Raw genomic sequence first — 57,671 nt, 5'->3', positions numbered from 1 at the left:
CGATTTTCTGGAAAAAATCACCGGGCTCGTCAATGCATTCAATCAACTTTCCCCTGAGCAACAGGAACAGATTGTAAAGTGGGCGGGGATCGCTGCAGCGGTAGGTCCGGCTGTATTTATTACCGGAAAATTCATTCAAACTACGGGCGGTCTCATTGGGAAACTCATTGGAGCGAAGAAATCCTTTAGTACATTTATCTCAAGTTTAGGGGAAATGTCCGGCGCTTCCGGCCTAGCCTCAGGGGGAATTAGCGGATTACTCACGAGTATCTCCGGTTTTGTCGTACCAGTTGGCATTGCCATTGCAGTAATCGGGGGACTTATTGCTGTATTCAAGACGGCTTGGAACAATTCTGAGACCTTCCGAGACACGGTAACAAACGCCATGAACCAAGTTGGGGAAGCCTTTAATCGGGCAAAAGAAGTCATTGGTCAAGCTCTCGATCGACTTGGAAAAGCAGTTGGTCCTTTTTTATCCGCTCTAAAAAACTTATGGGACACCGTTGTTGGGGCGATTACACCGGCCCTTACTGTTTTAGCGAATATCGCAGGTAATGTTTTATCTATGGCCTTTGATGTTGTGGGCGGCATTATATCCACGGTTATTGATGTTTTCAGCGGTCTAATCGATCTCTTAACGCCCGTAGTCAATCTCATTTCCCCGATAGTGGAAATTGTCGGCGGGGCACTAACCCCGGCGTTTCAATTTTTAGGGGATGCCATCAATCTTCTTCTCGAGCCTATTAAGTGGTTGTTGGATGCCCTTGGAAACCTTGGCAAAGGAATTGGTGATGTTGTTGGAGGAATTACTAACGTTGTCGGTGGTGCGATCGATAAGGTTGGTGGCTTCTTCGGAGGCGTTACCGATGGGATATCGGGCTTTATCGGAGATTTAACCGGTGCCAAAGACCAAACCCAACAGACAACAAACGAGATGACAACGTCAATAGACGTGATGTCTCAAGGCACAACTTCTTCAATGTCGGAAATGGCCACCAGTGTCATTGGTCAGTCTCAGACAATGAATACCAGTGTTCAAGAACAGATGCAGACCATGGCCACCTCCGCCAGTGGAGCGGTTGGCCAGATGGCGCAAGGAATGACACTGAACTTCCAAATGCTCGCATTAACTGTTCCGGAGCAAACCAAGATCATGGCGAACTCGGTATTTGCAACCATGCAGTCCATGGGAATTACGACAGAAGCACAGGCAAGCGAGCTGGCGTCTAGCGTGAACTTGAACTGGGACAACTTAAGTAACTGGACACAGGCAGACTGGGAGAAGATGCGGGGGACGGTCATTTCCAGCATGGGGACTGCTTCTAGTACCGCTCAAGGCCAGGCAGGGGAGATGGCCCAAAGTATTTCTCAATCCTTTGGACAAGTCGACAGCTCTGCAGATAACGCTTGGCAATCTGTGCAGTCGAGTGTTTCAAAGTCAATGGATGCTTCCAAATCAAGTGCTCTGGGGAACTCTGATCAAATAAATGCCGGGGTATCCGGGTCTTTTGAATCCATGAACAAGGACGTTTCAAGTGTGATGTCCAGCATGCAGAAAAATGTTGACAGTAACATGGGAACCATTCTTTCTAGTGCAAAAAAGAACTTGGATCAGCTCGCATCTTCTTTCAATAGTGGATTTACTTCAATTGCTGATAAAGTGACTAGCCAGATGTCAACAGTGGCAAATCAAATTAAGTCGGCAATGAGCAAGGTGTCGAGTATAACAAGATCTGCACTTTCAGGCTTGTCTCAAGCTTTCCAACAGGGCTTTAATGCGATAGGGGTAAGCACGACAAAAAGCTTTACCATGATGAGGACGACAGTCACTCAGACGATGACGGCCATAAAGTCGCAGGCTACCCAAGGAATAGCAGGGCTGAATCAAGCGGTGACTCAAGGGTTTTCGGGGATGGTTCAAAAAACATCTCAGGGATCCCAGCAGATCATCCAGAAGATTCGGTCCGGACTTTCTTCTGCAGTATCTTCAGCGAATAGCTATCGTGGTGCCTTCTCATCAGCGGGCTATAATCTCTCATCCGGATTAGCATCGGGAATATACTCAGGCCGTTCAGCGGTCATTCGTGCCGCCGTTAGCGTAGCGGCATCGGCTATTACCGCCGCTCGAAGGAGACTTCAGATCCATAGTCCTTCAGCAGTAATGGAAAAGCAGGTTGGCCGATATGTGCCGGAAGGTATGGCTATGGGCATACTCAATAATGCGAAATCGGTGGAAAAAGCCATGTCTACTGTGGCCGATACGGTTTCCGGTGCGGATGTCCCGACAGTAAATGTTGCTCAAATGTTTAATTCCGGTTTATCGGAATACCAACAGTTCAATTCCAGATCAATGGAGCATCGAGATGCGCCTCGTCCCTTTCAGCTCATTGCACAGATGGGCACTCATGCTTGGGAAATTTTGGTTGACGATATTACGGAAGCTCAGGATGGACGGACAGAAGCCCATGTTCGCTACCTTGGTCAGGGAATTTAAGGAGTTGCCATGCTTTTTACAAAAGATATTCAAAAAGGAAAGGCTGAAGAACTCATCTTTGACGGTAGAAAGCTTTCTCAGTTCACTTCTGCAGCAGAGGTTATTACCACCGGAGTGGAAGGGAGAGATGGTTACTCAGCGAATTTATTCATAAACGATGATATCGATGGAAGGGATGGTGGTTTATTTTTGGACTACCGCCTCCCATCCAGGAGGATCACTGTTCATTATCTTTTGCGTGCTAAGACAGCGGAGTTATACCGTCAAGCGTTTAATGAATTAGCACAAGTTTTTTCTCAGTACCGAACGCCTGCAAGTATCGAATTTTCTGATGAGCCGGGCTGGGCTTTTCAAGGAATATTGAAGGAATTTAGCCTGCCCGCCCCAGGTCGGCTTTCTGTTGAGGGAAGTCTTTCCTTTTTATGCCCGTCACCCTATAAATACGGGCCGAGCATTACACTTGGTCCTGCTGGAAAGATTCGAATCCCCACGCTTAGAACGCCCATTAAGCCGGATAAATTGGTGGTATTCCCTGAAGACGGTTCAGAATTTACCATAAATAACTTAAATACCGGAAAAAGAATTGCACTCCTTGGCCCCATGAAAGCAGGCGATCATATCGAAATCGAAGGAACAAAAATCACGAAAAACAATGTAAACGCAGCGGACATGGTTGACTTCGCTGTCACAACCCTAAGTGGGTTCGATCTCCATACGAACGATATTGTCACGATCTCCAGCGGTACATTAGAAATCATTTATCGGGAAAGGATGCTTTAATGGAAGTTTATCTTTTCGATAATAAAGAGCATGTGCTAGCAAATGGCATTCTTTCCGAAAACGAAACAACAGAATCTTGGCAAACGATGGGAAGCCTCATCACCCATTCTATCGAAGTAAAATACCAACCGGAGCTTGATGAGTGCGCATACTTTGGTATGGCAGACATTGATGAGCCGGACTTATTCTGGATGTATAAAGTTCAAGGGCGAAAAAAATCGGGCCGATTGATACGGCTCAACGGGATTCATAAGTTTTATGACGACTTATCGAAGCGTGGATATATCGAAGACATACGTCCGAAAGATAAGCCGATTGTTGTTCCACTTGGAAAAATCCTCGAGGGGACCGGGTGGGAAATTGGAAAAAATTCTGTCTTAAATACCGGGACGACAAATATTTACTACCTCAATAAACTTGAAGCCTTTAATAAGGTCATTAAAGCCTGGAACTGTGAATACCGGTTGCGGATGAGTTTCGCTGGTAAAAAGATTGTTCATCAGGAGATCGATCTTGCTCCACAATTCGCTGAGGACAATGGTGCCTGCTACGAGTATGGCGACAAGCTTGTTTCGGTTATCGCTGAAAGTGGTGAGGATCAGCTTTACACTGCCCTTTGTGGACGAGGGAGAGGGGAGGAGATACTCGATGAATCAGGAAAAGATGTACAAGGCTTCGGCCGGAAAATCAATTTCAAAGACGTCGTGTGGTCTAAGCAACAGGGAGACCCTGTTGATAAGCCAAAAGGGAAGGGTTATGTCGAACTTCCTGAAGCCACAAAAGTATTCGGCTTTTCAGATGGCACACCGAGACTGGGATTAATTAATTTTCCCGATATCGAAGACCCCAGAGAACTTCTTTCAGCGACCTATGAGGCACTCTTAAGAGTTTCAAGACCGAAACTCGAACTAAAAGCCCAGGTTTGTGAAAACGAAAAACGCAATCTTGGGGAGAAAGTTTGGGTAATTCGTGATGATATTGGAATCCGGTATCAAACCCGAATCTTTGAGTTACGCAGAAGCTTCTTGTACGGGAAAAGAAGTGAGATTTACTTTGGTGATAAGCTGCTATTGTCCCGGGCAGAGAAAATGGTCATCGATCAAGAGGCTGAAGCTGCTAGCCATGAGGAGACTGTCTCTCACATCAATACCATAATGAGTCAGCTTCAAACAAACTTATATAATTCAGACGGCTATAACTACGAATTAAAAGCCGGGAACCCCTTTGGGCTACCCGCCGGATATTACTCCTTTGATAAGCCGATCGATGAGAATCCGGGAAGAGTGATCTATATGGGGGCAGGCCGTCTCGCTATTTCTGATCAAAAAACTTCGGACGGTCAGTGGATATTCCGGACCTTTGGTACAGGGGAGGGGTTTACTGCCGACTTGATACGGTCCGGAACCTTGCTCGCCGATTTCATCAAAGCCGGGATATTATCGGATGTCAATGGCGATAATTACTGGGATATGAAAACGGGGTCGATCTCCATTGGCGGTGGGGCTCTTAGCTATGATAGAAATGACGGTTTTCGGGTCAAGGTTGTTGATGAATTAAAAAATGAAGTCAGCAAGAAAGCCGATAGCAGAAATATCATCTCCACAATCAATGCAAGCAGAGAGGGGATCTCCATCTCCGGAGATAGAATCACGCTAACCGGATCAACGGAAGTGCGAGGAGATTTCAAAGTTTCTGGGGCTGCTCTCTTTGGCAGAATAAATGCCCAATATATCGATGTTGATAATCTTAATGCGAATAACATTAATCGAGGTGTATTAGGCCGTGGGGTTGATAATGGATCCTGCAGTCTGCCGGAAAGTGGATCGGCCTACTTGAGCGGGTCCGGGACAAACTTCGATACGGGTTCAAATCGCTTTCGATTTATCTATGACAGTGGGTCATACAAGAATACTTTTTTAGTTGATGGAAGAATCACAGCAGAACCAATAAGTGGTCAACATATGGCTTTTCAGGCCGGAGGGCTATATGTCGAAGCGAATGGAGGATACTTTAAGGTAGGCCCTGGATCCTATGGCGTAAACGTTCAAACAAATGGTCCATGTATGTTTAATAACCGTATTCAGTGCGATGGGATTATGATCGGGAGTGCCACATTAAGCGAGGCAGATATCAATAAGCTACATAAGCTTTAGAGGGAGAAACAGATGAAACTTGGAGAAGTGTATATCAATTATTCCACGGATCAAACGGCACTAGAGCCTACTATTATTGGGGCCACGATAAGTTTTCGGGTGATCTCTGCGACCTACGGAGATGTAAATGGAGTTTTAAGGGTCACTCCATCTGATCTTAGAGCATTGCTTGATAGAAAAACGACCAAAGAAGAGCTGACAGAAAAATATATTGAGAAAGTATTAGCTCTTGATAAGGTGGAGTTAAATGCTCAAGACTTTGAGAAAACGAAACAGGAAGATGCTAATAGAGATGCCCGGATTCAAGCCGTAGAAACACAAAATCTTGAATTTGCATTGATGTTATCTCAATCCCAAGGAGGCACGATATGAATGCAGTAGTTGAAATGCTAGCAAAGGCAGTTCTAGATGGGCGGATTAAGCTGGAAGATATCGGGTCAAACTTCGGCCTACAGGAAAAAACAAAAAAACGGCTGAAAGAAATGAAGGCAGAGAGCATAAAAAGCTAGCTGCCTTTTCTTATGCCTAGAAAGGATTCCATATGACTAGTGTTAGTGGGGCGGGACTAGTTCCCGTCACAGTCCATTTTAGAGACTCGCAGATTCCAGACCTGATTCTACATGAAGGGGAAGTAGGAACCCGGGGGTATCAAGCCCGGTTTATCTCATCAAAAGGCGATGTGATCAGCCCCTCTGAGAGACAAAAAGTGACCTGCTACGCAAGAAATGTTGATACAAAAGAGAGCTACTACCTAGAGGGATCAGCAATAGATGATTATTGGGAGGTTGAAGTCCCTTCTAAAGCTTTAGCCGGAGGCGGTGAGGTAGATATTCAGCTCGCCCTAAAAGAAGATGATAAAAACCTGATTATGACCAACTGGTCAAGAGTTAGAGTTCAGAACTTTATTGGCGGAGAAGACTCAAAAGATGGGACCGGGATCCATATGGATTTCCAAAAACTGCATGAGCAAGCGGAGAGTGCTAAGGCCGCACTGGATGCAGTCACTCAAAAGGCCCAAGAGGCCAAGGACTACGCTGACCGGGGAAATAAAGACTTGGCCACACTTGAAGCCGGAGAGGCCGGACGGGTCGAGGCAGAGCGGAAGCGGGCCAGCGACTACGAGGCCTTTAGCAGTGAGGGGAAAAAGACGGTCGAAAGCCTCAAGGCCCAAGATGACCACTACCGCCAAGAGATCGGGACTATCGAAAGCCAAGAGGCGATAAGGGTACAGGCAGAAGAGGCGAGAAAACGCCAAGAGGCCAACCGAGTCGGTGCCGAAAAGACAAGGGCTACTCAGGAAGAGGCCCGATCAAGTGAAGAGGCCAAAAGAGCCCAGGCGGAAAGTGCAAGAGCCAAAGCCGAAAGCCTCCGGGTAAGCAAGGAGGCGGAGAGAGAGCGGGCAGAAAGGGCCCGGGCCTCTGCGGAAGGATCCCGGTCCCGCCAGGAAGCCGACCGACAGGAAAGCGAGAGGATCCGGGAGAGCCAAGAAGCGGGCCGGGTAGAAGCCGAAAAGGATCGAAAGACCACCTTTGAGGGCTGGAGTGAGGCTATGCAAGGGGTCTTCCCTGACGCTACGAGTGAGCAGGCAGGGGCGGTCAAAGTCCAAGGGCAGGCGGGGGGAGTAGCCCCCTATATGGTCCCTAGCATGGGGACCTTTACAGATGGCCTGGCCAAGGCGGGGAAGGTCAAGAGCGTCAATGGCAAGACCGGGGACGTGGTCATCCCAGAGTATGACGATAGCACGCTAAAAAGCCGGGTCACCGCCTTGGAGCAAAGAGAGGATAAAGATACCACCTATCCCCTAGCTACGGCGACGGAGGACGGGCTACTGTCCGCTTCCGATAAGTGGAAGCTTGATGGCCTGAGTGAGGCTTTGGAGGAAAAGGCCGACAAAGGGCATAGCCACTCCGAGTACCAGACCCAGGCCCAGGTCAAAGACTTGATCAGTCAGAAATTCGTCCTTTGTACAAGCTTAGATGATGCCAAGAGCCAGCAGTCCAGTGGGTCTTACCCAGTGGGGACGATTTTCCTGATCAAAAAGGAGGGGTGATGTGGACGAGTATCTAAGGGTTGATTTAATAACTTTTGAAAAAGCTACTGTAGAGGTCAACGAAAAATATAGTGTCACAATCGTTTCTTATTCTTATCTTAACAACAAGTCAGGTCAGCTTTTAAGAAAAGATGGTTCTTTTTCGCCGTTGACTATTGAATCGGGCATGGATCTCCCTAAAGAAGGATTTGCTGGGTGCGTATTCGAAATAAATCGTTTTTTTTATCTGCTCACCGAAACCGATTTGTATTACGTTTCTTCTTATGCCCCGTGGGGAGACTTCTACACAATGAAACAACTAACAGAAAGCGAGAAAAACAAATTTATTAAGCTTCTTCTTCCACAGGCAATCGCCCTAAACAGCCAAGGGGTCGAGTACACCCAAGCCTTTATCAGTACCACGCAAGGGCTCCAAGAGCTAGACGGCTTTTGCTAGAAAGGACATGAAATGCTAACCATCACAAAAAACGACAGTATGTATACCCTTAGGACCTACGTCGGCGGGATCGAGCAGACCGACCAGGTAAGCCTGGACGATTCCCGCTACTCCACCGTGGATAGTGCTTATAAGCTCAGGGAGACGATCCAGGCAAGCGAGGAGGGCCGGATCCGCCAGGAAGTCCTGGATACAAAAAAAGCCCTCCAGGAAGTCCAGGAAAAGCTAGCCCAGGCTAATAACCACTTGGCCGTCCTCCTCACGGGAGATCCCGGAGCCCAGGCGACCAAAGAGATGATCGAGCAGTATCCTAAGTGGGATGAGGGCCTACCCGTGGATGCGGGGGATGCCTACCGGATCGGTGACGTGCTTTATATGGCAAAAATAGACCATGTGACGAGCAAGGAAAACGGCCCGGAAAGCGAAAAGGCCAAGGACTATTGGAAGGGCGGGCCGATCCAGCAAGACCAGCCCGACCCCAAGCCCGGGGTAAAGTACCCCAAAGGGACCGTTGTGACCTATCAAGGGGTCGATTACTACGCTTGTGAGGACACAAACCAGGGCCCCGAGGTGGGATTCCCCACTTGGGACCTGGCTTCCAACAAGTCTACAGCCTAGATTTCCTCTGACAGCTTCCTAGCCTCGTCAGATTTAATTTTAGGGATGTAAAGGCACAATGACACCTTTGACAATGAAAAAGTGCTTAAATGAAGGGCCTATATGGCCTTTTTTTGGTGGAAAAAAGAAAGGAGAAGAAAATGGCAAAAAAAGTGATCGACATTTCCAAGCATAACGGGAAAATAGACTTTTCCCAGGTAAGAAAAGCCGTGGATTTCATTTTTATCCGTGCGGGCTTTGGCTGGAGCTTCCATCTTGACCCAAGACTGGATGAGTACATCCGAGGATGCCGAGAGTATAAAATTCCTTTCGGCCTCTACTGCTATTCTTATGCAACAGGTCTTTCCCAGGCCAAGGTCGAGGTCCAGGGCTTTTTACAAAAGATTCAGGGCCTTCATCCCGAGCTTCCTGTGGTGATTGACACCGAGGATGCCGATGGGTGGAGGCGGAAAAATGGCAACCCATCATGGGGAGAAAAGGCCTCTATGCTCTTATACCAGCTCCGGGAGATCGAGCGGGCGGGATACTATGCCATGTACTACTGCTCAACCTCCTGGTACGACCAGATGGTCCGGAGAGAGCCCGAGCTTAAGAAGTACGACCTCTGGCTGGCCCACTGGGGGATCAAAGAGCCTTCCCGGCCTTGCGGGGTATGGCAGTACACCTCAGACGGGTCGGTCCCGGGGATCCGTGGCAGGGTCGACATGAACTACGCCTACCGTGACTATCCGACCATCATCCGAGAAAAGGGCCTCAACGGCTTCAAGAAGCCCATCCAAACTCCCAAGCTGGACAAAAAGGAGGAGGACAAAGCCAAGACCGCCCCACAGCCGAGAGCATACCTGATCTGCTACGAGGGTGATGGAGACAAGCCGGCGGTGGATATCCTGGCTCAGGCTTTAGGTACATGTGCCATGGTTAAAAAGGGAGCACCTCCAGAGGAGATGATGGACTCCAATATCATCCAGGTAGGCGGTGAGAAAAAGACATGGGCGGACATCGTCCTATCCGGGGCTGACCGCTTTAAGACCCGGGACAAGGTGATGGACTTTATTAAAAAAATGGAAGGCGGACGGTAGATGGCACCAGAACAAATTTTCTTACTCCTCCTAGGCTTTGCCTCCGTAATCGGGACGGTCCTGGGGGCTTTTAACAAAATACGGAAGGAACTTACAGAAGCTCAGAATGCGGTAGGGGAGCGGTATATCAAGACCAAGGACCTGGAAGAGATCGTGGGGCATAAGGGGGAGATCCTCTCGATCAAGGAGATCCTGGAAAAGCTAGACCGCCAGGACCAAAAATTCGCTCACGACCTTGATCTCCTCACTTGTCACGACAAAACCCTCCAAGATCACGCCAAGATGATCAAGGAGGAGCAAGCCCACGATGACCGGCAGGACACGGAAATGCGGATGATCTTAAAGGCTCTACTGGCCGTTTTACGGTCACTGGAGCAAAAAGGGATCAACCACACGACCACGGCAAATATTCACGAAATTGAAGCGTATATCTGGAAGACAGAAAAACAGTAAAGGAGAAAACACTATGAAGCTATCTAATGAATCTTACGACATCTTGAAGTGGATCATCACTCTGGTCCTACCCGCCACGGCCACCCTGGTCCAGACGGTAGGGGAGAGCCTATCCTGGGGACCGACTGCCCTAGTGGTCACGATTCTTACGGCAGTCACGACCTTCCTCGGGGCCATCTTTATGAGCTCCAGTGTCCAGCACCAAAAAAGACACATCACCATCCCTTCAAAGCCCGGACGTTAATCGTGCGTTAATCGTGCGTTAATCGTGCGATAATTGGATGAAAGTCTGTATTTACCTAGCTTTAATCGTGAGTGAATCGTGCGAAGCCGTGCCTCTTTAATTAGAGACACGGCTATTTTTTTTGTGAAAAAACTGAAAAAAGTGTTGACATTATATAAACTATGGTTTATAATATATTCAGAGGTTGAGAGAAACCTCAATATGAAAGAAAGGAGGAAAAGGGAATGGAGATAGATACAATAATAGCCCTTGCGGGGCTGATAGTGAACATCATTGGCCTGATAGAAACTATCAAAAACAACCGTAAGGGCTAGAACCAAGAGGGGCGAAAGCCCCTCCCCCCGTCAGGGGGTGTACCTATCTTATACCCAGAAAAGAGTTATGACAACACTAAGAGTATTATTGATCTTGAACCTGGTAGTCAGCTTAGCGAACTTGTACGTTCAGATTAAAGGAAGGAGGAAGTAATGGAGAAGAAGACGAGTGAAGCCCAAATCCGTGCAAGCAAAAAGTGGAACGCCCAGAATCCTGAAAGAAGGCGGTACAATTCTGCTAAATCGGCGGCACGTTCGTTTATCCGGAATCGGGCAACGCTTGAAGATCTTGAGGAGCTGGAGTCACTGATTGCAGAGAAGAGGGAGAAGCTAAAAGAGGGGGAATAACACCCCCTCTTTTTTTATGAGACAAAAAAAGAGAGACCAGATGGCCTCTCCCTAAAACTCAATTTCCGATAACATTTTGATAACATTTATATGGATTTATTGGGTTTAATTGAGTTTTCAAATGAAATCACGAACTCCTGAAACCCTGTAATATGCCCATTTACGTTTTATTGAGTTTTAATCAGTTTTAGCAAATGGATCCGATGGGAGTCGAACCCACGACCTCTGCGTTGCGAACGCAGCGCTCTCCCAACTGAGCTACGAACCCGAATTTGATCCCTTTTATCATATGCTTATGTGGCTCAGAAATCAAGAGGGGAAAGGATCGGTTTTCTCCGGGAATGTAGGTTTGTAAATGATGTGAGACCAAAAAAGTAAGTTGAGATCTCCTGTGTGCTATCCTCATTACTGGCGGGCTAGCCCGCCAGTAATTGGGCTTTTTTTTTCCATAGGCGTTAGCCATTGTAGCGTCTGCATAGGTAGTCGGTTGGATTTGTAGAGATAGCGCTTCATTTGTTGAATCAAGTCTTCATCACTGTAGAAGGAGAGATGAGCATAAAAACGCTCATTGTCATTGCGGTGACTTCGCTCGACCTTTCCGTTATGTCTTGGAGTCCTTGGCCGAATCAGCTTGTGCTCGATTCCCTTCTCCTGACAGTAAAGATCGAAAGGATGGACCTGATCGGTCTCACGGAAATGCGTGAATTCAACGCCGTTGTCGGTTTGAATGGTCTGGGGTTGGTAGCCGAAATGACGGATGGCCATTTTTACAAATTGGACGGTGGAATAGGAAGATTGTTCACGGAAGGGGTAAATGAAGCGTTCTCGGCTGGCTTCATCGATGACGGTGTATTGAAAGAATCGATCCGGCATTTTCCCCACGTAACAAGCGTTTGGAACATATTTGACATCGAGTTGCCACTTCACGCCGAGTGCTTTCGGGGTATCGTAAGGCTTCGGAATATAGGGTTTCTTCTTTGAGGCTTTTTGTTGGTAAAAGCCCTGTTTCCGAAGAAAACGAAAAAGTGAGCAGGGATGGCGGCAGTAGCCCTTTTGAAATTTCAGCTTGGCGTAGAGTTCAATGAGAGAGATGGTTGGATTTCGCCGAATGAAATTTTGAATCCAGGTTATTTCTTCTTCCGTATGGGCAGTAGGATGCGGACTTTTCGGTCGGTGGGAACGGTCCATTAGTGACTCTCGGCTGCCGTCAAAGCGGCGATTCCAACGCATGAGTGAGGCTTTTGAGATCTTGTAGCGGCGAATAACGAAGCTGACAGAATATCCTAAACGATACGTTTTAACCGCATGAAATNTTTCCGAAGGAAACGGAAAAATGAACAGGGATGGCGGCGGTAGCCCTTTTGAAATTTCAGCTTGGCGTAGAGTTCAATGAGGGAGATGGTTGGATTTCGCCGAATGAAATTTTTAATCCAAGTTATTTCTTCTTCCGTATGGGCAGTAGGATGCGGACTTTTCGGTCGGTGGGAACGGTCCATTAGTGACTCCCGGCTGCCGTCAAAGCGGCGATTCCAACGCATGAGTGAGGCTTTTGAGATCTTGTAGCGGCGAATAACGAAGCTGACAGAATATCCTAAACGATACGTTTTAACCGCATGAAATCTCGTTTCTAAAGTATGTGGGAGATAACGCTGAGTTTTTGTTATACTAGTAGACATAGAGAGAATCCTTTCTTTGTTTGCTTTGCACTTTCATTGTACAGGATTTCTCTCTATATTTTTTTCTTCTTGGTCTCACATCAATTGTATCTCTACAGGAAAGGATCGGTTTTCTCCGGGAAGGCCTTGCCGGGCCATTTATTCTCTGTTATAATACATAACTGGCTACCGAAGACCACGGGTGCGAAAGCTTAATTTCCCGTCGAGGTGGATGATACGAATTTCCGTCTCTCCATGCGTCTTCGCTTGGGGAGATTTTTAATTTAAGTAGCCGAGGGAGGTGAAAGAATTTGAAGGAAGCAACATTAAATAAGAAAAAAGCAGTGGTAGACGAGATCCGTCAGCAAATTGAAGCGGCTCAGTCCATCGTCATTGCGGAGTATTCCGGCATTGATGTTCAGGAGATCACTGACCTGCGTGCCAAGTTCCGTGAAGCCGGCGTCAACTACCGGGTTTACAAGAACACCATGGTCCGTCGGGCATTCAATGAGCTGGGACACGATGAGTTTGATGAACTCCTCCAGGGCCCCAATGCCTTTATCTTCTCCGATGAAGACATGGTATCCGGACCTAAAATTGCAGAGGAGTTTGCTAAGGACAACGAGGAAAAGCTCATCATTAAAGCCGGCTTTATCGAAGGCAAGGCCATCGATAAAGAAAAGGTCATCGCTCTTTCCAAGCTCCCAAACAAGGACGTCCTGCTGTCCATGATGCTGCGTGGACTCCAAGGCCCCATTTCCGGCCTTGCTCAGGTTTCCAACGCCATCCTTTCCAGCTTGGTTTATGGCTTGAATGCAGTGAAAGAAAAGAAAGAACAAGAAGAAGCTGCCTAAGTTTTTGTGGAATAAGTATCGCATAAAAATAGGCAATACCGGATGATTTAACCATCCCAGTACATGATATCCTTAAGGAGGATTTACCAATGGCATCTGAAAAAGTCACTCAGTTAATTGATCAAATTAAAGAACTCACCGTTCTTGAACTCTCCGACCTCGTTTCCGCTCTGGAAGAGGAATTCGGCGTATCCGCTGCTGCTCCCGTTGCTGCTGCCGCTCCTGTTGCCGCTGCCGCTGCCGGTGGTGCTGCTGAAGCTGAACAGACCGAATTCGATGTTATCCTGGCTTCTGCCGGTTCTTCCAAGATCAATGTCATCAAAGTCGTTAAGACCATTACCGGCCTGGGCCTCAAAGAAGCCAAGGCTCTCGTTGACGAAGCTCCGAAAGCCGTCAAAGAGAAGGTCTCCAAGGACGAAGCTGATGACATCAAGAACCAGCTTGAAGAAGCCGGTGCCACTGTCGAGGTTAAGTAGTTTTAAGACCAAGCCAAATAAAACAAGGACCCTTTCGGGTCCTTGTTTTTTTTATAGACTTTTTTACGCAGTAGATGATTTTTTTTGAGCTTGTGACCAGGAGGTGTAGTAAATTTCCTGTGCAACCCGGTCGGCGGTTTCCTTTCCCTTGAGGGTGGATATGAGGACCAGGGCAAAGGGGATGGCAAGGCCCAGGGCTTTTCCGGTAATGACACCCGGAGCAAGAACCACATCTTCATTGATGTAGTGGACATTTTGTCCCAGATCCTCCTTTCGGCTGGGATAGACTGTCACGGCCTTTCCTTCCAGAAGTCCCAGATCAGCCAGAACAGTGGGTCCTGCACAAATCGCAGCCAGGAAACCTTCTTCCTTTTCCACCTTGTTCTTCTGGAAATCCCGGAGGATATGCCCAAGTTTTTCGTTGGCCTTCAAATATTCCACTCCGGGGAGGCCACCGGGGATGACAAGAGCCTTCTCTTCGCCCGGTTCATAATCTTCAATACTAGTGTCGCAAGTAATTTGGATGTGATGAGAAGAAAAAATTTGTTTTCTGTCATCGTTCTCTCCCTTCCAACCCGGGCCATGAACAGCCACCGTTTGAACAGAGATTTCAGACCGTCGCAAGAGATCAACGACCAGGAGGGCTTCACATTCCTCCAGTCCGTCGGCCATAAAAACAGAAACGTCCATAAGAACTCCCTTCTTTGATTGTGAAGAATATTTTTATATTTCTACCCATTTCCTCTTCCTGCACAAGGGAAAAGGAATCATAGAAAGCCAAGCGATTCCTTTTGAAATTTTTTCTGATAAAAATGTGAATTAGGAGTATGATGAATATAACGATACTTTTCATAAGCCGTTATGGAGCATGACAAATAACAGCTATCACTGAAAACGAAGGAGGGAATCATGGAAAGAAAAAATGAATATAGGGGGGGGAAACCGATTGCTTATCGCGATAGACATACCAGCGATAAGAAATTCGCTAAACGAGCGACGGCAATAGTGAGCAGTAAGATCTTTTTATCGTTCATTTTGTCTTTCGCCTTGCTCCTTCCCACCATCGCCATTCTTACGGCGGGCAGGGTTCAGGCACAGGGGGGAGAATACTATCTTTCTTCCGCTTGGAAAATGGGACCGGAGGTGGTCACCGATTATGCAACTGGCGATGGTCCAAGAGCCTACAACACGGCAACAACAACCCTGCAGGATGACCAGGGCACAGTCAATGTAACAGCAAGCTTTTATTCGCTTCCGGAGAGAAGCAACCCGGCACTGGAACATGGAGGAGCCAATCCTTCGTATTTGACAGATACCGGCAATAATCAAAGCAGTTACGGTGCTACCGCTGAAATGTTTTACGGCAAACCCGATCCGGCGACGGTTCCTGCTCTTGGTGTCTATGTTCAGCCCGGATTCGGCGAAGGGGGAAACTCCGGCACATGGAACAAATTCAATTTTGATGGAAAAGCTGAAGCAGGAACCCTTAAGTTCACCTTTGACCGTGCTGTTACCAATCCGATTATCGATGTTTCAGGCATTGGTGGTCTGGTCACTGCTTGGGGTTATCAACAAACGCAATTTGGACCCGCTGTCGTTGGTCTTGGTTCTTTTAACGCCACTTCTTTCCGACTTGTCACACCGGGAATTACGATGGGCCTGGATGACGGTGCCAGCAACCTGAGAGTTGAAGGAAATACGCTGGACATCATTAATCGAAATACCCACACGCGTTCTGTCCCTACCAATTCCAATAATTTCCGGAAAATGGCCGATGGAAAGTACAGATGGTTTTCGGGCAATAATCAATATCAATTCTATTCTCCTTCAGTAGAAGGTGCCGGGACGGGTTCTATTATCCTACAGGGAACCTTCACTGAAGTTGAGTTTAAGCTGGATCATGAGGCAACGCCTTTTTCACATTTCAGTGCGAATGAATACGGAACCTCACCTTATTATTTCACCAACTTCTCTCAACAGCTGGGCAATGCCTATGGTGATGGAATCAATGGGCTGAATGTGAACAAAACGGAAACGATTCAACTTTGCAACCAGTATCTCTCTGGCATGCAAAATTCCGACCTATTCCGCTTATCCATTCGGTTACCCAAGACCTACAAGGTTACCTATGAATACAAGAGCGGAACGGAAGGAATGGACCTTCCTGCAGAACTGAAAGCCAAGGCTCCGGAAGAAGTCACGGGCAAGGTGAAGGGGGATACCGTCACCTCCCCGGTACTGACCGGAAAGGATGCGGAGTTCCGCGACGAAGCCAACCAGGGCACCTGGAAGTTCCAGGCCTTTGACCCGGCGGAAGTGACCATTACCAATAAAAATGAGCATGTGGTGGGGACTTGGGTCTTTGAAAAAGACCAAGCTCCGGCGACCTACAAGGTAACCCATGAATTTAAGGTAGCTGCCGATTCCTCCATCTCCACCTTCCCGGCTGAGGTTCAAGCAGAAGTGAACAATCAGCTGCCGGAGACCCAGAGCGGAAAGCAAGACGGGGATGTGGTGAAGCCGGGTGCTTTACAGAATCCTCAGGACGTTGAAGACGCGGCCAATGACGGTCATTGGACCTTCAAGGCCTTCCTCGATCAGTGGGTGAGTGGACCTTTGTTCCCAACGAGCACGAGGTCACCTATGAATACAAGAGCGGAACGGAAGGAATGGACCTGCCTGCAGAACTAAAAGCCAAGGCTCCGGATGAAGTCAAGGGCAAGGTGAAGGGAGATACCGTCACCTCCCCGGTACCGACCGGAAAGGACGCGGAGTTCCGTGACGAAGCCAACCAGGGCACCTGGAAGTTCCAGGCCTATGACCGGGCGGAAGTGACTATTACCAACAAAAATGAACATGTGGTGGGAACCTGGGTCTTTGAAAAAGACCAAGCTCCGGCAACCTATAAGGTAACCCATGAATTTAGGATAGCTGCGGATTCTGCCATCTCCACCTTCCCGGCTGAGGTTCAGGCAGAAGTGAACAAGCAGCTGCCGGAGACTCAGAGCGGAAAGCAAGACGGGGATGTGGTGAAGCCGGGTGCTTTACAGAATCCTCAGGACGTTGAAGACACCGCCAATGACGGTCATTGGACCTTCAAGGCCTTCCTCGACCAGGATCCGGCAACCCAAGACGTGGATGCCAAGATCAATAAGGCAGACGTGAACTTTGTGGGTGAGTGGACCTTTGTTCCCAACGAGCACGAGGTCACCTATGAATACAAGAGCGGAACGGAAGGAATGGACCTGCCTGCAGAACTGAAAGCCAAGGCACCGGATGAAGTACCGGGCAAGGTGAAGGGAGATACCGTCACCTCCCCGGTACCGACCGGAAAGGACGCGGAGTTCCGTGACGAAGCCAACCAGGGCACCTGGAAGTTCCAGGCCTATGACCGGGCGGAAGTGACCATTACCAACAAAAATGAACATGTGGTCGGAACCTGGGTATTTGAAAAAGACCAAGCTCCGGCGACTTACAAGGTGACCCATAAGTTTAAGAGTGCGGATCCGAATCGGGAGTTACCGAAGGAAGTAGAAGATCTTTTGCCGGCCAACCAAACAGGGAAGGCAGATGGAAGCAAGGTAATGCCGACGGCACCGGGAGAAACCTCGGTTCAGGTTCCTGATGGTACATGGACCTTTGAAGGATACGATAAGCCTGAGAAGACGGTCGAAGGTAAGGATGTTGAATTTATTGGCATTTGGAAGTTTACGCCAAAGACACCTGATCCGGAACCGACTGTGCACACAAAATTTGTGGAAGAGGGTACAGAAAAGGAGCTGGCACCACAGGAGACAGGTGCGCAACCGAAGAAAGCAATTGAAGGCTATGTCTATGTGAAGACGGTCAAGGATGATGCCGGCAATGTTACGCACATTTATAAGAAGGTGAATGTTCCTACCCCTCAGCCCACGGTGCATACGAGCTATATTGAGGAAGGAACCGAGAAGGTTCTTTCTCCTCAAGAAGCAGGTGCACAGCCTAAAAAAGCGATTGAAGGCTATGTGTTTGTCAAGACGGTGAAGGATGATGCAGGCAACCTCACCCACATTTATAAGAAGGTGGCGGTTCCTGCACCGAAACCATCAGTGCATACGAACTATGTAGAGGAAAAGACAAATAAAGTCATTAGTCCGCAGGAAAGTGGAGACAAACCGAAGAAGGCGATTGACGGTTATGTATTTGTTAAGACCACGAAAGATAAGAAAGGCAATGTAACGCATATCTATAAGAAAGTGGCTTCAGCGAATAAGAAGGGGAAGGCTCCCAAGACAGGAGATCGCTTCATCGCCGGTTATGCAGCCATGGCCGTATTGTCCATGACCACACTTAGTGCAATGGTTATGATTGGAAAGAAGAAGGAAACATCGGAGAAATAAACCTGAAGAGGAAAATGCATAAGAATCGGGTTTTTCACCGAAAATGAATAGTTCCTGGTTGTAAAAAAGGCTGTGTCAGCGATCTTTTGATCGGACACAGCCTTTTTAGTTTCTTGGATAATGATGGAAGCTCCTGGCAATCCCGCACAGGGTAAAGAGGAAAGTGGTATAATCATACTGTTTGAGAAGTTCGGATTTTTTGGTCCGGACTCTCTGTCTATTCTGATGAGATGGAAGAAGTCGAGGTTTTTTGTGAATAAACGTGTTGTCATTCGATTTTTAGGCAAGGTCTGCCTATTAGAGGCGGTTCTTATGGTGGCACCCCTCCTGGTAGGCCTGATTTATGGGGAATCCGTCAAGACCCTTATGGCCTTTCTGGCTACAATGGGAATTTTAGCGGTCTCCGGCGTGACCATGATGAAGATCGGTCCGAGGCAGATGAAATTCACCCTGGTTGATGGCTTTGCCATTACCAGCCTTTCCTGGTTCTTACTTTCTTTTTTTGGAGCCCTGCCATTTTATTTCGCCGGTGAGATACCTTCTCTTTTAGACGCGGTTTTTGAGATGGCATCGGGTTTTACCACCACAGGCTCCTCCATCCTGACGGATGTCGAGGCCCTGTCCCAGTCCATGCTTTTCTGGCGGTCCTTCTCCCACCTGATTGGGGGGATGGGGATCCTGGTCTTCGCCTTTGCCTTTGCCCCGGAGATGGGGGAGGGGGCAGTCAACATCATGAAGGCGGAAGTGCCGGGCCCGGAATTCGGCAAGCTGGCCTCCAAAAACAAGTCCTCGGCCTTCATGCTTTACAAGCTCTATTTGACCATGACCGCCGTTTTGATCGGTCTTCTCTGCCTGGCCGGGATGAACCTCTTTGACGCCATGATCCACGCCTTCGGAACAGCAGGAACCGGCGGTTTTTCCAACAAGGCCTTGAGCATAGGCCATTTCCAAAGCCCTCTGGTGGAGTATATCCTGGCCATCGGCATGATCGCCTTCGGCACCAACTTCAACCTTTACTTCCTCCTCTTCCGGAAACGCTTCAAGCGCTTCTTTGCCAATGAGGAGCTTCGACTCTATTGGACCCTGATCATCCTTTCCACCCTGGCCATCATGATCTGCATCGGTCCTTCCTATCGGAGTATGGAAGCCCTCTTTCGGGACAGCTTCTTCACCGTATCCACCATCATCTCCACCTCGGGCTTCGGAACCGCCAACTTTGCCCTCTGGCCCCTTTTCGCCCACATCATCCTTCTTCTCCTCATGTTTACCGGGTCCATGGCCGGGTCCACAGCGGGCGGGATCAAGGTTTCCCGAGTTCTCATTTATCTGAAATCCATGAAAAGGGAAGTCCGCCATGCGGTTCATCCCCGCCTCCTTAAGCCCATCACCATTGACGGAAAGAGGCCCGGCGATGAATATGTCCGGTCAGTCTTTGTCTACCTGGCCATCTACGCCATGGTCTTTACGACCGGCCTCCTCCTGGTCTCCTTTTCCGAGCAGGATTTCATGACCGCCTTCTCCGCTGTGGCGGCCACCTTCAACAATATCGGTCCGGGAATGGCCGCTGTCGGTCCCCGGTCTTCCTTCGCTGCCTTCTCTCCCTTTTCGAAGGCCGTGCTCACTGTCCTCATGATAGCCGGGCGTCTGGAAATCTTCCCGGTGATGATCCTCTTTTTGCCCAGGGTCTGGAAGAAAAAATAGGAGGGAATTCCATTGAAAATTGTCGTTTGTGGAGCCGGCGAAGTCGGCCGTGCTATCTGTGAATCCCTTTGGGAATCCAATGACCTTGTCCTGATCGACACCGATGAGGACCGGGTCAATGACCTCTATTCAACCTATGACATCCAGGCCATCGTGGGGTCGGCCACCTCGATCAACATCCTCCGGGAGATCGACCTCAGTGAAGAAGATGTCTTCCTGGCCGTCACCTCATCGGATGAAACCAATATCATCGCCTCCATTCTGGCCTCTGAGTTGGGGGTAAGTCATGTTTATGGACGGGTCCGGTCCACGGAATATCTTGAGGACATGGATTTTATGCAGGATGCCCTGGGCGTCTCTCGGATCGTCAACCCGGAAATGGATGCCGCTGTCCTGATTTCTAAAATTCTGGCTTTTCCGGCGGCTGAGTCCATGGAGTCCTTCTCCAATAACCAGATCCGGATTATCGAGCTGACAGTCACGGAAGAATCCTCCGCCTGTAATAAGAATCTGATTGAGTTTACCAGGCTTTTTGAAGGACGGATGTTGATTTGTGCCGTTCAGCGTGGGGAATACGTCTTTATCCCCAATGGCAACTTTGAAATTCACGCCGGGGATAAAATCCATGTGACGGGGAAAAGGGAAGACCTGAAGCTGGTTTACCAGGATATGACTCGTGACCCCATGAATATTCGCTCCCTGATGATTCTCGGTGGGGGTGACCTGACCTATTATTTAGTTGAACGGCTCACCAAGCAGACTTCGATGTACATTAAGGTCATTGAAGAGGATGTCGAAGTGGGGCAAAAATTGGCTCTCGACTTTCCCGGGGTAGATGTCGTCTATGGAGATGCCAAAGATCCCCTTCTTTTGGACGCAGAGGGGTTGGAAAGCTTTGATGCGGTGGCAGCACTCCAAAACAATGATGAGGAAAATATCATTCTTTCCTCCTTTGCTCAAGACCGGGCAGTACCTAAGATCATCACCCGGGTGGACCGGCCCATCATCCTTAAGCACCTGACCCACTTGGGACTGGATACGATCATCACGCCCAAACAGCTTTTGGCGGAAAAGATGATCCGCCTCTCCCGTTCCCTCAAGGCCACAACTCATTCCTCCATGATTCGACTTTATCAGATGGTGGATGATCAAGTGGAAGCCATGGAATTCCACATCCTAAACGAGTCGTCCATCACCGGAAAGCTTCTTAAAGATATTAAGCTTATTCCCTCCAGCCTTATCATCGGCATCCACAGGGGAGATGACTATATCATCCCCAACGGTTCCGATTCTATCCAGGTGGGGGATGATGTTTCCGTCATCACCACCCACAAAAACATCAAGGACATCACCCAGTTTGTTCAGGAAGAAAAATAAAACAAAGCCCCCTTCTCGAAAGTCAAGAAGGGGGTTTTCATATCCGGTTAATGTTCAAAGGCAGGAGGCAAATGAGTTAGTGAGCGTGGGACAGGTGAGTTGTGATAACTTCAAGCACGTCCCGATACACTTCTTCCTTATCCAGATCAAAAAGAAGTTCATGACGGGAGTGTTCATAGACCTTCTCAAAAATTTGAGAGAAGCCCCAATTTCTGAGGGCATTTTTGATCTCTTCAGGGCCTCCGTCTTCGGGACGAGGACAGGGGTCACCCTTCCCGCGAAAGAGATGGATAGGGAGGTCGTGGGAGATCATCTCTTCAGAAGAAGGCTCCTGGAAACAGGCTCGAGTCAGGAGATAGAGGTCTAAAAAACCCCGATTTGTAAAAGGAAAACCGCAAAGAGGGTCGGCAATATAGGCTGCCACATTTTCCGGATCACAGGAAATCCAGTCCAAATCAGTATTTCGATTCGGAATGGACTGGGCATAGTCCGAAAAAGTAAGCTTCTGTAAAAATACGGAAGGGGCTGTGGGATGAATGGCAGAGAGGATACGGGCCAAGAAGATAGCACCTCCGACTTTGGAATTATTGGCGGGTGGACCGGACAGGAGAAGGAGGTCACAGAAATGAGGACGGGATTGGAGGAGGAAACGAGCATAAAGCGTCCCCATGGAATGAGCAAAGACCAGGAAAGGTAGATCACCCTTATCAAGGGTCTCTATGACGTGGATCAAATCACCTGTTTGTACCAGGTAACCGGACTCGGAGGCAAAGTAGCCCAGGTGTCCATCCACCAGGGTATCCCCGTGTCCCCGCCAGTCCATGGTATAGACCTCCAGCTCCTGCCGGGCAAGAAATTTGGCAAAATGGCGGTAACGTCCCCGATGTTCGCACATCCCGTGGAGGATAAGCAGGCGAGCTCTTGCCGGACCTTCCATCGGATGGAATTTGGTCAGGTGGATAGGAATCCGGTCATGGAGGGATTCAATCGTGAAATTTTCAATCATCATCTCTTCCTTTCTTATCTGTGTTATACCTTTGCTATTTAACTTGTAAAATCATCGTCATCAAGACCGTCTTGGAAAAACTAGAAAAGACTTGAATGGTCAGGATCTTTTGCATATAATAAATCTATTCCCTTTGGAAAAGTAGCTCAGTTGGTTAGAGCATCACGTTCACATCGTGGGGGTCCAGGGTTCGAGTCCCTGCTTTTCCAGGCTGATGAAATGCCCATTCCCTTGATTTCAATGGATTGGGCATTTTTTATTTTTGCAAAATCAAGATTTTCTGTCAGTTTTCATAGTCATATCATATCATGTGTCCTTTACAGGAAGGGGGAATTGTAGTAGAATATGACTAAGTTAAATATTTATCAAGTGAATCCCATTTCCGAACCCAAAGAAATATTGGGTTCGTGCGTATGTTATCGTTGGGAAGGGCATGTGTGACAGGGACCTCAAGGTCCGGAAAGGGAGTAAATAATGTCTGAAAGAATCTTTATCACTGGTGCTGTCAGAACAGCAGTCGGAACCATGGGTGGGGCACTTTCAACGGTACCCGCGAAGAAATTAGCTGAAATTGTTATTAAAGAATCCTTAAACCGTGCAGGAATTAAGCCCGAAGATGTTGATTTTGTCTATATGGGCAACGTTCTTCAGGGTGGAGCCGGGCAAAACGTTGCTCGTCAGGCTTCCGTCAATGCCGGAATTCCCGTAACCACCCCGGCCGTCACGCTGAATATTCTATGCGGGTCCGGTCTTGAAGCTGTTAATACCGGTGCTCGGATGATTAAAACCGGCGATGCAGACGTTGTCGTTTGCGGCGGAACAGAAAATATGTCCATGGCTCCTTATCTTCTGACCAACGGCCGTTATGGATACCGGATGGGCGATGCCAAGATTATCGACTCCATGACCCACGATGCTTTAACCGATGCCTTCAATAACTATCACATGGGTATCACCGCTGAAAACATTGCTGAAAAGTGGGGATATTCTCGTGAAAAATTGGATGAATATGCTGTCATGTCCCAGAACCGGGCAGAGAAGGCACAGAAGGCCGACGTCTTCCAGGAGGAGATCGTTCCTGTTGAAGTAAAGAAGAGAAAGGAAACCATCACCTTTAATAAGGATGAAGGAATCCGCTATGGTCAGACCATGGAATCGGTCGCCAGACTCAGACCTGCCTTCAAGGAAGGCGGCGTTGTTACTGCCGGTAACTCCTCAGGAATCAACGACGGAGCAGCTTGCGTCATTCTGATCTCCGAATCCAAGATGAAGGAACTGGGGGTCAAGCCTCAGGTTGAGTATATTGATGGAGCAGTTGGCGGTGTTGATCCGGCCATCATGGGAACCGGTCCTATTGAAGCCACCAAGAGATTGATGAAGAAGCTGGATTGCGACATCAATGCTTTCGATTTGGTCGAAGCAAATGAGGCTTTCGCTGCTCAGTCCCTGGTTTGCATGGAAGAATTAGGTCTCGACCCTGAAAAGACCAACGTTAACGGTGGTGCTATCGCCATCGGTCACCCCGTTGGTTGCTCCGGTGCCCGGATTCTGGTCACCTTGATTTATGAATTCCTCCGCCGCAAGGAAGCCAAGGAAGCCCTCGCTACCCTCTGCGTGGGCGGTGGAATGGGCGTAGCCACAGCCATTAAAAAGGTCGAAGAATAAAACGCGAGAGGGGAGTGAAGCCTTTCACTCCCCTTCTTACTGTAAGGAGGCACCATGGAATATATTAAATATGATGTCCAAGACCAGGTTGGGGTGATCACCATTGACCGTCCCAAGGCACTCAATGCCTTAAATGATCAAGTCCTTAAGGAATTGGAAGAGACCTTTGACCAGGTTAATCAAGAAGAAATTCGTTGCCTGATCATTACCGGGTCAGGAGATAAGTCCTTCGTAGCGGGTGCAGATATTGCCCAAATGAAGGATTTTGATGAGAAAGAGGGTAAGGATTTCGGCCTTCTTGGAAACAAGATTTTCCGAAAAATCGAAACTTTCCCCATCCCCGTCATTGCAGCCATCAACGGTTTTGCTTTGGGCGGTGGTAACGAACTGGCCATGTCCTGCGACATCCGCTACTGTTCTGAAAACGCCCTCTTCGGCCAGCCGGAAGTGGGATTGGGAATTACGGCGGGCTTCGGTGGGACCCAACGTCTGGCTCGGGTGATCGGGTCCATGTCCAAGGCCAAGGAACTTCTCTACACTGCCAAAAATATCAAGGCGGAGGAAGCCAAGGAGATCGGCCTGGTCTCTGCTGTCTTCCCTCAGGAAGACCTTATGGCCCAGGCCATGAAAACCGCCCGGCGGATTGCCGGAAATGCACCTATTGCTGTCCGCAACACGAAAGCAGCCCTCCTCCAGGGGATTGAAGAACCCATGGATAAGGCCATGGAAACCGAAGCCGGCTATTTCGGCAACTGCTTTGACTCGGAGGACCAGGTGGAAGGCATGTCCGCTTTCCTGGAAAAGCGGAAGGAGAAAAACTTCCAAAATAAATAGATTTCTTTTTTCGGCAGATGGATCACCGAAAAGAATATAACTTTTGACCAATAAAGGAGGAACCATGAAAGTTGGAGTAATCGGTGCTGGAACGATGGGCTCTGGAATTGCCCAGGCTTTTGCACAAAAAGGACATGACATCATGCTCTCGGATATTAAAATTGAGTTTTCCGAGGGTGGAAAGGCAAAAATCAAAAAAGGTTTGGACCGCAGAGTCCAAAAAGGAAAGATGGACCAGGCGGATGCCGATGCTATCGTCAACCGGATCACCCCTTGCCTGAACGACAAATTGGATGACTGCGACCTCATCGTCGAAGCTGCCATCGAAAACATGGCCATCAAAAAGGAAACCTTCAAGAAACTGGATGAGACGGTTAAGAAGGACTGCATCTTCGCATCCAACACTTCTTCCTTATCTGTTACGGAGATCGGTGCCGGTCTCTCCCGTCCCTTGATCGGGATGCATTTCTTCAATCCTGCTCCGGTCATGAAGCTGGTTGAGGTCATTCCCGGAATCAACACTCCTCAGGAAACTGTTGATAAAATTGTCTCTATCTCCGAGGATTTGGGCAAGACCCCTGTTGTGGTGAAGGAAGGCCCCGGGTTCGTGGTCAACCGGATCCTGGTTCCCTATATTAATGAAGGCATTTCCATCTTAGAAGATGGCCTGGCTAAGCCGGAAGACATTGACACCGCCATGAAGCTCGGTGCCAACCATCCCATGGGCCCCCTGGAACTCGGCGACCTCATCGGTTTGGATGTTGTCCTGGCCATCATGGAAGTCCTCTACAATGAATTTGGTGACTCCAAGTACCGCCCTGCTCCTCTCCTGAGAAAGATGGTTCGCGGCGGACGTCTGGGTCGGAAGACCGGCCAAGGTTTCTTTGACTACAGCAAATAAAGGTCTATTATGGTAAATAAGGATAAAGGGCATAATTATGCCCTTTATCCTTGATTATGTAGGTCCATGAATAATAGGAGGAATCTATGGAATTTGATCTGAATGTGATGAAAGAGATGGAGGAGATGCGTCAGATGTTCCGCAAGTTCGCGGAAACTGAAGTGGAACCTCTTGCCGTGGAAATTGATGAGACCCATGAATTTCCCATGGAGAACGTCAAGAAGATGCAGAAGCTCGGCTATTTCGGCATTCCTTTCCCCGAAGAATTAGGCGGTGAAGGCGGATCTGAACTGCTCTATGCCATCCTGGTGGAAGAGTTAGCTCGGGTTTGTGCGTCGACCTCGGTCATCGTATCGGCACATACCTCTCTTTGCGGCGGTGCTTTAATGCGTTTTGCCAATGAGGAACAAAAAGAAAAATACTTACGTCCTCTTGCTTCCGGTGAAAAGCTGGGTGCTTTCGGTTTGACCGAGCCCAATGCCGGAACCGACGCTTCCGGTCAGCAGACCGTAGCCGTCAAGGACGGAGATGAATATATTCTGAATGGAACCAAAATCTTTATCACCAATGCTGGAGCAGCGGATACTTTCATCGTTTTCGCTATGACCGACCGGTCCAAGGGAACCCACGGTATTTCCGCTTTCATCGTGGAGAAGGGTACCCCCGGGTTTGACATTGGTACTGTCGAAAAGAAGATGGGTATCCACGCTTCTTCCACCTGCGAACTGATCTTCCGTGACTGCCGCATTCCTGCAGAAAACCTCCTGGGCAAGGAAGGAAGAGGCTTCCCCATCGCCATGCAGACTCTGGACGGCGGACGTATCGGAATTGCCGCTCAGGCCCTGGGAATTGCTCAAGGTGCCTTTGACCGGACCGTACAGTACGTCAAAGAACGTGAGCAGTTTGGTCGTCCCCTGGCCAAATTCCAGAACACCCAGTTCATGTTAGCCAAGATGGCCACGGAAATTGAAGCCGCCCGCCTCCTGGTTTATAAGGCTGCCATTGCCCATGATACCAAGGATCGCTTCTCTGAAGAGGCTGCCATGGCGAAACTTAAGGCTTCCCGGACCGCCATGTGGGTGACCACCGAATGCGTTCAGCTCCACGGTGGCTACGGCTACATCCAGGAATACCAGGTTGAACGCATGATGCGTGATGCCAAGATCACCGAAATTTATGAAGGAACTTCCGAGGTCATGGAAATGGTCATCGGCGGTGCCGTTTTAGCGAGAGCAAAATAGAGGAAGGAGCCAACATGAAAATTCTTGTTTGTGCAAAACAGGTTCCGGATACAACCGAGATGAAGATTGATCCGGAGACCAATACTCTGATTCGTCGTGGTGTTCCCAGCATTCTGAATACCTATGATTCCTATGCTTTAGAGCAGGCCCTTCAACTGAAGGACAAGGATCCTGAAAACACCAAAGTTGTTGTGGTTTCCATGGGTCCCCCTCAAGCCGAAGGTATGCTCAGAGATTGCTTAGCTGTTGGTGCCGATGAAGCCTATCTGGTCACCGACCGGAAATTCGGTGGGTCCGACACCCTGGCTACTTCCTATATCCTGTCCCAGGCGGTTGAAAAGCTTCAGGAAAAGGACGGCCCCTTCGATGCCATCTTCTGCGGCAAGCAGGCGATCGATGGCGATACCGCTCAAGTTGGTCCCGAGCTGGCCGAGCACATGGACATCCCTCAGATCACCTATGGTCTCAGTGTTGATGTGAAGGACGGCAAGGCAGTCATCGAAAGAGAGTTGGATTCCTGCCACCAGATCGTGGAAACCCAGATGCCCTTCCTGGCTACCTTCAATAAAACGGACGAACTCCGTTATGCCCGCGTCCGCAATGCCCTTCACTCGAAGAAAGCGGAAATCAAGTATCTGACCTTCGATGAATTCCCCAACATCGATACCACGGCTATCGGACTCAAGGGGTCCCCGACCAGAGTGGTGAAGTCATATACACCGGAAAGCCACAAAGAAGGCATTCGAATCCAAGAAGCAGATCCCAACCTGGCTGCCAAGCGTCTGGTTTCTGCAATGGAACATGCCAAGGTACTGTAGGAGGTAGTCCATGACAGAATATAACAATATGTGGGTCATTACCGAATTAAAAGAAGATGGAACACCGGCAAACGTCAGCCTTGAGCTTTTGACCACGGCTCTTTCTCTGGCTGAAAAGGTGGGGGAGAAAGTCTACTCCGTTCTCATCGGTTCCGACTTGGACCAGGCCCAGGAAGTTTGCAAGAACTATGGTGCTGATGGTGTTGTTCTCGTCAAAGGTGATGTCTATAAAGAATACAATACGGAAGTTTACACCCATGCCATTGAGGAACTGGTGAAAAAACACCACCCCAGAACCATGTTCATCGGGGCGACCAACCAAGGCCGTGACCTGGGTCCCCGGGTTTCTTCCCGTCTCAAAACCGGTCTGACGGCAGACTGCACAGAGCTGGACATCGATACGGAAAACCACAATATCCTTTGGACCCGTCCTGCTTTCGGCGGTAACCTCATGGCCCAGATTATCTGTGCCGACCATCGTCCCCAGATCGGTACCGTCCGTCCCGGTGTCTTCCAGTCCATCCGCGTGGAGCCCAAAGCGGAATTCGATGTGATTCAAGAGACCATCGACTTCCCCGAAGATAAGATCCGGACTCGTGTCCTGGATACCATCCATGAAGAAGCCGGAGATGAAGTGAACCTCCTTGAGGCGGACATCATCGTATCCGGTGGACGTGGACTTGGGGACCCCAAGAACTTCGACCTCATCGAAAAATTGGCTAAGGCTCTCGATGGTACTGTTGGTGCTTCTCGTGCTGCTGTCGATGCCGGTTGGATTACCCACTCCCACCAGGTCGGTCAGTCCGGTAAGACCGTCAAGCCTCAAGTTTACATCGCTGTCGGTATCTCCGGTGCCATCCAGCACTTAGCCGGTATGCAGAACTCCGACTATATCATCGCCATCAACAAGGATCCTGAAGCACCTATTTTCAAGGTTGCTGATATTGCCCTGGTTGGTGACCTCTTCGAAATTGTTCCTGAGCTCACCAAGGAAATCGAAGATTACAATGCCAGAAAGAATTAAGTTGCTTTTCATTAAAAGAAGAGAGAAGTGCAAAATCTGCACTTCTCTCTTTTTTTGACCAGGCACATTAAGGGTGACCCTAGCTGGGGCTCAAATCTGTTGCCAGCCTGGGAACAGCTTTTTATTTCTTGGTAGAAAAGACCAGGAAGCGTTGACCCAGGTAATTCAGGCCCACGAAGAGGACCATGCCGACCACCATGGCAGTATTTTCAACGAACTTAAGGTCCTGACCCTGCATAATTCTCATGACCAGGGGTTTGGCCAGACCATAGGCAAGGAAGTAACAGATGGTAATGTTGATGATAAATTTTACCACCTCTTGCCAGGATTTCTCCTTGGATTGAAAAGTGAAGTATTTATTCAAAAAGAAAGAAAGGATGGATCCCAGAATGTAGTTGAGTGCCGAGGAGAGCCAGTAGGATGCGGAAAAAACATTATAGGCCAGGAACATGACCCCGGTTCCACAAAGAGTATTAATGATTCCGACCAGGATGAATTTTACAGTAGTTTGGTCAAAAAGTCTTGCCTTGCATTTAGACTTTTCGACATTGTTCTTTATTGGCATAGTTAACTCCTTAAGAGAGCCTGGGAAAGTCTCTCTATACCGATCTTATCCTCCATTATTGTAAAGGAAAAGAGGATGAAGACCAAATTTTTGGCAAAGGATTTCTCTATATGGAGAGTTTTATGCTACAATTCTTATAGATAGAAATTATGAGAATTTTTTATTTTTATAAAGAAAAAGGATAAGATGATGACGATAAAGAAGCAAAACAAGCAAGGAAATCGGAAGGGGAAGAAGGCGGAGATTCCCGTCAGGGAGGAAGAAAAACAGGCCTTAGAGAATGATCTGGCTCCTGAGATCATCAGTAAACTTAAAGCAGTCAAGGATGAAGGGGACGAGAATACATATGATTTAAGTGAATATAAAGTCCTGGTAGAGTTTTTGGGAAAATTCCTGGGCCCTGATTATGAAATCCTCCTCCACGATGTTTCTAAGCTTCCTAATTCTGTGGTAGCTATTGCCAACCCTCTATCCGGCAGGGAGGTGGGGTCTCCAATTACGGAGCTGGGCCTCCGGATCATTCAAGAGAAGATGTACCAGAGCCGGGACTATTATGTCAACTACCAGGGTCGACGGGGAAATGATCACTATCGGTCCTCCTCGTTCTTCATCAAAGATGACCAAGGCGAACTGGTTGCCCTTCTCTGTATCAACTTCACGGATGCCCGCTTTTTGGAGGAATTCGACCGTTTGCAGAAGATCATCCACCCCAAGGATTGGGTTAACCCGGCAGCAAGTGACCGGGTCAGCCGGGGGCAGACCTTTGACCAGGTTAACCAGGAGGGAGGGATTGAAGAATTCCACTCGAATATCGATGAACTCATGGTCAATATTTTTGAGGACGTTATTGAGGGGAACCCTATTCCTATCGGTTATATGAAACAGGAAGATCGACTTGAAGTCACCAGGAAGCTGGACGCTCGGGGGATGTTCCGGATGAAGGGGGCAGTCAATTTCGTTGCGGATAAATTGGACTGTTCGGTTGCTACAGTCTATCGGTATCTAAATATGATCAACTGGCAGGAGTAATTCCTGCCGGTTTTTTCTTTTGTTTTTATTGTCTGAACATAGGATGTATACTATACTATTCCAAATAGGAATAGTTACTATGAGAATTTAGAAACGTTTTCTTTATCTTCTTGTGATACTATGACAGTAGGTAAATGTTCCCACTTACCTGAGTAAACTTATTTCGATCATCCTAAAAGCTATGGTCAGAGGGTGGTTTTTAGCAATTCAGCTCAGGTGCTTGCTTACATAGAAAACGTTTATTAATTTATTATTTTACGCTCTAATCAAGCGTGAGAGAATGCGGTGAAGAAAGGAGACATCATGGAAAAAAAGAACCTGAAACTCGACACGATTGCAGTACACGGAGGTTATGAACCGAATAAATATGGGGCACTGGCCACCCCGATTTATCAAACCTCCACTTTCATCTTTGATAACTGCAATCAAGGCGGTAACCGGTTTGCCGGAAAAGAAGAAGGCTATATTTATGGTCGTTTGGGAAACCCCACTGTTGCCAATGCAGAGAGAAAGGTTGCCTTGCTTGAAGGTGCAGAAGCGGCTGTCGGTACAGCCTCCGGAATGGGTGCCATTGCATCTACACTATGGGCCTTCCTTTCCGCCGGTGACCACATCATCGCCTCGGAAGTTCTTTATGGCTGCACCTTCGCTTTGATGAATGAAAGCCTGACCCGGATGGGCGTAGAAGTTTCCTTCATCGACACAACCGATCCGAAGAACGTTGAAAAGGCCATGAAAGACAACACGAAGATTGTCTACATAGAAACGCCGGTTAATCCCACCATCGGCTTGGCTGACATCAAAGCCATTGCTGACATTGCCCACAAGAAAGAAGGCGTCCGGGTTGTCGTTGATAACACCTTTGCCACTCCGGTTTGTCAGAAGCCTTTGGAATTGGGGGCTGACATTGTTGTCCACTCAGCGACTAAGTATCTCAACGGCCACGGTGACGTGATTGCCGGATTTGCTGTTGGTTCTGCGGAAGATATGACAACCGTTCGTTTCGTTGGAGTCAAGGACTGCACCGGTTCTGTCATGTCTCCTTTCCAGGCCTATCTCATTATTCGTGGAATGAAGACCCTCGGTGTCCGTGTCCGTCAGCACTGTGCCAATGCACAGAAGGTGGCCGAATTCCTCGAAGGTCATGACAAAGTTGAACGCGTCATTTATCCGGGTTTGGACTCCTTCGACCAGAAGAAATTGGCTGATCGTCAGATGAAGCTCCCCGGTGCCATGATTTCCTTCATGGTTAAGGGCGGCCTGGAAGACGCCAAAAAGGTGATGGACTCCGTCAAGGTATGCACACTGGCTGTTTCCCTGGGCGACTGCGAAACCCTGATTGAACATGCAGCTTCTATGACCCACTCCACCTACTCTCCTGAGGAATTGGAAAAGGCCGGCATCCCTGTCAACCTGATCCGTCTCTCAGTCGGTCTGGAAGATCCTGAAGATATTATCGCTGACCTTGACCAGGCTCTCAACCAGCTCTAAAGCGGGAAAACGAGATGTTCAAGAGGCAGGAGCCTCTATATGAAGAATAGGGGACATGAGGGATGAGACTCCAACAGCTCTACTACCTCCTGGTGCTCTACCAGTCAGATACCATGGTGGATGCCGCCAACAAATGCTATGTCACCCAACCGACGATTTCCAAGGCCATCAAAAGCCTGGAGGAGGAGCTCGGGATCGAGATCCTCCTCCGCGGAAACCAGCGGAGGGTTGCCTTTACGGAAGAGGGGGAGGATCTGGCTGAAACAGCTAAGTCAATCATATTTGAACTGGAAACGATCCGGTCGACCTTCTCAAAAAAAAAGGACAGTCGACTTCGGGTCTCCGCCCAGCATTTTGTCCATGTTGTCAATGCCTTTTCAGACCTCATTACCAGATATCAGGATACGGATTATGATTTTGAACTTCGTGAAGTGACGACAAAAGGAGCCATCTCCGAGGTAGAATCCGGATTAGCGTCTATCGGCATTATCTCCATGGCAACGGAGACTGAGCGGGAAATCCTGAAATATTTAAGGGACCGTTTCCTTGATTTCCACCGGTTGGGGGAATACGCCTATGCCGTCTTTCTCAGCAAGGATCACCCTTTAGCCGATGCAAAAGAGCTTTCCTTAGAGGAGCTTCTCCCTTATCCCTATATCTGCTATTCGCAAACGGACTCGGCCCACTCATTTTTAGAAGAAGGAATTCGCCCTGATTCAAAACAGACCATCCGAGTTTCGGATAGGGACACCATCTATCAGATTCTCTCCGACCACCGGGCCTATACCATCGGGTCGGGAATCATTTCCTCACGGGGGGATGATCGTCTGACTTCGGTTCCCCTGGAATCTTCCTCGGGAATCCTTCAGATCGGGTGGATTGCTTCCAAGGACCATCGAGTAACAAAACTCGAAAAAGAATTTATTGACTTATGTCAAAGCTACATACAGTCTTCAGATCCGAAGACTTCCTAAGAGGAGGAATTTATGAATAATAATAATCAACCGCAGAGAAGCTCAGGTGTTTCTCTACTCCCCTTTTTAATTTTTGTTGGCCTATACTTAGGCATAGGTATTTATCTGTCCACCAAGGGCGTGGAGATGGCCTTCTACCAGTTCCCCATCCTGGTTGCCTGTTTGATCGGTATTCTTTCCGCCTTCTTCCTTCATAAGGGAGATATGAGTAGCAAGCTCAACCACCTGGTCGCCGGTATGGGTGATACGGACATTATGATCATGTGCCTGATCTACCTCCTGGCCGGTGCCTTTTCCGCTTCCGCCGATGCTATTGGCGGCGTAAAATCCACGGTTAACTTGGCTCTGACCTACATCCCGGCTCAATTCCTCGTTGCCGGTGTCTTTATCATCTCAGCTTTTCTCTCCCTGGCTATGGGAACTTCTATGGGAACCATTGGAGCCGTTGTGCCCATCGCCGTTCCATTAGCCGTTGCTTCGAAATTGAATATCTACCTCATGGTCGGTGCTGTTCTCGGCGGAGCGATGTTTGGTGATAACCTCTCCGTCATTTCGGACACCACCATCGCAGCCACCCGGTCCCAAGGCGTAGAGATGCAGGATAAGCTCCGGATGAACTTCAAGATGGCTGTTCCGGCAGCTGTTATTACTGTGATCCTCCTTCTTGTTCTCGGTCGTCCGGAGACAACACCTGCGATTAAAGAATTTGATTTTAATATTGTTAAGATCATCCCTTATCTCTTTGTTCTCATCTCCGCATTATGCGGTATGAACGTCTTTGTTGTTCTGGCCGGCGGGGTAGTCCTGAACGGGATCATCGGCATTGCCACCGGAGCCATCGGCTTCATCGAATTCACCGGTGCCATGGGCAAAGGTATGATGGGAATGGCCGAAATCTTCATCCTTTCCATCTTAGTTGGCGGCTTGGCTTCCATGTGCCGGGCTGATGGCGGTTTCAACTGGTTGATCCGGAAACTCTCCTCCGGCGTGAAATCCTCCGCTTCCGCCCAGCTGGCCATCGGCGGTCTGGTCTCCCTGGTTGACCTGGCTGCGGCAAACAACACGGTTGCCATTATCATCTCCGGCCCTATTGCCAAGGACCTCTCCAATGACTTCAAAGTTGACCCCAGACGGTCAGCCTCCCTCCTGGATGCTTTCTCCTGTGTTTTCCAGGGAATCATCCCCTACGGTGCTCAAGTTCTTTTGGCCATCTCCTTAACTTCTGAAAAGGCCGGTGTGATCCTTAACCCCTTACAGATTATTCCTAACGTTTGGTACTGCCTGCTCCTGGCTGTCTTCCTGATCCTCTCCATCTTCGTGCCTTATGCTGATGGAGCGATCAAGAAGGATCCCTGGAACTACGAATATGACTGCAAGGAAAGTGAAGTGGAAGAGAAGAAGCGGAACCTGGCTTCTGAAAAGACCATCTAAATCTTAATATTGAAGTGAAGTGTAGAAGTCCGTTTTTCCTGGAGGCTTCTGACGACTGCGATAAAGAAGCCTTTTTTGAGAAAGACGATCATTCTCAAAAAGGCTTCTTTTGCTTTATTTTGAGAAATTTTTCTAAAATTTTACAGGAAAACGTAGGAAAACGGTTGACGAATGTGGAATTTTGATTTATGATGATAAAGAATTCCAATGTTTAGAAATATTTATCAGATCCCCGTAGATAATTATGGAGATCTGACGAGTAGTTCTTTACTATTGGGGAATAATCAACGCTCTAACGGCAGGTGATCAGCCGCTTAACGAAAAGGAGAATACCATGACCAAAGTAATTGCTACTGAAAATGCCCCTCAAGCTATCGGCCCCTATTCCCAAGGGTTGGTAGTAGGAAACATGGTGATGACCTCCGGTCAGATCCCCCTGAATCCCAAGACAGGGGAAATGGCCGACACCATTGAAGAACAGACCAAGCAATCCCTGACCAACGTCAAAGCCATTCTCGAAGAGGGCGGTTCCTCCATGGAAAAAGTGGTTCATACTACCGTCTTCCTCCAGGACCTCAATGACTTTACCGCGATGAATGAAGTCTATGCAACCTTCTTTACCGGAATCCTGCCGACCCGGTCCTGCGTCCAGGTGGCAAAACTGCCAAAGGGTGCAAAGGTAGAAATTGAAGCCACCGGAACTATCGACTAATATCTCGTTTAAGATGTCTCTTTTTTGAATAACTTTGAGAGGAGAAAATATGGCTAGACCTAGAAAATCGATGGATGGGAATACGGCTGCCTCGCACGTTTCTTATGCTTTTAGCGATAATGCCATCATTTACCCGATCACTCCATCATCCCCAATGCCTGAACTGATCGATAAATGGTCAGCAAACGGGCGAGAGAATGTCTTTGGCAACCAGGTTACGGTTACCGAAATGCAATCCGAAGCGGGTGCTTCCGCTTCCGTCCACGGTGCCCTCCAAGGCGGTGCTTTAACCACCACCTATACCGCATCCCAGGGTCTTCTCCTGATGATTCCTAACCTCTATAAGATGGTTGGTGAACGTCTCCCCGGTGTGGTCCATGTAGCTGCCCGCTCCATCTCCACCTCCACCATCAACATGTATGGTGACCACCAGGATGTCATGGCCTGTCGCCAGATCGGCCTTGGCATGTTGGCCGAGGGTTCGGTTCAGGAAATCATGGACCTGGCTCCCGTTGCTCACCTTGCCGCCATTGAAGCCCGGATCCCCTTCATGAACTTCTTTGATGGTTTCCGGACCTCCCACGAAATCCAGAAAATCGAAGTCTGGGACTACAAAGACCTGGCAGATATGCTGGATATGGATGCGGTTGATGACTTTAAGAACCGGTCCCTGAACCCGGAACGTCCTGTGGAACGCGGGGTCTTCGAAAAATCCGGCTACTTCCAGAGACAGGAAGCCCAGAACATTGCTTACGACAAGCTCCCTGAGATTGTTGAAAAATATATGAACATGGTCAACGAAAAGATCGGTACCGACTATGCCCCCTTCACCTACTATGGTGATCCCGAAGCAGAGATCGTCACGGTCCTCATGGGCTCCGGTACGGATACCATGGAAGAAACTGTCCGTGTTCTCAATAAATCCGGCAAGAAGTACGGCGTGATGAAGATCCACCTCTACCGTCCTTTCTCCGCCAAGCACTTCCTTTCCAAACTCCCCAAGACGGTCAAGACCATCGTGGCTCTGGACCGGACCAAGGAAAGAGGATCCGTGGCAGAGCCGATCTACCTGGATGTCCAGCAGGTTGTTGCCGAAGCCGGACTCAACATCAAGGTCATCGGCGGCCGCTACGGCTTAGGTCAGAAAGATACGACTCCGGCCATGTTCAAGGGTGTCTATGATAACGCTGAACAGGCTGAACCCAAGAACCACTTCACCGTCGGTATCCATGATGATGTGACCCATACCTCCCTGGAGTGGGATCCCTCTTTTGTTGCTCGCGATGAATCCACCATGCGGTGCAAGTTCTGGGGCGTTGGTGGCGATGGTACTGTCGGTGCCAACAAATCCGCTATCAAGATCATCGGGGACAACACCGACAAGTTTGTCCAGGGCTATTTCGACTATGATGCCAAGAAGTCCAATGGTCTTACGGAATCTCACCTCCGTTTCTCCGACAACCCCATCCACTCCGCTTACCTGCTTGATGAAGCGGACTTCATCTCCTGCTCACCCCAGGCTTATGTGGAAACCTACGACCTGGTTAAGCAGCTGAAAGAGGGCGGGACCTTCCTTCTGAATACCATTTGGTCTGACGAAGAATTGGAAGAAAAACTTCCCGGCCAGCTCAAGAGAGACATCGCCAGAAAGAACATTGAGTTCTATACCATCAATGCTTCCAAGGTTGCCGAAGAAGTCGGATTGGGACAGCGGGTTAACATGGTCATCCAGACCGCTTTCTTCGCCCTCTCCAAGGTTCTTCCCATTGATGATTCCATCAAATACCTGAAGAAATCCATCGTTGACTCCTATGGTCACAAGGGTGAAGACATCGTCAACATGAACTATCAGGCCGTTGATAAGGCCCTTGAGGAACTCCATAAAGTGGAAGTTCCTGCTGCATGGAAAGAGGCGGAGGACACCGTGAAAGATTATGGCGAAGAGCCTGAATTTATCACAAAAATGGTTCGTCCCATCATCAACCTGAAAGAGGACGACCTGCCTGTTTCCACCTACCTGCCCTACGATGACGGTACCTATATGTCCGGAACTTCACGCTTTGAGAAGCGGGGCATTTCTCTCCATGTCCCTGAGTGGCATCCTGAAAACTGCATCCAGTGTAACTCCTGCTCCTATGTCTGCCCGCACGGCACGATCCGTCCTTTCCTCCTCACCGAAGAAGAAAAGGCCAATGCACCTGAAGGCTTTGAGACCATTCCTGCCAACGGCAAGAACTTCAAGGGTTATGAATACCGGATCCAGGTGGCAACCTATGACTGCTTGGGCTGCGGAAACTGTGCCGACATCTGCCCGGCCAAGGAAAAAGCCCTGACCATGGAAGAAGCGGGTCCACAGAGAGAAGCGCAGAAAGAAAACTGGACCTATGCGGATGAAGTGGTTGGCTATAAAGGCAACTTGGCTGAACCCAACAATCCCAAGAACTCCCAGTTCCGTCAACCCTATCTGGAATTCAATGGTGCCTGTGCCGGCTGCGGCGAGTCACCCTATGCCAAGCTCATCACCCAGCTCTATGGTGACCATATGATCATCGCCAACGCCACCGGCTGTTCCTCCATCTGGGGATCATCCGTACCTTCCATGCCCTATTGCAAGGATCCCGAAGGTCGCGGACCCGCATGGGCCAACTCCCTCTTCGAGGATGCTGCTGAATATGGATACGGAATGGCTCTGGCACAGAAGTCCAACCACAGTCTCCTGACCAAGTACATGAACAAGTTCATTGAACTCGACGTCTACTCGCCTCTCAATGACCTCTTCAAGGAATGGCTCGACCTGGGTAAGGACTACGATAAGTCAAGAGAAGTCGCTGACAAGATTATTGAAGAAGCCGGAAAGGGCGTTGACAACAAGGAAGCCCAAGACTTGGTTGATCGGATCCTGTCCTTGAAAGACTACCTGGCCCAGAAATCCGTATGGATCTATGGTGGTGATGGTTGGTCATATGACATTGGATTTGGCGGTCTGGACCACGTCCTCGCTTCCGGCGAAGACATCAACGTCATGGTCTTCGATACCGAAGTTTACTCCAATACCGGCGGTCAGTCCTCTAAGGCAACCCCACTTGCCGCAGTCGCCAAGTTCGCTGCCTCCGGTAAGAAGGTCCGCAAGAAAGACCTGGGTCTCATGATGACCTCCTACGGCTATGTCTACGTTGCTCAGGTTGCCATGGGTGCCAACAATATGCAGACCCTGAAGGCCATCCGTGAAGCGGAAGCTTACAATGGACCTTCCCTGATTATCGGCTATGCACCGTGCATTAACCACGGCCTCAAGTGCGGAATGGGTAAGACCCAGGAGCGTGAGAAACTGGCCGTTGAAGCAGGTTATTGGCATATGTGGAGATTCAACCCTGAATGGGCAGAAGAAGGGAAGAACCCCTTCGTCCTGGATTCCAAGGAGCCCACTGGTGACTTCCAGGAATTCCTCCAGGGCGAGGTTCGTTACGCTTCTTTGAAGAGAGAATTCCCTGAATTCGCTGATGAACTTTATGCCGCAGCGGAAAAGGCAGCGAAGGAACGCTATGCTGCTTACCTGGACAAGCTGGAACAAGGGGCAGAAACCGCTTCTGAAGCTTAAGTTAAGACATAAGCAAAGAGGTCAAGCTATCAACAGATAAGGCTTGCCTCCTTAAAGACAAGGCAGGGGAGGGAACTCTCCTGCCCGGGTCTTTAAGATTAATCTTGATTTGCTATTTTTTTATGAAAACCTTATACTTACTGTAATGAATGAATCGGGTGTACTGATCCAAGATTAGCGGATCTAGGGAGGATCAAGAATGATCAATCTGGAAATGATTCAAGAAGCCCAAAAGCTGTTAAAGGGGGTTGCCCGTAAAACACCGCTTGAAAAAGCCCCAACAATTGGAGATCACATTTGGATTAAGGCTGAAAACCTTCAATTAACCGGTGCTTTCAAAATTCGCGGAGCCTTTAACAAAATTGCTCATCTGAGCAAGGAAGAAGCGGCACATGGTGTCATCGCCTGCTCAGCAGGAAACCATGCCCAGGGGATCGCTTATTCCGCCACTCAGCAGGGGATTAAGTCGGTCATCTGCATGCCGGCCGATGCTCCTCTCATGAAGGTAGAGGCGACCAAGAATTACGGTGCAGAAGTCGTTTTAGTTCCCGGCGTTTATGATGATGCTCAAGCTGAAGCGGAAAGATTATCCAAGGAAAAAGGCTATACTTTTGCCCATCCTTTTGAAGACCCCTATGTTATGGCCGGTCAAGGGACCATCGGTCTGGAAATTCTTGACCAGCTGGAAGAAGTTGAACAAGTCGTCGTTCCTGTCGGCGGCGGTGGACTCATCTCCGGGATTGCAACGGCGATAAAGTCCCTCAAACCTTCTGTCAAGGTCATCGGCGTTCAATCCGAGAATGTCCCCGCTATGGTGGAATCCTTTAAGAAGGGAAGCCGGGTAACCAGCCCCAACAAAGGAACCATTGCTGACGGCATTCATGTCCTGACACCAGGCCAGGAAACGTTCAAGTGCGTCCAGAAGTATGTGGATGAGATGGTGACCGTCAACGAAGACGAAATCGCCGCTGCCATCGTCAGACTGATGGAAGACCAGAAAACCGTTGCAGAGGGAGCCGGTGCAACCACCGTTGCTGCCTATATGTTCAAGAAGATCGATACTTCCCTCAACACCGTATGTGTGGTTTCCGGCGGAAATGTCGACATCAACCAGCTCCAGCGGACCATCAACCGCGGACTCCACTACGTTGGTCGTCAGCTTATTATCTCCATCAAGCTCCCCGACGCCTCCGGAAACCTCCTCAAAGTTCTCCAGATCATGGCTGATAATAAGGTCAACATTCTGGACATTGAACATCACAGAGGAACAACGGAAACGGAAGTCCAGACGGCCATGGTCACCTTCAGCCTGGAAACGATCGATGGCGAGCATGCCCACAAGCTGCTCGATGCTTTAGACGCTGCGGGATATTCAGTAAAAATTAAATAGTCCATTATTCCTATTTATTCTCAACTCAGCAAAGGAGGGCGTTCCTCGGAACGTAACTACTTATGGCTAATCAAGAAACCAACAAACATGAACACAAAAGATCCTGGGGTCTTCTGCCAAAGCTGATCCTTGCTATTGCAGCAGGTATCGCTATTGGTCTGATCACCAAATCCATGAACTTTGAAGTTCCCGTCCGGATTGCTGCAACCTTCAACTCCATCTTCGGAAACTTCCTGAACTTTGTCATCCCTCTGATCATCGTCGGCTTTATCGTTCCCGGTATTGCTGACCTTGGAGCGGGTGCCGGTAAATCCCTGGCCATCACCGCCGGGATTGCCTATGCGTCCACCATCGTTGCCGGTTCCTTCGCTTATGGCGTTGACTCCCTCCTTTTCCCCAATTTCCTGGAAAAGGGATCCATCATCATGGACAATGCACAAAATGCGGAAGAAACCATGCTGTCCGGTTATTTCACTGTTGAAATGCCACCCCTCATGGGCGTGATGACTGCCCTGATCTTCGCTTTCATTATGGGTCTCGGCATTGCCGTTATCCGTCATGAAGGTCTCAAGTCCATCTTTGACGGCTTTGCTGACATCGTCAGCCGTCTCATCTCTGCCATCATCATCCCCCTCCTGCCCTTCCATATCTTTGGTATTTTTGCCAATATGGCTTATGCAGGAACTGTTGCTCAGATCATGAAGGTTTTCGCGGTTGTATTCCTGATCATTATCGTTATGCACTGGATTATGCTCCTCATTCAGTACTCCATTGCCGGATCTTCCGCAAAAATCAATCCGATCTCCGCTCTGAAAAACATGATCCCGGCCTATATGACCGCTATCGGTACCCAGTCCTCTGCGGCTACCATCCCGGTTACTCTCCAGTGCACAAAGAACAATGACGTTACTCCGCAAATTGCTGACTTCGTCATTCCTCTTTGCGCCACCATCCACCTGGCCGGATCCACCATCACCCTGACTTCCTGCGCCATGGCCGTTATGATGCTGAACGGTTGGGACGTGACCTTCGGTCATATGTTCCCCTTCATCCTCATGCTCGGCGTCACCATGGTTGCTGCTCCTGGCGTTCCCGGTGGTGCGGTTATGGCTGCTCTTGGTGTTCTCCAGTCCATGCTCGGATTTAACGAAAACATGCTGACCCTGATGATTGCCCTGTACATTGCTCAGGACTCCTTCGGAACAGCCTGCAACGTTACCGGCGACGGTGCTATTGCCATCCTGGTTGACTCCATCACCGGCCACAAGCCTCATCTCCAAGCCAAGGCGGAAGCCAACAAATAGTCGATTGCACGATAGAATCTTTCTTATTCCCCATCGAAAGATGGAAACTTACTGAATAATCCCCGAAACCCCGGTAGGCGGATGCCTGCCGGGGTTTTCTTTTCCTGTGGTAAAATGGATGGAAGAAAGACCTGCCTGATTAATGAATGGGACGGAAGGAAAGGAGAGGGGATGAAAGACCGGTGGACCATCCACGCCACGGCAGCATTCGGCCTGGAGGCTGTGGTAAAGAAAGAATGCGAGGATTTGGGATTTGAGGAGGTCCGGGTCGAGGAGGGTCATGTTCTCTTTGAGGGAGGTCCCCGGGAGATTGCCCTGGCCAATATTGCCTTGACTGTGGCGGACCGGGTGGAAGTGGAGGTCGTTCGTTTTTCCTGCCGGGACTTTGACAGCCTCTTTGACCGGATTTGGTGGCTTCCCTGGGCAGAAATCCTCCCCGAAAATGCCCGCTTTCCGGTCTCAGCCCATACGGTCAAGTCCAAATTGGCTTCACCCTCTGATATTCAATCCATTGCCAAGAAAGCTATCGTGGAAAAGCTCAGGGAAAGCTATCATCGAGAAATCTTCACCGAAGACGGTTGTCTCTTTCCTGTGGAAATCCGGATTCGTAAAGACCTCTGCCAGGTCCTTCTGGATACGACGGGGGAGGGGCTTTTCAAGCGGGGCTACCGGAAGGAAAAGGGGCCGGCCCCTCTGAAAGAAACCCTGGCGGCCGGTCTGGTCAAGCTCTCCTACTGGACCCCGGACCGTCCTCTTTTTGACCCCTTCTGTGGCTCCGGAACAATATTGATTGAAGCAGCCCGGATGGCCCGGAAGATTGACCCCGGTCTCGACCGGGACTTTCTTGCCATGGCTTGGCCCTGGGTGGGCCCTGGTGTCTTTAAGGAAGTTCGGCGGGACCGGATGGGTCGGATCGATTTGGAGGTGAAGTTGGACCTAATGGGCTTTGACATCGACGAAAACGTCATCTTAAAGGCGGTCAAGAATGCCAACCTGGCCGGAGTCAGGGAAGACATCACCTTTGTTCCGAAGAAAATGGAAGAGGCTCGGCTTCAGGAAAATTTCGGCATCATCATCACCAACCCGCCCTACGGCAAGCGGTTGGAAGAAGCCGGGGAGGTGGAGACCCTTCTCCGGACCTACGCCGGGACCCATGGCCAACTTCGGACCTGGTCCCACTTCATTATCACCCCCTCCAAGGATCTGGAGGAGTGGATGGGAAGGGAAGCCGACCGGAGGCGGAAGCTTTTTAATGGAGGTCTGGAAACGACCTACTACCAGTTCCATGGGCCGGATCCCGGTCTCTTTCGCTAGACAAGTGGCCTTCAATAAGTTGACTGATCTATGGTAGAATAAAAGCTGTATTGAAAAGTTAAGATGTCAGGGAGGAGGGCCTCCATGGGGAAAAATCCGGAAAAAAACCTCATTCATTCGGTTATGGCGGAAGAGAATCCCGCCTTTAGCTGGCTTGATGCTATGGAAGATGCCATTCGAGTTGTCAACCGCAAGTTAGAGATCGTCTATGAAAATCGGTCTATGGTTTCCAGGCTGGTCCGAGCTCCTCATCTGAAAAAATCCTTTCCCCTGGTGAATGCCAAGAGGGTATTTCGGGATGGTCAGGCTTATCGGACGGAACTTTGCATTGGTCCAACCGTCTATTCCCTTACCTGCTCTCCCGTAATCGAGGGGGGGCAGGTCATTCAAGTGGTCCAGGTTTTTCGGGACATCACTCGTCAATCCCAATTTACCACTCAGCTTTTCGGCGACCAGCTTCGCATTTCCCGAGAGATGAACTTTGCCCGTTCCCTTCAGGAGGACATGTTGCCTTCACTGACGGCTTATGGCCCCCTTCGCTTTAATTCCCGCTACTACCCCAACAACGAGCTTTCCGGCGACTTTTTCGACCTGGTCCCCTTGGGCCAGGGCAAGATCGCTCTTTATATTTCCGATGTGGTCGGGCATGGAATCTCCGCCTCCATCTTGACCATGTTCGTGCGCCAGGCCATGCGGTCCATTCTAAAAGAAGAAAAGATCCGCCAGCCCGGCAAGGTATTGGATTCACTCAGGAGTCGATTTACAGAAATTTCCATTTCCGATGACCAGTATTTCACCATCTTTTATGCCTTATTTGATACACAAAACCATACCATGACCTATGCGAATGCCGGTCACAATGCCTTCCCCCTTTTGAAAAGGCAGGAAAAGGTGGAGGAAATCCGGGCCAGAGGAATGTTCATTTCCCCACTTTTTGACCAACATCGTTACCAACAGCACCGGCTGGTTTATCGGACCAACGACCGCTTCCTCTTTTATACGGACGGAGCAACCGAGACCATGAACGAGGCCGGTGAGCCCTTTGGCACTGACCGCCTAATGGATTTGGTTCGGAACTCAGGACTTTTTATGCTGGATACTATTGCTCAAACCATCACTGATTTCCGGTCAGGAAATCAAAAGGATGATATTGCCCTCCTTCAGGTGGATTGCCTGGATTGAGGGAATGAATTTCTACCATGAAGAGGCCGGGGGGCAGGCCGCCGGCCCGACCGAAAAAACCAAGGAGGCCCCATGAAGATTGATTTTTCAAATGCAGGATTCGACCGGGAGTGTCAAGAAAAAAAAGACCGGGCTCTGAATGCTCTCCGTACCCTGGTTACGGGAAAAGGGGAGGGGTCCGATTTTACCGGATGGATTAAACTTCCCCAAGATTATGACAAAGACGAATACCGGCGGATCAAGGAAGCCGCCAAGAAGATCCAGGGCCACTCCCAGGTCCTGGTGGTCATTGGAATCGGCGGATCCTACTTGGGAGCCCGAGCCGTTATCGAGGCCTTTTCACCCATCTATGAAAAGGGCAAGGTCCAGGTGGTTTATGCCGGCAACCATATGTCAACGGAAGTCACCGCCCAGCTTTTGGACTATTTGCAAGATAAGGACTTCTCCATCAACGTCATCTCCAAGTCCGGAACGACGACTGAACCCGGTTTGGCCTTCCGTCTCTTCCGGGACCTCCTGGAAGAAAAAGTGGGGAAGGAAGGGCTGAAAGACCGGATTTTCGTTACCACTGACCGGGCAAGAGGAGCCCTGAAAAACCTGGCCGACCGGAGTGGCTATGAAGAATTTGTCGTTCCGGATGATGTGGGTGGGCGTTTCACCGTCCTCACCGCGGTCGGCCTCTTGCCCATCGCTGTAGCCGGCATCGACATCGATGCCCTTATGGCCGGTGCCCAAAAAGGGATGGACCTTTACCTGAATGAAGACTTTGATAAGAACCCTGCTCTCCAATACGCCGCTATGCGGAATGTCATGGTCGACCAGGGCAAGTTCATGGAAATCCTGGTGGGCTATGAACCCTTCCTCAAGTATTTCCAGGAATGGTGGAAACAACTTTATGGAGAATCGGAGGGTAAGGACGGCAAGGGCCTATTCCCGGCTTCTGTCATGAACACGACTGACCTCCATTCCCTGGGCCAGTGGATCCAGGAAGGTCCCCGGATTCATTTTGAAACCGTCCTCTGGATCAAGAAGGCAGGGAAAGAAGTTCTGATTCCTTCTGACGACGATAATGATGATAAACTCAACTACCTGGCCGGCCGCGACCTCCACGAGATCAACCGCAATGCCATGCTGGGCACCCTCCAGGCCCATGTGGATGGTCAGGTACCCAATATTTACCTGGAGCTGGAGGAATGGACACCGGAGGTCATGGGCCAGCTGATTTACTTCTTTGAAGTGGCTGTTGGGGTTTCGGGCTATATGCTGGGGGTTAACCCCTTTAACCAGCCTGGTGTGGAATTTTACAAGGCCAATATGTTCAAGCTCCTGGGAAAGCCCGGCTATGAAAACTAAGGCTAGCAATATGGACCTGGCCAAGGCCATCGACCACACTCTCCTCAAGCCGGATGCCGACGACGGGGCCATCGACCGCCTCTGCCGGGAAGCTCTGGAATACGGCTTCCGGTCCTGCTGCGTCAACTCTGCCAACGTCGCCCGGGTCCATGACCGGCTTAAGGGGTCGGACGTCCTGACCTGCTCCGTGGTGGGCTTTCCCCTGGGGGCCATGTCCACCCCGGCCAAGGTCTTTGAGACCCGCCAGGCCATTCAAGACGGGGCGGATGAGATCGACATGGTCATCAACATCGGCAAAGTCAAGTCGGGAGACATGGCCTATGTGGAGGGGGAAATCCGGGCCTTGAAGGAGGCCTGCGGGAACAAGACCCTCAAGGTCATCATGGAGACCTGCCTTCTTACGGATCCGGAAAAAGTAGAGGTCTGCCGGGCGGCTCTCCGGGCCGGGGCGGATTTTGTCAAGACCTCAACCGGATTCTCCACAGGCGGAGCCCGGATCGAGGATGTCCGACTCATGAAAGAAACCGTGGGCGACAGGGCCAAGGTCAAAGCTTCCGGTGGGATCCATAGCCGAGAAGAGGCTCTGGCCATGATTGAGGCCGGAGCAGACCGGATCGGGGCTTCCGCCGGCATCGCCATCGTTTCAAAGGAGGATCCCTCATGAAAGGAAAAGAATCCACGATTGAAGAAGTCAAGGCGATTATTGATCAAGCCCAAAACATCGTGTTTTTTGGTGGGGCAGGGGTTTCTACGGCCTCCGGAATCCCGGACTTCCGTTCCCCCAATGGCCTCTACCATCAAAAAACCAACCGCCCCTACCCACCGGAATATTATTTTTCCCATGAATTTTGCATGGATGACCCGGACGGCTTTGCCGACTTCACCCGGGAATGCTACCGATCCTATCAGGTTCCCCCTTCGGGAGCCCACCTCCAGCTGGCCAAGTGGGAGAAGGAAGGGAAGCTTTCAGCGGTGATCACTCAAAATATAGATGGTCTCCATCAAAGAGCCGGATCCCGTAAGGTCTATGAGGTCCACGGAAATATGCACGACATCTACTGCCCCCACTGCGGTCATCAGGTTCCCACAGAGGATTTTATGGCAGGAAAGGGTCGTTATCCCTGCCCACGCTGTGGCCATGATGTTCGGGCGGCGGTGACTCTGTACGGAGAGGCCCTTCCCCAAGTGGCCTTCAGTCAAGCCATCGAAGCCATCGCTTCCTGCGACACCTTTATTGTCGGAGGAACCTCCCTGGTGGTCTATCCGGCGGCCGGGCTCCTCAATTATTATCGGGGAGACCGGATGATTCTCATCAACCGGGAAGCCACTCCGGCTGACCATCGGGCGGACTACGTCCTCCACGGCGATATTGCGGAAATCCTGCCTGCTATAGGCAATTAATCCCATACTATCCCCTTGAAAAAGTGGGATGTAAGGAAGAGAGAAGGAATTACATTGAAGGAAAAATTGCAACAATGGATGGCGGGACGCTATATCGGCGACCCCCTCAACCAATTCATCACCGGCTTTGCCATCGTCCTCATCCTCTTGAATATCCTCATTTTCAAGAGTCAGGCCCTATCCGGTTTATCTTTAGCTCTGGCTTTTTATGCCTTTTACCGGTCCCTTTCCCGGGATATTGACAAGCGGTCGCGGGAAAATGCCGCTTTTCTCCGGAAGACTATGGGCCTCCGCAAGGGGGTGACCCGCTACCGTCGCCGGCTTTTCGGCGAGGGGGGCTACCGCTATTTTGCCTGCCCTTCCTGTGGCAAGGAACTCCGGGTGCCCAAGGGGAAGGGGAAGGTCAAGGTTCGCTGCCCCCACTGCAAGCATGAAATGGAAAAAAGAACCTGAATGAGATGACATGAACTAACGGGGCCTCAGGAAGGCCCCTTTTTGAGAGGAGGAAGGAATGGGAAAGTTTGTCCACTTACACTTGCATACCCCCTATTCCTTGCTGGATGGCTTTTGCAAGATTGACGACCTAATGGATCTCTGCCTGGACCAGGGCATGGATTCGGTTGCCATCACCGACCACGGCAATATGTTCGGAGCCATCCAGTTTTATGAGGCGGCCAAAAAACGAGGGATCAACCCCATCATCGGCTGCGAAGTCTATGTAGCGGAGAACCAGGAGGACTTTTCCACCCGGGACCGTTACCACTTGGTTCTTCTTGCCGAAAATAATGAAGGCTACCATAACCTCATCAAAATCGTCTCTTCAGGCTATATCAAGGGCTACCACCATGGCAGGCCCCACGTAGATAAGGCTATCCTTCGTGCCCACGCCCAGGGACTGATTGCCCTCTCCGCCTGTATTCAGGGGGAGTGTGCCCAAAGGGCTCTGGATTCTTCCTATGAAAAGGCGGTGGAAACGGCTCAGGAATACCGGGAAATCTTCGGCAAGAATAATTTCTTCCTGGAAATCCAGGACCATGGAATCCGGGAAGAAGCTCTCATCGCCCGGACTTTTGCCAAGATCTCCCGGGAGACGGGGATCCCTTTGGTGGCAACCAACGACTGCCACTACCTCCGGCGGGAGGATGCCCGGGCCCATGATGCCCTCCTCTGCATTCAGACGGGGAAGACCCTGTCCCAGACCGACCGGATGAAGTTCCCCTCGGATGACTTTTACGTCAAATCTTATGAGGAAATGGGGGACCTCTTCGATGACTACGAAGGAGCTCTGGAAAATACCCAAAAGATCGCCGACCGCTGCCGGGTGGAGATTATCTTCCACCAGCTCCACCTGCCCCACTTTGACATCCCCACCGGGGAAACCAATGTCGCCCACTTTGAGCGTCTGGTTATGGAGGGGATTGAGGACCGCTACGCGCGGGGGCCGGCGGAAAGGCAGGCTCGCTACGAAGAGGCCAGGACCCGGGCTCGCCACGAGATAGATGTCATCGAATCCATGGGCTATGTGGACTACTTCCTCATTGTTCGAGACTTTGTTGCTCATGCCAAGTCCCACGGAATTGCAGTGGGTCCGGGCAGGGGGTCGGCTGCAGGCTCCATCGTTTCCTATGCCCTCACCATTACCAACATTGACCCCCTCAAATATGACCTCCTCTTTGAACGCTTCCTCAACCCTGACCGGGTCTCCATGCCGGACATCGACATCGACTTCGACTACGTCCGCCGGGATGAAGTGATCGATTATGTCAAAGAAAAATATGGGGAAGACCATGTCGCCCAGATCGTCACCTTCGGGACCATGGCGGCCAAGAACGCCATCCGGGACGTGGGCCGGGTCATGGACATCCCCCTGTCCCGGGTGGACCGGGTGGCCAAGGCCGTCCCTGACACCCTGAAAATCACCCTTAATGAAGCTATACAAGAGGATCCTGACTTCAAGAAGATCTACCAGGAGGATCCTGAAAGCCACCGGCTCATCGATCTGGCCCGGGAATTGGAGGGAACCCCCCGCCACACCTCCACTCATGCAGCCGGCGTCCTTATCGCCGGGGAGGCGGTCGACCACTTCGTCCCCCTCTCCCGGTCCAAGGACCAGGTGACCACCCAGTACAACATGACTGAGCTGGAGAAGCTGGGTCTTCTGAAAATGGACTTCCTGGGTCTCCGGAACCTGACTGTCATTCGGGACACCCTGGAGATGGTGGAAAACTCAACCGGGGAGGTCATCGACATCGACGCCATTGACCTCCAGGACCCTGAAGTCCTCAAGGACTTTGCCCGGGCTCAGACCATCGGAATCTTCCAATTTGAATCCACCGGGATGCGGAACTTCCTCCGGGAACTTCGGCCCGACCGCTTCGAGGACCTGGTGGCGGCCAACGCGCTCTTTCGTCCGGGGCCCATGGACAACATCCCCCAGTATGTGGCTGCCCGCCACGACCCCGCCAAGGTTCACTACCTCCACCCCAAGCTGGAACCCATCCTCAAGTCGACCTATGGGGTCATCGTCTACCAGGAGCAGGTCATGCAGGTGGTCCAGCAGCTGGCCGGCTACTCCCTGGGCGGGGCCGACAACCTCCGCCGAGCCATGTCCAAGAAAAAGATGGCCGTCATGGAGGACAACCGGAAGACCTTCATCTATGGGAACCTGGATGGAGAGGGAGCAACCCTGGCAGAAGGGGACCTTGTCCCCGGCTGCGTCCGCCAGGGGATCCCGGCCGACATCGCCAACCAAATCTACGACCAGATGATCGAGTTCGCCAAGTACGCCTTCAACAAGTCCCACTCCGTGGCCTACGCCTATGTGGCCATGCAGACCGCCCACCTCAAGTACTACCATCCCACGGAATATATGGTGGCTCTTTTAACCTCCGTCATGGGGGATTATGATAAAATGGCCCTCTACCTCCGAGAAAGCCAGCGGATGGGGATCGAGATCCTGGGCCCCAACGTCAACTATTCCATGGGCCACTTTACAGCCGAGAAAGGAAAGATCCGCTTCGGCCTCCTGGCCATCAAAGGCGTAGGCAAGGCTTTAGTAGATGCTACGGTTGCCGGGCGGAACCTGGACGGACGGACCTACACCGACCTGGACGACTATCTCCGGCGGGTCCTGACCGTGGATAAGAATGCCATGAACCGGAAGGCTGTCGAGGGTCTGATCAAGGCCGGGGCCATGGATGACTTCGGCCGCCACCGGTCCCAACTCATGGTGGACCTGGAAACGACCCTGGATGCTGTGGTTGGTTCCCGCCGGCGGAACCTGGCCGGCCAGGTTTCCCTCTTTGAGGACATGGACCTGGCACCGGCCGAGGAAGAACAGATTAGGGAATATGCGAAAGATCAGCTTTTGGGGTATGAAAAAAAAGTATTGGGCATTTACTTAACCGACCACCCCCTTTCCCCCTACAAAGATAGTTTTGCTCCCCATGTGACCTTTTCCATGGAAGAAGTCCTCCAGGAAGACCGGGTTCAGAGTTTGGACGGCCGTTTTGTCAAGATGGCCGGCATCCTTCGGGGCCGGCGGGACCTGGTGACCAAGAAGGGGGAGAAGATGTGCTTTGTCCAGTTCGAAGACTTCTTCGGCACCATGGAAGGGGTGGTTTTCCCCCGGATATTCCGAAAGACGCAGGATCTCCTGGTGACGGATGCCCCCCTGCTTTTTGTAGGCCGTCTCCAATATCAGAATGACAAGATCCAACTTATTGTGGACGATATGTATCCGCCGGAGGGCTTGACCAGGAGTCGGGTCTTCCTCAAGATGGATTCTCAGGACAAGGTCCTCTACCAGCGGGTGAAAGTGGCCCTGGTTGCCCACCCTGGCCGCCTTCCCGTCATGATCTACTTTTCCGACCGGGGACAGGCGGTGGCCATGGATCCTAAGTTTTCGGTCGATGGGAGTGAAGACCTGGTTCAGACCCTTCAGAAAATCCTGGGTTCTGACAGAGTGGTGGTTCAGTAGGAGAGGGGAACTTTTCCAAGAAACCGGCAGACACGATGAGCGAAATAAATAGAAGAAAAGAGATAAGGAAAACAAGGAGGACAAATGCGCACCATTGCCATGCTAACCTCTGGAGGAGATGCTCCAGGAATGAATGCCTGCATCCGGTCCATTGCCCGGACTGCCCTAAACAAGGGAATCCGGGTCAAGGGGATCCGCTTCGGTTATGAGGGTCTTATGCGGGGAGATATTTATGAGATGAATGTTTCCTCGGTAGCGGATATTATTCAAAAGGGGGGGACCATCCTGGGTTCCGCCCGGTCTGAAGAATTCACGAAACCGGAAGGCCAGGCAAAGGCAAGAAACATCCTCAAAAGCTTCGGCATCGACGGCCTGATCGTCATGGGGGGTGATGGGTCCATGAAAGGGGCAGAAGCCCTCTCCAAGTTGGGTATTATGACGGCAGGCGTTCCCTGCACCATCGACAACGACTTGGGCTACACCGACTTTACCATCGGCTTCCACACGGCAGTGGAGACCGTTATCGAATCCATCGGAAAGCTTCGCGATACTTCCGCTTCCCACGCCCGGGCCGTTATTGTCCAGGTGATGGGTCGCCATTGCGGGGACATCGCTCTCTACGCCGGCTTGGGAGGCGGGGCTGAGTCTGTCATTGTCCCGGAACATGACTTTGACATTCAGATGATTACTGACCGCATCATCCGGGGCAAGCTCCGGGGGAAACGCCACCACATCATTGTCCTGGCTGAAGGAGTGGGGGAGCCATATGAAATGGGGAAGACCATCAAGGAAATCACCGGAGTGGATACCCGGATCACCATCCTGGGTCACGTTCAACGCGGAGGATCTCCTTCCTTCACCGATGCCAAGCTGGCTTGCATTATGGGTAGCGAGGCAGTCCAGGCCCTTGTGGACGGGGAGACGGCGGTTGCCATCGGTTCCCATGGCCAGGATATTTTCCGCATGCCCATCTCGGAGGCTGTTCGTGTCCCCCATGTTTTCAATGAATCGGTTTATGAGCTCACCGGTATGCTGTCCAGCTGATGCCGGAAGGCCTTGCTGTTTTTTATCATCAAGAGTTTGTTAGAGAGAAAGGAGCCCTAATGAAAAATACCAAAGTCGTTTGTACGATTGGTCCCGCCTCAGAATCTCCGGACGTCCTTCGGGCCCTCATTAATGAGGGGATGAATGTCGCCCGGCTTAACTTTTCTCATGGAACCCATGAAGAGCACCGTCGAAAAATCGAAACGGTTAAAAAACTTCGTCAGGAAATGAAAGTCCCCGTGGCCATTGCTCTGGATACCAAGGGACCGGAGATCCGTTTGGGCACCTTTAAGGACCACCGGCCTGTCAACCTCGAACAGGGGGATAGAATTACCCTGACCACTCGAAGAGTGGAAGGGACGAGAGAAGAAATTTCCATTACATATGAGGGCTTGCCTAAAGACGTTAAACCGGGATCCCGGATTTTGGTGGATGATGGTCTGGTCGAACTTCAAGTCCAGTCTGTGGAAGAGGGGACGGACATTCACTGTGTTGCCCAGAACTATGGGGCAATTTCTGACCATAAGGGGGTCAATGTTCCCGGAACCAACGTCAAGCTACCTGCCATCACTGAACAGGATAAGTCAGACATTCTTTTCGGCATTGAAGCCGGAGTAGACATGATTTTTGCTTCTTTTATTCGTTCTCCGGAGGATGTCATCGAAATCCGACGACTCCTGGAAGATAATGGTGGCTCAGGGATCCAGATTCTTGCCAAGATTGAGAGTGCCCAAGGGGTGGATAATCTGGAGGAGATTCTTCATTCCTGCGACGGGATTATGGTGGCTCGCGGCGACCTGGGTGTGGAAATTCCCACCCAGGACGTCCCGATTGTCCAAAAAAAGATCATCCGGATGGCGAACAATGCCGGCAAGCCCGTCATCACCGCCACTCAGATGCTGGACTCCATGTCTCGGAACCCTCGACCCACCCGGGCTGAGGTCAACGATGTGGCCAACGCCATCCTGGATGGATCCGATGCTATCATGCTTTCCGGGGAAACCGCTGCCGGCAAGTACCCTGTGGAATCCGTCCGCCAGATGCGGCAGATCGCCGAGACAGTGGAGAAGTCCCCGGACTTCCTCAACTCCATTTCCGACCGGTCCTCCTGGGTCTCACCCAACACCTCTTCGGCCATTGCCCGGTCCACCGTCATGATCGCCCAACAGATCGTCTGCCAGGCCATTGTCGCAGCGACCTCTTCCGGTTTTACCGCCCGCCAAATCTCCAAGTATCGCCCCATCATCCCCATCATTGCAGTGACTCCGGACATCCAAACCTACCACCAGCTTTCCCTGGTGTGGGGGGTTACTCCCATGACGGCTCCCAATTCTCCGGAAACGGATGAGCTGGTCGACCAATCCATCTATGCCGCTCTCAAGACCCACCTGGTCAAAGAAGGCGACCAAATCATTCTCACCGCCGGCATCCCCTCCGGCTTCGGGTCTGAAACCAATATGATCAAGGTCCACACCATCGGCAACATCCTGGTCATGGGCCAGGGGATAGGCAAGAAATCCGTTGTCGGCAAGGCCGTCCTCGGCTCGACCGCCAAGGATCTGGAAGGTCGCTTCCAGGAAGGAGACATCCTGGTCGCCCGCTTCACCGGAGCCGACCTCATCCCCTACATCAACCAGGCGGCCGCCGTCATCGTGGAAGAGGGAGGCCTCACCTCCCACGCCGCCATCGTTGGACTCCACTATGGCAAACCCACCATCATCGGAGCCCACAACGCCAGCCGGTCCATCCAGGAAGGCGAAACCATCACTGTGGACGCCGCCACAGGGATCGTCTATAAAGGCGAATCAACCGTATTCTAAAAAGACACCCCCGCCCGCGCTTAGGCAAATTCCTTCGGAATTTGCATGCGCTTGGACGGGGGTGCCTTTTTATTTGGGGTGTGGGGGAGAGGAGGCAGTGTGGAGTCAGGGGGCTGCAGGCGCAGTGCGGGTCCTGTGGGTCCTTTGGATCCTGTGGAGCCCCCTCATTTGGCAGAATCGGCGGAGAGGGCGGCCATCATTAGCCCCCTCAATTGGCGGAATCTGGGAACAGGGGGATTCACACCTTCCCCTAGTCTGCTAAAATCGGAGAAAAAGGGGCTGCTGGCCAGAGGTAGCCAAGGAAGTTGCAAAAATCTACAACCACTGGTTGATTTTCACAACGAAAAGGCTTCTTCAAACAACCACCAGGCCCTATGGACAGTCTTTTTTCCATGCTATACTTCTTGCATATCAATGAAGCAAGGAGACCCACCATGAGACAATTATTCTCGAACAAGTTATTCATGGCCCTGACCCTATCGGACCTCATCTCCAATTTCGGCGATTCGCTTTTCTATTTGGTCATGATGCGGTATGTCTTGGATATTCCCCAAACGACCCTGGTCATGTCCATCATCACCTTGACGGAGATGGTCCCCATGATCACCAACATGGTCAGTGGAGATCGGGCAGATCAAACCGACAACAAGCTGAGGGCCATTCTCTTCACTCAATTTTTACGGGTGGCCCTCTACCTGGGCGTCTTCTATTTGATGTCCTTCCCTGTCGCTTTTTGGGTGGCCATGGTGGTGGCGGCCATCAACCTTGTTTCTGACCTGGCCGGTCAGTTTGAATCGGCCCTCTTCATCCCCATTTCCCTTCGAGTCTTATCCAAGGAGGAAAGGGAGGGAGCAAGCGGTTTTCGTCAGGCTCTTTTTTCCGGCTCTCAAGTCATTTTCTTAACTTCAGGGTCACTTTTTCTAAGCTTTTTCACCTACAGCCAGATTGCCCTGATCAATTCGGGGACTTTTTTTCTATCCGCCCTCATTATCTTGGGCATCCTACCCCAACTCAGCAAACTCCTGATCGACAACCCCCTTCCCGCTCCCCAGAAAAGCGAGGATGGAGCAAGCAACTTTTTCAAACGAGTCAAGGCCTCCTTTGAAGAATTCCGATCCCTGCCCAACGTCATGAACCTCTTAATCATTATCGCTTTAATCAACGGAATTTTAGCCGGTCTCAACAACTTCATCGTGATCACCATGAAGGAAAAAGAGGGTTTTCTCATCGGATCCGCCACCCAAACCCTGGCCCTCTTTCCCATCCTGATGATGGCGGGACAAATGCTGGGGTCCATCCTGGCCATGAACCTCTTTAAGCGGCTCTCTATTTACCAGGAAGTCCTCTGGGCCTCCTTTGCCGGTGTCCTCATTTATATTTTCCTCCTTATGGGGTCAGTCTATGGCACTTTTGCCTCCATCTTTTTGATCTCCTTAGCTTCCGGGGCTGTTGGTCCCAAATTCTATGCCTATATCATGAACCACGTGAAGGAAGAGCGGATCGCCCTCACCATGACCTCCCTTCAAACCGTGGTGACTTCCGGAGTTGTGGTCATTGGCTCCCTGACGGCGGTCCTCATGAACCTCCTTCCCCTCGTTTACCTCCTGACGATCTTCCTCCTGGCCATGGTGGTATTGACTGTATACGTAGTAATTCGGATGCGGTCCATGCCTCAGAGCTCCTTGAACGAAGTGGAATACCAGGGGAAATAGAGGATATGGTCCGAATAATTCACTGTCTTTCTATTTTCTCAAGGATTGTATATAATTAGTTTGTCTATCTTGCTTTTCTTTTTGCTCCATGATTTCTCAGGTGTTGGATGAGAATCAATAAAGAAAGGCATTATCTTATTGAAAAAAGGAGTAATTCATAATGAAGACGAAAAGAAATCGATTTCGACCCATTTTTTCTATCCTTTTGGCAGCAATTTTGACTTTATTGCCGGCTATGGAAACGGCTGATGCATTCCTGATCGAGAGCAATGTCAAGGTTCTTGATTTTTTCACAGCCAATTTTATGTATGAGAAAAAAATCGATATGAGGAATGCCTCAGATCGGAAGACCATCCCCAATGCGGATTTTGATTTTGATCTTTGGACCCTTTCGGCAATCGAAAAAGAGGAGAAGGAAAAAGAAGAAAAGTACGGAATTGGTAAAATTTTTACCGGAGAAACCTCTGAGGGTTGGAAGAGAGGATACCGGATCAATGAAGGGAAACTTCGTGATGGTGCTTTCTTTATTCCTTTCAGCCATGTGAGTTTTCGAGAGAGTGATATCTATGATCCTGTTCTGACTGACCTGATTGACAAGAGATTTGAAAATGAGAACCTTGGAGAAGAGGTCATTGACCATATTCTAAAATATGATTGGGGGGTGATAACTTCCAGCAGTCGGGAAGAGACGGCAATTGCCCGAAAGCCCACCGATGCCGAATTGGCTCAAAGAAAAGAAGATGAAAAAAACGGGATCCAAAATAACTGGCCGGAAGATACGATTGCATGGAAACTTCCTCGTTTCATTGATTTAAATGAGGATAGTCCGGGAAGTTTCGAAGAGGGTGGACGGTGCCTCTGGGATCAGGACTTTGAAAGCTTCAGCTATTCCAAGTTCTCAGAGTTGAGAACAAAAGTAGCCGTTAACTTTTTCCCCTATACGTATCAGAAGCCTCTCATCACTCACCAAGAGAAAGACTCCTCAGGCAATTATATTTCCTTGTCCAAGGGCCTCCTACTGCCCCATGAGTATTATGAAATGATCGAAAAGTTGGAACAAATTGTCCAATCAACTCATGATTGGGAATCAGATGTTTCCTATGATTCTTACGAAGATGATAATGGGACGGAAATCTATCAAATCCATCGTTATCTTCTGAAAGAGAGACAAGCTCAAGGAGATGCCTTTGTCCCCAATAATGAGGTTAAAATTGTTGATTTCATCCCCGGACTGTATAATATGTTGATCTTCAACAATCTGGAAGAAGCCAATGAGTATTATCAGAATGACATAAAAAACGAGAAAGGTTTCGATTATAATTCTCTTGCTCAAAATTATGCGAAAACGGCCACATTTACCAACGAATACAAGCCCGAAACACCGCCTGTTGTTGTCGTTCCGGACAAGATGACCATCTCTGTTGTTAAGCGTTGGGTGGATGAGGACAACCGGGATAACAAGCGTCCTGAATCGGTGACGGTTCAGCTTTTAGCTGATGGCAAGGAAACCGGAAAGACCCTGGTCCTCAATGCGGATAAGGGATGGTCGGGAAGCTTTACCGATTTGCCGAAGGAGGAGAAGGGAAGCGAGATCAAGTATACCGTCAAGGAAGTCGGCCCGATGAAGGGCTATGTTTCAGCAATTACCGGCGATCAAAAAGCGGGCTTCACGATCACTAATACCTATGAGACGGAAAAGATCAAGATTGAAGGGAAGAAGACCTGGGAAGATGGGAATAACGTAGACGGCAAACGCCCTGAATCCATCACCGTCCGCCTCCTGGCCAATGGGGTGGAAAAGGAAAGCCGGAAGGTCACCGAAAAAGACGGATGGAAGTGGACCTTTACCGACCTGCCCAAATTTGACAAGGGTCAGGAAATCACCTATTCTCTCTCTGAGGATCCGGTAAAAGACTATACTTCGGAAGTCAAAGGCTTTGACATCACCAACACCCGGACTTCCCAGAAAAAAGTCCCGAACAAGCCGAATACTACGAATAAGCCGAGTACATCGAGTAAGTCCAAGTCGCCCAAAACGGGAGATACCAGCAAAATTTATTTCTGGACCTCCATCCTTCTCCTTTCATGCCTGGTTTTCTTACTGGTGAAAAAAGGCAAGCTGAGAAAGACTAAGTCCGACAGATAAGAGTGAGACCACCAGCCCCCGACCGGGTTTCCGGCCGGGGGCTTTTTTTGTCCGCTTTCCCGTAATCGCTTTCCCGGACCCTTCCTTTTGATATAATAGAGAGGCAAGTTTGGAGAAAAAGGAGGATACTATGGGCCAAGTTTGGTGGAAGGACAAAGTGATCTATCAGATCTATCCCCGGAGTTTCTGCGATTCCAATGGGGACGGGATCGGTGATATTCCGGGCATCATCAGCAAGTTGGATTACCTGAAGGAGCTTGGGGTGGACCTTCTCTGGATTTCCCCCCTCTATGCTTCCCCCAACTATGACAATGGCTATGACATCT

General features: G+C 50.0%; 48 protein-coding genes, 2 tRNA genes, 1 pseudogene and 1 other annotated feature (2 of these 52 running past the window's edge). Of the genes and pseudogenes, 45 read left to right on the top strand and 6 right to left on the bottom strand.

Going from position 1 to position 57,671, the window contains the following annotated elements; all coding sequences use genetic code 11:
• The 12 genes from BN2373_RS01085 to BN2373_RS01035 form a co-directional block, all read left to right on the top strand.
• Nucleotides 1-2,494: the 3' portion of a phage tail tape measure protein gene (locus tag BN2373_RS01085; RefSeq protein ID WP_053942344.1), read on the top strand. Its footprint begins 1,115 nt before the window's first position; only the last 2,494 of its 3,609 coding nucleotides appear in the window; its start codon lies off the left edge, out of view; the stop codon is at nt 2,492-2,494.
• 9 nt (nt 2,495-2,503) lie between these two features.
• Nucleotides 2,504-3,274 carry a distal tail protein Dit gene (locus tag BN2373_RS01080; protein ID WP_053942343.1) on the top strand — a complete coding sequence of 257 codons (771 nt, stop codon included), beginning with the start codon at nt 2,504-2,506 and terminating at the stop codon, nt 3,272-3,274.
• A complete protein-coding gene (locus tag BN2373_RS01075) occupies nt 3,274-5,427 on the top strand; it encodes a phage tail spike protein (protein ID WP_053942342.1) in 2,154 nt (717 codons plus the stop codon). The genes BN2373_RS01080 and BN2373_RS01075 overlap by 1 nt, the downstream gene beginning before the upstream one ends.
• Before the next feature lie 12 nt (nt 5,428-5,439).
• Nucleotides 5,440-5,799 carry a hypothetical protein gene (locus tag BN2373_RS01070; protein ID WP_053942341.1) on the top strand — a complete coding sequence of 120 codons (360 nt, stop codon included), beginning with the start codon at nt 5,440-5,442 and terminating at the stop codon, nt 5,797-5,799.
• Nucleotides 5,796-5,936 carry a hypothetical protein gene (locus tag BN2373_RS07790; protein WP_156296228.1) on the top strand — a complete coding sequence of 47 codons (141 nt, stop codon included), beginning with the start codon at nt 5,796-5,798 and terminating at the stop codon, nt 5,934-5,936. The genes BN2373_RS01070 and BN2373_RS07790 overlap by 4 nt, the downstream gene beginning before the upstream one ends.
• Nucleotides 5,937-5,968: 32 nt before the next feature.
• Nucleotides 5,969-7,477, top strand: coding sequence for a hypothetical protein (locus tag BN2373_RS01065; RefSeq protein WP_154826096.1), 1,509 nt, complete (start codon nt 5,969-5,971; stop codon nt 7,475-7,477).
• A gap of 1 nt (nt 7,478) precedes the next feature.
• Entirely contained in the window at nt 7,479-7,913 is a 435-nt protein-coding gene (locus tag BN2373_RS01060; protein WP_053942339.1) for a hypothetical protein, read from the top strand.
• Between the two features lie 12 nt (nt 7,914-7,925).
• Nucleotides 7,926-8,531 (top strand): hypothetical protein, encoded by a 606-nt coding sequence (locus BN2373_RS01055; RefSeq protein WP_053942338.1) that lies wholly within the window; start codon nt 7,926-7,928, stop codon nt 8,529-8,531.
• Nucleotides 8,532-8,671: 140 nt separating this feature from the next.
• Nucleotides 8,672-9,610 (top strand): GH25 family lysozyme, encoded by a 939-nt coding sequence (locus tag BN2373_RS01050; protein WP_162200036.1) that lies wholly within the window; start codon nt 8,672-8,674, stop codon nt 9,608-9,610.
• The gene (locus BN2373_RS01045; protein ID WP_053942336.1) at nt 9,611-10,063 is read left to right on the top strand and encodes a hypothetical protein; all 453 of its coding nucleotides are present in this window, start codon (nt 9,611-9,613) and stop codon (nt 10,061-10,063) included.
• A gap of 13 nt (nt 10,064-10,076) precedes the next feature.
• Nucleotides 10,077-10,307, top strand: coding sequence for a phage holin (locus tag BN2373_RS01040; RefSeq protein ID WP_053942335.1), 231 nt, complete (start codon nt 10,077-10,079; stop codon nt 10,305-10,307).
• A 467-nt stretch (nt 10,308-10,774) separates the two neighbouring features.
• The gene (locus BN2373_RS01035; protein WP_053942334.1) at nt 10,775-10,969 is read left to right on the top strand and encodes a hypothetical protein; all 195 of its coding nucleotides are present in this window, start codon (nt 10,775-10,777) and stop codon (nt 10,967-10,969) included.
• Nucleotides 10,970-11,164: 195 nt separating this feature from the next.
• On the opposite strand, the gene BN2373_RS01030 is transcribed toward BN2373_RS01035, so the two are convergent.
• The 3 genes and pseudogenes from BN2373_RS01030 to BN2373_RS07600 form a co-directional block, all read right to left on the bottom strand.
• Nucleotides 11,165-11,237: transfer RNA gene (locus BN2373_RS01030), tRNA-Ala, on the bottom strand.
• 137 nt (nt 11,238-11,374) lie between these two features.
• Nucleotides 11,375-12,310: a DDE-type integrase/transposase/recombinase gene (locus tag BN2373_RS07785; RefSeq protein ID WP_074017926.1), complete on the bottom strand. Its 936-nt coding sequence runs from the start codon at nt 12,308-12,310 to the stop codon at nt 11,375-11,377.
• Nucleotides 12,283-12,645 (bottom strand): annotated as a pseudogene (locus tag BN2373_RS07600) (transposase family protein); the annotation flags it as partial. The pseudogene BN2373_RS07600 and the gene BN2373_RS07785, both read right to left, overlap by 28 nt.
• 150 nt (nt 12,646-12,795) lie before the next feature.
• Nucleotides 12,796-12,915 (top strand) — a sequence feature (ribosomal protein L10 leader region).
• Between the two features lie 20 nt (nt 12,916-12,935).
• Here BN2373_RS07600 and rplJ point away from each other — a divergent pair.
• Nucleotides 12,936-13,478 (top strand): 50S ribosomal protein L10, encoded by a 543-nt coding sequence (rplJ, locus tag BN2373_RS01015; protein WP_053942332.1) that lies wholly within the window; start codon nt 12,936-12,938, stop codon nt 13,476-13,478.
• An 89-nt stretch (nt 13,479-13,567) separates the two neighbouring features.
• Nucleotides 13,568-13,954, top strand: a complete 387-nt coding sequence (rplL, locus tag BN2373_RS01010) for a 50S ribosomal protein L7/L12 (protein ID WP_053942331.1) — start codon at nt 13,568-13,570, stop codon at nt 13,952-13,954.
• A 63-nt stretch (nt 13,955-14,017) separates the two neighbouring features.
• Here the strand turns inward: rplL and BN2373_RS01005 are convergent, their stop codons facing one another.
• Entirely contained in the window at nt 14,018-14,644 is a 627-nt protein-coding gene (locus BN2373_RS01005) for a DJ-1/PfpI family protein (protein ID WP_053942330.1), read from the bottom strand.
• 219 nt (nt 14,645-14,863) lie between these two features.
• Here BN2373_RS01005 and BN2373_RS01000 point away from each other — a divergent pair, with 219 nt between their 5' ends.
• From BN2373_RS01000 to trkA, 4 genes are all read left to right on the top strand, one after another.
• Nucleotides 14,864-16,645 carry an SHIRT domain-containing protein gene (locus BN2373_RS01000; RefSeq protein ID WP_053942329.1) on the top strand — a complete coding sequence of 594 codons (1,782 nt, stop codon included), beginning with the start codon at nt 14,864-14,866 and terminating at the stop codon, nt 16,643-16,645.
• Complete coding sequence (locus BN2373_RS00995; protein WP_162200035.1) at nt 16,528-18,333, top strand: SHIRT domain-containing protein; 1,806 nt, start codon at nt 16,528-16,530, stop codon at nt 18,331-18,333. The genes BN2373_RS01000 and BN2373_RS00995 overlap by 118 nt, the downstream gene beginning before the upstream one ends.
• A gap of 252 nt (nt 18,334-18,585) precedes the next feature.
• On the top strand, nt 18,586-20,034 hold the full coding sequence (locus BN2373_RS00990) for a TrkH family potassium uptake protein (RefSeq protein WP_053942422.1): 1,449 nt from the start codon (nt 18,586-18,588) through the stop codon (nt 20,032-20,034).
• 12 nt (nt 20,035-20,046) lie between these two features.
• Entirely contained in the window at nt 20,047-21,411 is a 1,365-nt protein-coding gene (gene trkA / locus BN2373_RS00985; RefSeq protein WP_053942327.1) for a Trk system potassium transporter TrkA, read from the top strand.
• A gap of 76 nt (nt 21,412-21,487) precedes the next feature.
• Here the strand turns inward: trkA and BN2373_RS00980 are convergent, their stop codons facing one another.
• Complete coding sequence (locus BN2373_RS00980) at nt 21,488-22,417, bottom strand: alpha/beta fold hydrolase (RefSeq protein WP_053942326.1); 930 nt, start codon at nt 22,415-22,417, stop codon at nt 21,488-21,490.
• A gap of 135 nt (nt 22,418-22,552) precedes the next feature.
• Here BN2373_RS00980 and BN2373_RS00975 point away from each other — a divergent pair.
• The 7 genes from BN2373_RS00975 (at nt 22,553) to BN2373_RS00945 (ending at nt 28,900) form a co-directional block, all read left to right on the top strand.
• A tRNA-Val gene (locus tag BN2373_RS00975) sits at nt 22,553-22,626 on the top strand.
• A gap of 265 nt (nt 22,627-22,891) precedes the next feature.
• A complete protein-coding gene (locus tag BN2373_RS00970; protein ID WP_053942325.1) occupies nt 22,892-24,082 on the top strand; it encodes an acetyl-CoA C-acetyltransferase in 1,191 nt (396 codons plus the stop codon).
• A 54-nt stretch (nt 24,083-24,136) separates the two neighbouring features.
• Entirely contained in the window at nt 24,137-24,916 is a 780-nt protein-coding gene (locus BN2373_RS00965) for an enoyl-CoA hydratase-related protein (RefSeq protein ID WP_053942324.1), read from the top strand.
• A 64-nt stretch (nt 24,917-24,980) separates the two neighbouring features.
• Entirely contained in the window at nt 24,981-25,817 is an 837-nt protein-coding gene (locus BN2373_RS00960) for a 3-hydroxyacyl-CoA dehydrogenase family protein (RefSeq protein WP_053942323.1), read from the top strand.
• An 86-nt stretch (nt 25,818-25,903) separates the two neighbouring features.
• Nucleotides 25,904-27,058, top strand: coding sequence for an acyl-CoA dehydrogenase (locus tag BN2373_RS00955; RefSeq protein WP_053942322.1), 1,155 nt, complete (start codon nt 25,904-25,906; stop codon nt 27,056-27,058).
• Nucleotides 27,059-27,072: 14 nt separating this feature from the next.
• On the top strand, nt 27,073-27,876 hold the full coding sequence (locus BN2373_RS00950) for an electron transfer flavoprotein subunit beta/FixA family protein (RefSeq protein WP_053942321.1): 804 nt from the start codon (nt 27,073-27,075) through the stop codon (nt 27,874-27,876).
• Nucleotides 27,877-27,886: 10 nt separating this feature from the next.
• Nucleotides 27,887-28,900: an electron transfer flavoprotein subunit alpha/FixB family protein gene (locus BN2373_RS00945; RefSeq protein ID WP_053942320.1), complete on the top strand. Its 1,014-nt coding sequence runs from the start codon at nt 27,887-27,889 to the stop codon at nt 28,898-28,900.
• A 121-nt stretch (nt 28,901-29,021) separates the two neighbouring features.
• Here BN2373_RS00945 and BN2373_RS00940 read toward each other — a convergent pair whose 3' ends face one another.
• Nucleotides 29,022-29,465, bottom strand: coding sequence for a GtrA family protein (locus BN2373_RS00940; protein ID WP_053942319.1), 444 nt, complete (start codon nt 29,463-29,465; stop codon nt 29,022-29,024).
• A gap of 189 nt (nt 29,466-29,654) precedes the next feature.
• Between BN2373_RS00940 and BN2373_RS00935 the strand changes: the two genes are divergently transcribed.
• The 20 genes from BN2373_RS00935 to BN2373_RS00835 form a co-directional block, all read left to right on the top strand.
• The gene (locus tag BN2373_RS00935; RefSeq protein WP_162200034.1) at nt 29,655-30,494 is read left to right on the top strand and encodes a helix-turn-helix transcriptional regulator; all 840 of its coding nucleotides are present in this window, start codon (nt 29,655-29,657) and stop codon (nt 30,492-30,494) included.
• Nucleotides 30,495-30,797: 303 nt separating this feature from the next.
• A complete protein-coding gene (megL, locus tag BN2373_RS00930) occupies nt 30,798-31,985 on the top strand; it encodes a methionine gamma-lyase (RefSeq protein ID WP_053942317.1) in 1,188 nt (395 codons plus the stop codon).
• Between the two features lie 62 nt (nt 31,986-32,047).
• Entirely contained in the window at nt 32,048-32,959 is a 912-nt protein-coding gene (locus BN2373_RS00925) for a LysR family transcriptional regulator (RefSeq protein WP_053942316.1), read from the top strand.
• Nucleotides 32,960-32,971: 12 nt separating this feature from the next.
• Nucleotides 32,972-34,390: a Na+/H+ antiporter NhaC family protein gene (locus BN2373_RS00920; RefSeq protein ID WP_053942315.1), complete on the top strand. Its 1,419-nt coding sequence runs from the start codon at nt 32,972-32,974 to the stop codon at nt 34,388-34,390.
• Between the two features lie 334 nt (nt 34,391-34,724).
• On the top strand, nt 34,725-35,102 hold the full coding sequence (locus BN2373_RS00915) for a RidA family protein (protein WP_019134766.1): 378 nt from the start codon (nt 34,725-34,727) through the stop codon (nt 35,100-35,102).
• A gap of 49 nt (nt 35,103-35,151) precedes the next feature.
• Nucleotides 35,152-38,700 carry a pyruvate:ferredoxin (flavodoxin) oxidoreductase gene (gene nifJ, locus BN2373_RS00910; RefSeq protein WP_053942314.1) on the top strand — a complete coding sequence of 1,183 codons (3,549 nt, stop codon included), beginning with the start codon at nt 35,152-35,154 and terminating at the stop codon, nt 38,698-38,700.
• A 199-nt stretch (nt 38,701-38,899) separates the two neighbouring features.
• Nucleotides 38,900-40,090: a threonine ammonia-lyase gene (gene ilvA / locus BN2373_RS00905; RefSeq protein WP_053942313.1), complete on the top strand. Its 1,191-nt coding sequence runs from the start codon at nt 38,900-38,902 to the stop codon at nt 40,088-40,090.
• Between the two features lie 62 nt (nt 40,091-40,152).
• Nucleotides 40,153-41,394, top strand: coding sequence for a dicarboxylate/amino acid:cation symporter (locus tag BN2373_RS00900; RefSeq protein ID WP_053942312.1), 1,242 nt, complete (start codon nt 40,153-40,155; stop codon nt 41,392-41,394).
• Nucleotides 41,395-41,565: 171 nt separating this feature from the next.
• A complete protein-coding gene (locus BN2373_RS00895) occupies nt 41,566-42,708 on the top strand; it encodes a THUMP domain-containing class I SAM-dependent RNA methyltransferase (protein WP_053942421.1) in 1,143 nt (380 codons plus the stop codon).
• A gap of 84 nt (nt 42,709-42,792) precedes the next feature.
• Nucleotides 42,793-43,890, top strand: coding sequence for a PP2C family protein-serine/threonine phosphatase (locus BN2373_RS00890; RefSeq protein WP_053942311.1), 1,098 nt, complete (start codon nt 42,793-42,795; stop codon nt 43,888-43,890).
• 72 nt (nt 43,891-43,962) lie between these two features.
• Nucleotides 43,963-45,243 (top strand): glucose-6-phosphate isomerase, encoded by a 1,281-nt coding sequence (locus BN2373_RS00885; protein ID WP_053942310.1) that lies wholly within the window; start codon nt 43,963-43,965, stop codon nt 45,241-45,243.
• A 10-nt stretch (nt 45,244-45,253) separates the two neighbouring features.
• The gene (gene deoC, locus BN2373_RS00880) at nt 45,254-45,907 is read left to right on the top strand and encodes a deoxyribose-phosphate aldolase (protein ID WP_053942420.1); all 654 of its coding nucleotides are present in this window, start codon (nt 45,254-45,256) and stop codon (nt 45,905-45,907) included.
• Entirely contained in the window at nt 45,904-46,644 is a 741-nt protein-coding gene (locus BN2373_RS00875) for an NAD-dependent protein deacylase (RefSeq protein WP_053942309.1), read from the top strand. Before deoC ends, BN2373_RS00875 begins: the two co-directional genes overlap by 4 nt.
• Before the next feature lie 54 nt (nt 46,645-46,698).
• On the top strand, nt 46,699-47,097 hold the full coding sequence (locus BN2373_RS00870) for a zinc ribbon domain-containing protein (protein ID WP_053942308.1): 399 nt from the start codon (nt 46,699-46,701) through the stop codon (nt 47,095-47,097).
• Nucleotides 47,098-47,155: 58 nt separating this feature from the next.
• Nucleotides 47,156-50,623 (top strand): DNA polymerase III subunit alpha, encoded by a 3,468-nt coding sequence (locus BN2373_RS00865; RefSeq protein ID WP_053942307.1) that lies wholly within the window; start codon nt 47,156-47,158, stop codon nt 50,621-50,623.
• 84 nt (nt 50,624-50,707) lie between these two features.
• On the top strand, nt 50,708-51,667 hold the full coding sequence (gene pfkA, locus BN2373_RS00860; RefSeq protein WP_053942306.1) for a 6-phosphofructokinase: 960 nt from the start codon (nt 50,708-50,710) through the stop codon (nt 51,665-51,667).
• A gap of 59 nt (nt 51,668-51,726) precedes the next feature.
• A complete protein-coding gene (gene pyk, locus BN2373_RS00855) occupies nt 51,727-53,487 on the top strand; it encodes a pyruvate kinase (RefSeq protein ID WP_053942305.1) in 1,761 nt (586 codons plus the stop codon).
• 434 nt (nt 53,488-53,921) lie between these two features.
• Entirely contained in the window at nt 53,922-55,199 is a 1,278-nt protein-coding gene (locus BN2373_RS00845; protein WP_053942303.1) for an MFS transporter, read from the top strand.
• A gap of 160 nt (nt 55,200-55,359) precedes the next feature.
• Entirely contained in the window at nt 55,360-57,345 is a 1,986-nt protein-coding gene (locus BN2373_RS00840; protein WP_053942302.1) for a Cna B-type domain-containing protein, read from the top strand.
• A gap of 130 nt (nt 57,346-57,475) precedes the next feature.
• Nucleotides 57,476-57,671, top strand: partial view of a glycoside hydrolase family 13 protein gene (locus tag BN2373_RS00835; protein WP_053942301.1) — the start only. 1,466 nt of this gene lie beyond the right edge of the window; only the first 196 of its 1,662 coding nucleotides appear in the window; the start codon lies at nt 57,476-57,478; its stop codon lies beyond the right edge, outside the window.

The sequence above is a fragment of the Kallipyga gabonensis genome (assembly GCF_001286805.1).
Lineage (GTDB): Bacteria > Bacillota > Clostridia > Tissierellales > Peptoniphilaceae > Kallipyga > Kallipyga gabonensis.
Note: the sequence above shows the minus strand (reverse complement) of the source record. Positions and strands in the feature narration are given on the sequence as shown.

Bases quoted from the DNA above. Each gene is read 5' to 3' on its own strand.
- BN2373_RS01080 (WP_053942343.1), top strand. From the start codon at position 2,504: ATGCTTTTTACAAAAGATATTCAAAAAGGAAAGGCTGAAGAACTCATC.
- BN2373_RS01075 (WP_053942342.1), top strand. From the start codon at position 3,274: ATGGAAGTTTATCTTTTCGATAATAAAGAGCATGTGCTAGCAAATGGC.
- BN2373_RS01070 (WP_053942341.1), top strand. From the start codon at position 5,440: ATGAAACTTGGAGAAGTGTATATCAATTATTCCACGGATCAAACGGCA.
- BN2373_RS07790 (WP_156296228.1), top strand. From the start codon at position 5,796: ATGAATGCAGTAGTTGAAATGCTAGCAAAGGCAGTTCTAGATGGGCGG.
- BN2373_RS01065 (WP_154826096.1), top strand. From the start codon at position 5,969: ATGACTAGTGTTAGTGGGGCGGGACTAGTTCCCGTCACAGTCCATTTT.
- BN2373_RS01055 (WP_053942338.1), top strand. From the start codon at position 7,926: ATGCTAACCATCACAAAAAACGACAGTATGTATACCCTTAGGACCTAC.
- BN2373_RS01050 (WP_162200036.1), top strand. From the start codon at position 8,672: ATGGCAAAAAAAGTGATCGACATTTCCAAGCATAACGGGAAAATAGAC.
- BN2373_RS01045 (WP_053942336.1), top strand. From the start codon at position 9,611: ATGGCACCAGAACAAATTTTCTTACTCCTCCTAGGCTTTGCCTCCGTA.
- BN2373_RS01040 (WP_053942335.1), top strand. From the start codon at position 10,077: ATGAAGCTATCTAATGAATCTTACGACATCTTGAAGTGGATCATCACT.
- BN2373_RS01035 (WP_053942334.1), top strand. From the start codon at position 10,775: ATGGAGAAGAAGACGAGTGAAGCCCAAATCCGTGCAAGCAAAAAGTGG.
- rplL (WP_053942331.1), top strand. From the start codon at position 13,568: ATGGCATCTGAAAAAGTCACTCAGTTAATTGATCAAATTAAAGAACTC.
- BN2373_RS01005 (WP_053942330.1), bottom strand. From the start codon at position 14,644: ATGGACGTTTCTGTTTTTATGGCCGACGGACTGGAGGAATGTGAAGCC.
- BN2373_RS01000 (WP_053942329.1), top strand. From the start codon at position 14,864: ATGGAAAGAAAAAATGAATATAGGGGGGGGAAACCGATTGCTTATCGC.
- BN2373_RS00980 (WP_053942326.1), bottom strand. From the start codon at position 22,417: ATGATTGAAAATTTCACGATTGAATCCCTCCATGACCGGATTCCTATC.
- BN2373_RS00970 (WP_053942325.1), top strand. From the start codon at position 22,892: ATGTCTGAAAGAATCTTTATCACTGGTGCTGTCAGAACAGCAGTCGGA.
- BN2373_RS00965 (WP_053942324.1), top strand. From the start codon at position 24,137: ATGGAATATATTAAATATGATGTCCAAGACCAGGTTGGGGTGATCACC.
- BN2373_RS00960 (WP_053942323.1), top strand. From the start codon at position 24,981: ATGAAAGTTGGAGTAATCGGTGCTGGAACGATGGGCTCTGGAATTGCC.
- BN2373_RS00955 (WP_053942322.1), top strand. From the start codon at position 25,904: ATGGAATTTGATCTGAATGTGATGAAAGAGATGGAGGAGATGCGTCAG.
- BN2373_RS00950 (WP_053942321.1), top strand. From the start codon at position 27,073: ATGAAAATTCTTGTTTGTGCAAAACAGGTTCCGGATACAACCGAGATG.
- BN2373_RS00945 (WP_053942320.1), top strand. From the start codon at position 27,887: ATGACAGAATATAACAATATGTGGGTCATTACCGAATTAAAAGAAGAT.
- BN2373_RS00940 (WP_053942319.1), bottom strand. From the start codon at position 29,465: ATGCCAATAAAGAACAATGTCGAAAAGTCTAAATGCAAGGCAAGACTT.
- BN2373_RS00935 (WP_162200034.1), top strand. From the start codon at position 29,655: ATGACGATAAAGAAGCAAAACAAGCAAGGAAATCGGAAGGGGAAGAAG.
- megL (WP_053942317.1), top strand. From the start codon at position 30,798: ATGGAAAAAAAGAACCTGAAACTCGACACGATTGCAGTACACGGAGGT.
- BN2373_RS00925 (WP_053942316.1), top strand. From the start codon at position 32,048: ATGAGACTCCAACAGCTCTACTACCTCCTGGTGCTCTACCAGTCAGAT.
- BN2373_RS00920 (WP_053942315.1), top strand. From the start codon at position 32,972: ATGAATAATAATAATCAACCGCAGAGAAGCTCAGGTGTTTCTCTACTC.
- BN2373_RS00915 (WP_019134766.1), top strand. From the start codon at position 34,725: ATGACCAAAGTAATTGCTACTGAAAATGCCCCTCAAGCTATCGGCCCC.
- nifJ (WP_053942314.1), top strand. From the start codon at position 35,152: ATGGCTAGACCTAGAAAATCGATGGATGGGAATACGGCTGCCTCGCAC.
- ilvA (WP_053942313.1), top strand. From the start codon at position 38,900: ATGATCAATCTGGAAATGATTCAAGAAGCCCAAAAGCTGTTAAAGGGG.
- BN2373_RS00900 (WP_053942312.1), top strand. From the start codon at position 40,153: ATGGCTAATCAAGAAACCAACAAACATGAACACAAAAGATCCTGGGGT.
- BN2373_RS00895 (WP_053942421.1), top strand. From the start codon at position 41,566: ATGAAAGACCGGTGGACCATCCACGCCACGGCAGCATTCGGCCTGGAG.
- BN2373_RS00890 (WP_053942311.1), top strand. From the start codon at position 42,793: ATGGGGAAAAATCCGGAAAAAAACCTCATTCATTCGGTTATGGCGGAA.
- BN2373_RS00885 (WP_053942310.1), top strand. From the start codon at position 43,963: ATGAAGATTGATTTTTCAAATGCAGGATTCGACCGGGAGTGTCAAGAA.
- deoC (WP_053942420.1), top strand. From the start codon at position 45,254: ATGGACCTGGCCAAGGCCATCGACCACACTCTCCTCAAGCCGGATGCC.
- BN2373_RS00875 (WP_053942309.1), top strand. From the start codon at position 45,904: ATGAAAGGAAAAGAATCCACGATTGAAGAAGTCAAGGCGATTATTGAT.
- BN2373_RS00865 (WP_053942307.1), top strand. From the start codon at position 47,156: ATGGGAAAGTTTGTCCACTTACACTTGCATACCCCCTATTCCTTGCTG.
- pfkA (WP_053942306.1), top strand. From the start codon at position 50,708: ATGCGCACCATTGCCATGCTAACCTCTGGAGGAGATGCTCCAGGAATG.
- pyk (WP_053942305.1), top strand. From the start codon at position 51,727: ATGAAAAATACCAAAGTCGTTTGTACGATTGGTCCCGCCTCAGAATCT.
- BN2373_RS00845 (WP_053942303.1), top strand. From the start codon at position 53,922: ATGAGACAATTATTCTCGAACAAGTTATTCATGGCCCTGACCCTATCG.
- BN2373_RS00840 (WP_053942302.1), top strand. From the start codon at position 55,360: ATGAAGACGAAAAGAAATCGATTTCGACCCATTTTTTCTATCCTTTTG.